This is a genomic window from Ruegeria sp. AP12, assembly GCF_056540025.1.
In genome coordinates, this window is sequence record NZ_JBQFVZ010000007.1 from 56023 (window position 1) to 110312 (window position 54290).

The 54290-nt window shown below is 61.5% G+C and carries 60 protein-coding genes (1 of these 60 running past the window's edge); 37 read left to right on the forward strand and 23 right to left on the reverse strand.

What is annotated here, in order from left to right; genetic code table 11:
- A protein-coding gene (gene ubiA / locus ACR0E6_RS17165) for a 4-hydroxybenzoate octaprenyltransferase (protein WP_480585509.1) crosses the window boundary here: on the reverse strand, window positions 1-799 show its 5' portion. It extends 164 nt beyond the left edge of the window; only the first 799 of its 963 coding nucleotides appear in the window; its start codon is at window positions 797-799; the stop codon falls past the left edge of the window.
- 12 nt (window positions 800-811) lie between these two features.
- On the opposite strand from ubiA, the gene ACR0E6_RS17170 reads away from it, so the two are divergent.
- From ACR0E6_RS17170 to ACR0E6_RS17225, 12 genes are all read left to right on the forward strand, one after another.
- Window positions 812-1537 carry a 16S rRNA (uracil(1498)-N(3))-methyltransferase gene (locus ACR0E6_RS17170; RefSeq protein ID WP_170737329.1) on the forward strand — a complete coding sequence of 242 codons (726 nt, stop codon included), beginning with the start codon at window positions 812-814 and terminating at the stop codon, window positions 1535-1537.
- Window positions 1507-2379, forward strand: coding sequence for a GNAT family N-acetyltransferase (locus tag ACR0E6_RS17175; RefSeq protein ID WP_170453219.1), 873 nt, complete (start codon window positions 1507-1509; stop codon window positions 2377-2379). The genes ACR0E6_RS17170 and ACR0E6_RS17175 overlap by 31 nt, the downstream gene beginning before the upstream one ends.
- On the forward strand, window positions 2376-2903 hold the full coding sequence (locus ACR0E6_RS17180) for a hypothetical protein (protein WP_170453218.1): 528 nt from the start codon (window positions 2376-2378) through the stop codon (window positions 2901-2903). The genes ACR0E6_RS17175 and ACR0E6_RS17180 overlap by 4 nt, the downstream gene beginning before the upstream one ends.
- 65 nt (window positions 2904-2968) lie before the next feature.
- Window positions 2969-4339 (forward strand): glutamate--cysteine ligase, encoded by a 1371-nt coding sequence (locus ACR0E6_RS17185; protein WP_480585513.1) that lies wholly within the window; start codon window positions 2969-2971, stop codon window positions 4337-4339.
- A gap of 174 nt (window positions 4340-4513) precedes the next feature.
- Window positions 4514-4975, forward strand: coding sequence for a hypothetical protein (locus ACR0E6_RS17190; protein ID WP_480585515.1), 462 nt, complete (start codon window positions 4514-4516; stop codon window positions 4973-4975).
- Window positions 4976-4990: 15 nt separating this feature from the next.
- Complete coding sequence (locus tag ACR0E6_RS17195; RefSeq protein ID WP_480585797.1) at window positions 4991-5590, forward strand: Hint domain-containing protein; 600 nt, start codon at window positions 4991-4993, stop codon at window positions 5588-5590.
- A gap of 81 nt (window positions 5591-5671) precedes the next feature.
- The gene (pheS, locus tag ACR0E6_RS17200; protein ID WP_480585518.1) at window positions 5672-6745 is read left to right on the forward strand and encodes a phenylalanine--tRNA ligase subunit alpha; all 1074 of its coding nucleotides are present in this window, start codon (window positions 5672-5674) and stop codon (window positions 6743-6745) included.
- On the forward strand, window positions 6742-7161 hold the full coding sequence (locus tag ACR0E6_RS17205; RefSeq protein WP_480585521.1) for a hypothetical protein: 420 nt from the start codon (window positions 6742-6744) through the stop codon (window positions 7159-7161). The genes pheS and ACR0E6_RS17205 overlap by 4 nt, the downstream gene beginning before the upstream one ends.
- Window positions 7162-7414: 253 nt before the next feature.
- A complete protein-coding gene (locus ACR0E6_RS17210; protein WP_480585524.1) occupies window positions 7415-8209 on the forward strand; it encodes a CE1 family esterase in 795 nt (264 codons plus the stop codon).
- Between the two features lie 78 nt (window positions 8210-8287).
- Window positions 8288-10684: a phenylalanine--tRNA ligase subunit beta gene (pheT, locus tag ACR0E6_RS17215; RefSeq protein ID WP_480585527.1), complete on the forward strand. Its 2397-nt coding sequence runs from the start codon at window positions 8288-8290 to the stop codon at window positions 10682-10684.
- A gap of 250 nt (window positions 10685-10934) precedes the next feature.
- Complete coding sequence (locus ACR0E6_RS17220; protein ID WP_480585530.1) at window positions 10935-11894, forward strand: hypothetical protein; 960 nt, start codon at window positions 10935-10937, stop codon at window positions 11892-11894.
- 64 nt (window positions 11895-11958) lie between these two features.
- Window positions 11959-12408 (forward strand): YtoQ family protein, encoded by a 450-nt coding sequence (locus tag ACR0E6_RS17225; RefSeq protein ID WP_170453210.1) that lies wholly within the window; start codon window positions 11959-11961, stop codon window positions 12406-12408.
- 51 nt (window positions 12409-12459) lie between these two features.
- On the opposite strand, the gene ACR0E6_RS17230 is transcribed toward ACR0E6_RS17225, so the two are convergent.
- A complete protein-coding gene (locus ACR0E6_RS17230) occupies window positions 12460-13158 on the reverse strand; it encodes a glutathione S-transferase N-terminal domain-containing protein (RefSeq protein WP_170633392.1) in 699 nt (232 codons plus the stop codon).
- A gap of 216 nt (window positions 13159-13374) precedes the next feature.
- Here ACR0E6_RS17230 and ACR0E6_RS17235 point away from each other — a divergent pair, with 216 nt between their 5' ends.
- Window positions 13375-14181, forward strand: a complete 807-nt coding sequence (locus ACR0E6_RS17235; RefSeq protein ID WP_170453208.1) for a mechanosensitive ion channel domain-containing protein — start codon at window positions 13375-13377, stop codon at window positions 14179-14181.
- Between the two features lie 190 nt (window positions 14182-14371).
- Here the strand turns inward: ACR0E6_RS17235 and ald are convergent, their stop codons facing one another.
- On the reverse strand, window positions 14372-15490 hold the full coding sequence (gene ald / locus ACR0E6_RS17240) for an alanine dehydrogenase (protein WP_170624109.1): 1119 nt from the start codon (window positions 15488-15490) through the stop codon (window positions 14372-14374).
- 136 nt (window positions 15491-15626) lie between these two features.
- On the opposite strand from ald, the gene ACR0E6_RS17245 reads away from it, so the two are divergent.
- Window positions 15627-16085 (forward strand): Lrp/AsnC family transcriptional regulator, encoded by a 459-nt coding sequence (locus ACR0E6_RS17245; RefSeq protein WP_170453206.1) that lies wholly within the window; start codon window positions 15627-15629, stop codon window positions 16083-16085.
- Window positions 16086-16088: 3 nt separating this feature from the next.
- Here the strand turns inward: ACR0E6_RS17245 and ACR0E6_RS17250 are convergent, their stop codons facing one another.
- Entirely contained in the window at window positions 16089-16928 is an 840-nt protein-coding gene (locus tag ACR0E6_RS17250) for a CPBP family intramembrane glutamic endopeptidase (RefSeq protein WP_480585534.1), read from the reverse strand.
- Window positions 16929-17184: 256 nt separating this feature from the next.
- Here ACR0E6_RS17250 and ppk2 point away from each other — a divergent pair, with 256 nt between their 5' ends.
- On the forward strand, window positions 17185-18123 hold the full coding sequence (gene ppk2, locus ACR0E6_RS17255; protein WP_170453205.1) for a polyphosphate kinase 2: 939 nt from the start codon (window positions 17185-17187) through the stop codon (window positions 18121-18123).
- 106 nt (window positions 18124-18229) lie between these two features.
- Here ppk2 and ACR0E6_RS17260 read toward each other — a convergent pair whose 3' ends face one another.
- Both ACR0E6_RS17260 and rpsU read right to left on the reverse strand, forming a co-directional pair.
- Window positions 18230-19225 carry a CAP domain-containing protein gene (locus ACR0E6_RS17260; RefSeq protein WP_480585537.1) on the reverse strand — a complete coding sequence of 332 codons (996 nt, stop codon included), beginning with the start codon at window positions 19223-19225 and terminating at the stop codon, window positions 18230-18232.
- A gap of 301 nt (window positions 19226-19526) precedes the next feature.
- Window positions 19527-19733: a 30S ribosomal protein S21 gene (rpsU, locus tag ACR0E6_RS17265; RefSeq protein WP_005614280.1), complete on the reverse strand. Its 207-nt coding sequence runs from the start codon at window positions 19731-19733 to the stop codon at window positions 19527-19529.
- A 111-nt stretch (window positions 19734-19844) separates the two neighbouring features.
- Here rpsU and ACR0E6_RS17270 point away from each other — a divergent pair, with 111 nt between their 5' ends.
- Together ACR0E6_RS17270 and ACR0E6_RS17275 are read left to right on the forward strand one after the other, a co-directional pair.
- Window positions 19845-20537: a COQ9 family protein gene (locus ACR0E6_RS17270; protein ID WP_480585540.1), complete on the forward strand. Its 693-nt coding sequence runs from the start codon at window positions 19845-19847 to the stop codon at window positions 20535-20537.
- Window positions 20538-20594: 57 nt separating this feature from the next.
- Window positions 20595-21581 (forward strand): NAD(P)H-quinone oxidoreductase, encoded by a 987-nt coding sequence (locus tag ACR0E6_RS17275; RefSeq protein WP_480585544.1) that lies wholly within the window; start codon window positions 20595-20597, stop codon window positions 21579-21581.
- 20 nt (window positions 21582-21601) lie between these two features.
- Here the strand turns inward: ACR0E6_RS17275 and ACR0E6_RS17280 are convergent, their stop codons facing one another.
- Complete coding sequence (locus tag ACR0E6_RS17280) at window positions 21602-22459, reverse strand: DUF2189 domain-containing protein (protein ID WP_170453200.1); 858 nt, start codon at window positions 22457-22459, stop codon at window positions 21602-21604.
- A 194-nt stretch (window positions 22460-22653) separates the two neighbouring features.
- On the opposite strand from ACR0E6_RS17280, the gene ACR0E6_RS17285 reads away from it, so the two are divergent.
- Entirely contained in the window at window positions 22654-23637 is a 984-nt protein-coding gene (locus tag ACR0E6_RS17285) for a quinone oxidoreductase family protein (RefSeq protein ID WP_480585549.1), read from the forward strand.
- Window positions 23638-23688: 51 nt separating this feature from the next.
- Here the strand turns inward: ACR0E6_RS17285 and ACR0E6_RS17290 are convergent, their stop codons facing one another.
- From ACR0E6_RS17290 to ACR0E6_RS17330, 9 genes are all read right to left on the reverse strand, one after another.
- Window positions 23689-24222: an outer membrane protein gene (locus tag ACR0E6_RS17290; RefSeq protein ID WP_480585551.1), complete on the reverse strand. Its 534-nt coding sequence runs from the start codon at window positions 24220-24222 to the stop codon at window positions 23689-23691.
- Window positions 24223-24484: 262 nt separating this feature from the next.
- Entirely contained in the window at window positions 24485-24958 is a 474-nt protein-coding gene (locus tag ACR0E6_RS17295; protein WP_170453197.1) for a YHS domain-containing (seleno)protein, read from the reverse strand.
- Window positions 24959-25147: 189 nt separating this feature from the next.
- A complete protein-coding gene (locus ACR0E6_RS17300; protein ID WP_170453196.1) occupies window positions 25148-25417 on the reverse strand; it encodes a hypothetical protein in 270 nt (89 codons plus the stop codon).
- Complete coding sequence (gene plsY, locus ACR0E6_RS17305) at window positions 25414-26019, reverse strand: glycerol-3-phosphate 1-O-acyltransferase PlsY (protein WP_480585556.1); 606 nt, start codon at window positions 26017-26019, stop codon at window positions 25414-25416. The genes ACR0E6_RS17300 and plsY overlap by 4 nt, the downstream gene beginning before the upstream one ends.
- Window positions 26019-27299, reverse strand: a complete 1281-nt coding sequence (gene pyrC, locus ACR0E6_RS17310; RefSeq protein WP_480585559.1) for a dihydroorotase — start codon at window positions 27297-27299, stop codon at window positions 26019-26021. The genes plsY and pyrC overlap by 1 nt, the downstream gene beginning before the upstream one ends.
- Window positions 27296-27682 carry a hypothetical protein gene (locus ACR0E6_RS17315; RefSeq protein ID WP_480585561.1) on the reverse strand — a complete coding sequence of 129 codons (387 nt, stop codon included), beginning with the start codon at window positions 27680-27682 and terminating at the stop codon, window positions 27296-27298. The genes pyrC and ACR0E6_RS17315 overlap by 4 nt, the downstream gene beginning before the upstream one ends.
- On the reverse strand, window positions 27667-28188 hold the full coding sequence (locus tag ACR0E6_RS17320) for a hypothetical protein (protein WP_480585564.1): 522 nt from the start codon (window positions 28186-28188) through the stop codon (window positions 27667-27669). Before ACR0E6_RS17320 ends, ACR0E6_RS17315 begins: the two co-directional genes overlap by 16 nt.
- Window positions 28185-29120, reverse strand: coding sequence for an aspartate carbamoyltransferase catalytic subunit (locus ACR0E6_RS17325; protein ID WP_170453192.1), 936 nt, complete (start codon window positions 29118-29120; stop codon window positions 28185-28187). The genes ACR0E6_RS17320 and ACR0E6_RS17325 overlap by 4 nt, the downstream gene beginning before the upstream one ends.
- 60 nt (window positions 29121-29180) lie before the next feature.
- Entirely contained in the window at window positions 29181-29807 is a 627-nt protein-coding gene (locus ACR0E6_RS17330) for a scavenger receptor class F, member 2 (RefSeq protein WP_480585568.1), read from the reverse strand.
- A 73-nt stretch (window positions 29808-29880) separates the two neighbouring features.
- Between ACR0E6_RS17330 and ACR0E6_RS17335 the strand changes: the two genes are divergently transcribed.
- The 6 genes from ACR0E6_RS17335 (at window position 29881) to ACR0E6_RS17360 (ending at window position 37372) form a co-directional block, all read left to right on the forward strand.
- Window positions 29881-30645, forward strand: coding sequence for a uracil-DNA glycosylase (locus ACR0E6_RS17335; RefSeq protein WP_170453672.1), 765 nt, complete (start codon window positions 29881-29883; stop codon window positions 30643-30645).
- Window positions 30645-31244: a metallophosphoesterase family protein gene (locus ACR0E6_RS17340; protein ID WP_170522498.1), complete on the forward strand. Its 600-nt coding sequence runs from the start codon at window positions 30645-30647 to the stop codon at window positions 31242-31244. Before ACR0E6_RS17335 ends, ACR0E6_RS17340 begins: the two co-directional genes overlap by 1 nt.
- The gene (locus ACR0E6_RS17345; RefSeq protein ID WP_480585571.1) at window positions 31241-31861 is read left to right on the forward strand and encodes a LysE family translocator; all 621 of its coding nucleotides are present in this window, start codon (window positions 31241-31243) and stop codon (window positions 31859-31861) included. The genes ACR0E6_RS17340 and ACR0E6_RS17345 overlap by 4 nt, the downstream gene beginning before the upstream one ends.
- Window positions 31862-31867: 6 nt before the next feature.
- Window positions 31868-32410, forward strand: coding sequence for a molybdenum cofactor biosynthesis protein B (gene moaB / locus ACR0E6_RS17350; RefSeq protein WP_480585573.1), 543 nt, complete (start codon window positions 31868-31870; stop codon window positions 32408-32410).
- 106 nt (window positions 32411-32516) lie between these two features.
- Complete coding sequence (locus ACR0E6_RS17355) at window positions 32517-33965, forward strand: efflux RND transporter periplasmic adaptor subunit (RefSeq protein WP_480585575.1); 1449 nt, start codon at window positions 32517-32519, stop codon at window positions 33963-33965.
- Window positions 33966-33970: 5 nt separating this feature from the next.
- Entirely contained in the window at window positions 33971-37372 is a 3402-nt protein-coding gene (locus ACR0E6_RS17360) for an efflux RND transporter permease subunit (protein WP_480585577.1), read from the forward strand.
- On the opposite strand, the gene ACR0E6_RS17365 is transcribed toward ACR0E6_RS17360, so the two are convergent.
- Window positions 37369-37788: an NUDIX hydrolase gene (locus tag ACR0E6_RS17365; RefSeq protein WP_480585580.1), complete on the reverse strand. Its 420-nt coding sequence runs from the start codon at window positions 37786-37788 to the stop codon at window positions 37369-37371. The two genes, ACR0E6_RS17360 and ACR0E6_RS17365, sit on opposite strands and share 4 nt — an antisense overlap.
- Before the next feature lie 4 nt (window positions 37789-37792).
- Entirely contained in the window at window positions 37793-38605 is an 813-nt protein-coding gene (locus tag ACR0E6_RS17370) for a protein-disulfide reductase DsbD domain-containing protein (RefSeq protein ID WP_480585583.1), read from the reverse strand.
- 145 nt (window positions 38606-38750) lie between these two features.
- Between ACR0E6_RS17370 and ACR0E6_RS17375 the strand changes: the two genes are divergently transcribed.
- A complete protein-coding gene (locus tag ACR0E6_RS17375) occupies window positions 38751-39305 on the forward strand; it encodes a YqgE/AlgH family protein (RefSeq protein ID WP_170737288.1) in 555 nt (184 codons plus the stop codon).
- Here ACR0E6_RS17375 and ACR0E6_RS17380 read toward each other — a convergent pair whose 3' ends face one another.
- Window positions 39306-40253: an L-threonylcarbamoyladenylate synthase gene (locus tag ACR0E6_RS17380; RefSeq protein WP_480585587.1), complete on the reverse strand. Its 948-nt coding sequence runs from the start codon at window positions 40251-40253 to the stop codon at window positions 39306-39308.
- A 139-nt stretch (window positions 40254-40392) separates the two neighbouring features.
- Here ACR0E6_RS17380 and ACR0E6_RS17385 point away from each other — a divergent pair, with 139 nt between their 5' ends.
- The 7 genes from ACR0E6_RS17385 (at window position 40393) to ACR0E6_RS17415 (ending at window position 46941) form a co-directional block, all read left to right on the forward strand.
- Window positions 40393-42096 (forward strand): acyl-CoA dehydrogenase, encoded by a 1704-nt coding sequence (locus tag ACR0E6_RS17385; RefSeq protein WP_480585590.1) that lies wholly within the window; start codon window positions 40393-40395, stop codon window positions 42094-42096.
- Window positions 42093-43142, forward strand: a complete 1050-nt coding sequence (locus ACR0E6_RS17390) for an MBL fold metallo-hydrolase (protein ID WP_480585593.1) — start codon at window positions 42093-42095, stop codon at window positions 43140-43142. The genes ACR0E6_RS17385 and ACR0E6_RS17390 overlap by 4 nt, the downstream gene beginning before the upstream one ends.
- Window positions 43143-43145: 3 nt before the next feature.
- A complete protein-coding gene (locus ACR0E6_RS17395; RefSeq protein WP_170522157.1) occupies window positions 43146-43598 on the forward strand; it encodes a DUF6173 family protein in 453 nt (150 codons plus the stop codon).
- Between the two features lie 57 nt (window positions 43599-43655).
- On the forward strand, window positions 43656-45494 hold the full coding sequence (locus ACR0E6_RS17400; protein WP_480585597.1) for a glycerophosphodiester phosphodiesterase family protein: 1839 nt from the start codon (window positions 43656-43658) through the stop codon (window positions 45492-45494).
- The gene (locus tag ACR0E6_RS17405) at window positions 45481-46041 is read left to right on the forward strand and encodes a hypothetical protein (protein ID WP_480585600.1); all 561 of its coding nucleotides are present in this window, start codon (window positions 45481-45483) and stop codon (window positions 46039-46041) included. The genes ACR0E6_RS17400 and ACR0E6_RS17405 overlap by 14 nt, the downstream gene beginning before the upstream one ends.
- Window positions 46042-46155: 114 nt before the next feature.
- A complete protein-coding gene (locus ACR0E6_RS17410; RefSeq protein ID WP_170453178.1) occupies window positions 46156-46290 on the forward strand; it encodes an aa3-type cytochrome c oxidase subunit IV in 135 nt (44 codons plus the stop codon).
- 18 nt (window positions 46291-46308) lie between these two features.
- The gene (locus ACR0E6_RS17415) at window positions 46309-46941 is read left to right on the forward strand and encodes a hypothetical protein (RefSeq protein WP_170453177.1); all 633 of its coding nucleotides are present in this window, start codon (window positions 46309-46311) and stop codon (window positions 46939-46941) included.
- Here the strand turns inward: ACR0E6_RS17415 and ACR0E6_RS17420 are convergent.
- Window positions 46930-47262 carry an AzlD domain-containing protein gene (locus ACR0E6_RS17420; RefSeq protein ID WP_170522163.1) on the reverse strand — a complete coding sequence of 111 codons (333 nt, stop codon included), beginning with the start codon at window positions 47260-47262 and terminating at the stop codon, window positions 46930-46932. The two genes, ACR0E6_RS17415 and ACR0E6_RS17420, sit on opposite strands and share 12 nt — an antisense overlap.
- Entirely contained in the window at window positions 47259-47969 is a 711-nt protein-coding gene (locus ACR0E6_RS17425; RefSeq protein ID WP_170633343.1) for an AzlC family ABC transporter permease, read from the reverse strand. Before ACR0E6_RS17425 ends, ACR0E6_RS17420 begins: the two co-directional genes overlap by 4 nt.
- Here ACR0E6_RS17425 and ACR0E6_RS17430 point away from each other — a divergent pair.
- The 5 genes from ACR0E6_RS17430 to ACR0E6_RS17450 are packed head-to-tail and all read left to right on the forward strand — an operon-like array spanning window position 47968 to window position 52702.
- On the forward strand, window positions 47968-48909 hold the full coding sequence (locus ACR0E6_RS17430) for a formate dehydrogenase accessory sulfurtransferase FdhD (protein WP_480585604.1): 942 nt from the start codon (window positions 47968-47970) through the stop codon (window positions 48907-48909). The genes ACR0E6_RS17425 and ACR0E6_RS17430 overlap by 2 nt on opposite strands.
- A complete protein-coding gene (gene mobA / locus ACR0E6_RS17435) occupies window positions 48902-49558 on the forward strand; it encodes a molybdenum cofactor guanylyltransferase MobA (protein ID WP_480585606.1) in 657 nt (218 codons plus the stop codon). The genes ACR0E6_RS17430 and mobA overlap by 8 nt, the downstream gene beginning before the upstream one ends.
- On the forward strand, window positions 49555-50046 hold the full coding sequence (gene mobB, locus ACR0E6_RS17440) for a molybdopterin-guanine dinucleotide biosynthesis protein B (protein ID WP_480585609.1): 492 nt from the start codon (window positions 49555-49557) through the stop codon (window positions 50044-50046). Before mobA ends, mobB begins: the two co-directional genes overlap by 4 nt.
- Window positions 50043-52112, forward strand: a complete 2070-nt coding sequence (locus ACR0E6_RS17445) for a molybdopterin-binding protein (protein WP_480585611.1) — start codon at window positions 50043-50045, stop codon at window positions 52110-52112. Before mobB ends, ACR0E6_RS17445 begins: the two co-directional genes overlap by 4 nt.
- A complete protein-coding gene (locus tag ACR0E6_RS17450; protein WP_480585614.1) occupies window positions 52109-52702 on the forward strand; it encodes a GNAT family N-acetyltransferase in 594 nt (197 codons plus the stop codon). The genes ACR0E6_RS17445 and ACR0E6_RS17450 overlap by 4 nt, the downstream gene beginning before the upstream one ends.
- Before the next feature lie 10 nt (window positions 52703-52712).
- On the opposite strand, the gene ACR0E6_RS17455 is transcribed toward ACR0E6_RS17450, so the two are convergent.
- Window positions 52713-53708, reverse strand: a complete 996-nt coding sequence (locus tag ACR0E6_RS17455; protein WP_480585617.1) for a hypothetical protein — start codon at window positions 53706-53708, stop codon at window positions 52713-52715.
- Window positions 53709-53722: 14 nt separating this feature from the next.
- Window positions 53723-54193 carry a transcription elongation factor GreA gene (gene greA / locus ACR0E6_RS17460; RefSeq protein WP_170453169.1) on the reverse strand — a complete coding sequence of 157 codons (471 nt, stop codon included), beginning with the start codon at window positions 54191-54193 and terminating at the stop codon, window positions 53723-53725.
- Window positions 54194-54290 lie beyond the last annotated feature (97 nt).

Genomic DNA, 54290 nt, shown 5'->3' on the forward strand with positions numbered 1-54290 from the left:
GCACCAGAATCGACCCGCCGGGAACCAGCGCGTCGATGATCGCCAGCCCCATCAGCGAAACGGTGGCGGCCAGAAAATACTTGAGCCATTTTGCCGTATCGGTCCCGAACAGGCGCGCGGTGGATTTAATGCCGACCAGTTCGTCATCCTCGGCGTCCTGATGGGCGTAGATGGTGTCATAAAACAACGTCCATGCGATGCCCGCCAGATACAGGGTGATCGCGGGCCAACCCACTGATCCGGTATGCGCAGCCCAGGCCAGCAGCGCGCCCCAGTTGAAGGCCAGCCCCAGAAACACCTGCGGCCACCATGTAAAGCGCTTGGCAAACGGGTAGATCGCCACCGGCAGCAGCGACAGCACTCCCATCGCAATTGCCGCCTGATTGAAGCTGAGCAGGATGCCCAACGCCAACAGGCATTGCAGGATCATCCAGCCCATCGCCTGCCGCACCGTGACTTGACCTGCGGGCAGGGGGCGCGACCGCGTGCGTTCGACTTGCGCGTCGAACTCTCGGTCGGTGATGTCGTTCCAGGTGCACCCCGCCCCGCGCATCAGGAACGCACCCAGCGCGCATCCGATGGCGATCCACAGATCCTCCAACCGCGCTTGCCCGTCATGCAGGATGGCCAGCGTCAGACCCCACCAACAGGGAATCAGCAAAAGCCATGTTCCGATGGGCCGGTCGGCACGGCTGAGGCGCAGGTAGGGGCGCGCGAAGGCGGGGGCATAGGTGTCGACCCAGTTGCCGGTTACGGCATCGGCGACCTGACCATCTGGTGTTGGGGCATTGCCTTGCATATGTAAGGTCTCATGAGTGCGAAGATCAGACTGTATGTAGAGCAGCCCTTGGGTCAGGGGCAATCGGTTGAATTGACGCGCGAGCAGGCGCATTACCTGTTCGGCGTCATGCGCCTGTCGGTTGGCGGCCCTGTGGCCCTGTTCAATGGCAAGGACGGTGAATGGCTGGCTGAGGTTGCCGAGGCCGGAAAGCGCGGTGGTGTTCTGACCTGTCAGCGGCAGACCAAACCGCTGCAATTGCCGCCCGATCTGTGGTTTCTGTTTGCGCCGATCAAAAAGGCCCGCACGGATTTCATCGTTGAAAAAGCAGCGGAAATGGGCGCGGCGCGGATTGTGCCCGTGCAGACCGAGTTCACAAATTCCGAACGCATCCGACAGGACCGTTTGCAGGCCCATGCGGTTGAGGCAGCCGAGCAATGCGGCGGCACGTTTGTGCCCGAGGTCGCCGATCTGCAGCGACTGGATCGTGTACTGGACGCGTGGCCCGAGGGGCGTCAGTTGATGTTCTGTAATGAGGCCGAGGTGGGCTCGGCCCTGCGGTTGGCGGCCAACGAAAAGGGTCAGCCATGGGCCATTCTGGTGGGTCCCGAGGGCGGATTCTCGGACAAGGAACGCGCGCGTCTGGCGGCGCTGCCCTTTGCGCATGTGGTCAGCCTTGGCCCCCGTATCCTGCGGGCCGATACGGCGGCGGTGGCGGCGCTGACAATGTGGCAGCAGGCGTTGGGGGATTGGGCGTGATCCGCGAGGCTGCTTCACCCGACGCTCCGGCCATTGAGGCGTTTTTGGCCGAATATCCTGACACATCCATGTTTCTGCGCAGCAATCTGGCAGCGCATGGGGTTGGACTGGGAGACAACGACCACTCCACCCGGTTTTTCATTTGGGGGGCGGATCACATCCAGGGCGTGTTCGGCCTGACCAAAAAGGGGTACCTGATGGCGCAACTGCCCGATTGTTCGCCGCAAGCCGCGCGGGCCTTTGCGGGTCAGATCGCAGGTCAAACCGTGTTGGGCATGACAGGGGCCGCACCGCAGGTTGCGGTAACATTGAACGCGCTGGGGTTCGGACAGGCGGACTATCGTCTGCACCATGATGAACCCTTGTACCGCCTTGATCTGCACGAAGTACCCAAAGCGCAGATTCCCTTTCGCGGCCTGTCAGAGGCTGATCGGCCGCTGCTGACCCCTTGGTTTGCGGATTATTTTGAGGATACCGGTCAGGCCAAAGGGCAAGAAGCGTTGGATATGGCCCCCGACCGGATCACCACCGATATTCAATCGGGCCGAGCGATTGTCATGCTGGAAGGCGACGCTCCGGTTGCCATGGCTGCCATCAACGCATCCGTCCACGATCAGGTTCAGGTGGGCGGCGTGTTTGTACCGCGCGAGAACAGAAATCGCGGCCTCGGGCGCAGGGTCACAACAGCCCTGCTGCAAAAGGCAAAGACCGAGGGCGCGAACACGGCCATCCTGTTTGCCAATAACCCACCCGCTGCACGCGCCTATGAGGCGATGGGGTTTCAGCAAGTCGGATGGTACCGGATCGCCCTGTTAGAAAATCCACAAGAGGCCCTGAAATGAGCTTTATCCGACCCGAAGCAAAGCAGGCCCTGTGGCGCTGGCGCGAAGTGTTGGTGGCTGTGTTTGTCCTGATCCTCGGCCTCAGTTGGATCAGTGGGCCCGGTGGATTGCTGGGTTGGCTCGGCTGGGTGCTTGTGGCCGTCGCAGTGGCGCTGGCGGTGATCGGGGTGCAGCGCGGGCGGTTCCGGACCGGGTCGGGCGGGCAGGGTGTTGTCACCGTCGACGAAGGTCAGATTAACTACTTTGGCCCGCTGGACGGCGGCATGGTCGCCACGCGCGAGATCGAGCGGCTGGCGCTCGACCCGACCTCGACCCCGGCGCATTGGGTGCTGGAACAACCGGGCCAACCTCTGCTTCACATTCCTGTGAATGCCGAAGGGGCCGAGGCGCTGTTCGATGTCTTCTCGGCCCTGCCGGGATTGAAAACCGAACAAATGCTGGCGGAGTTGAACGGTGGCGCGAGCCATCCGGTGGTGATCTGGGAACGCACCCCCTTACGGCCCGCGCATCTCAGGCTGCATTGACACCGGCGCGGTTTGCCCCCACGACTGACCAACCAGACAGACACATCAGGATCGGAGCGCGATTCATGTCCATCCCCCAGTCCGGCGGCGGACCGATCGAACGTCATGAGCAATTGGCCGAATACCTGGAATCGGGCTGCAAGCCCAAGCAGGATTGGCGCATCGGCACCGAGCATGAAAAGTTCGGCTATTGCAAGGACACCCTGAAACCGCTGCCATTCGAAGGCACTCGGTCTATCGTGGCGGTGCTGGAAGGTCTGCGGGATCGGCACGGCTGGGCCGAAGTGCGCGAAGGCGGCAAGCTGATCGGTCTGGAGAAAGACGGGGCGAATGTCAGCCTCGAACCCGGTGGCGCGCTGGAGCTGTCGGGGGCACCGCTGGAAACGATCCACGAGACCTGCGACGAGGTGAACACCCACCTGCGCGAGGTAAAGGACATCGCTGACGAGATCGGCGTGGGCTTCATCGGTCTGGGCGCAGCCCCGATCTGGACCCACGAGGAAATGCCGCTGATGCCCAAGGGCCGCTATCGGCTGATGAACGACTATATGGAGAAGGTCGGTACCATGGGCCGCGCCATGATGCGGCGCACCTGCACCGTTCAGGTCAATATCGACTTCGGGTCCGAAGCCGACATGGTGCAAAAACTGCGCGTGGCGCTGGCGTTGCAGCCAGTGGCAACGGCGCTGTTCGCCAACTCTCCGTTCTTCGAGGGCAAGCCCAACGGCCAGAAAAGCTGGCGCAGCTATATCTGGCGGCATCTCGATGATGCGCGCACGGGCATGTTGCCCTTCGTGTTTGAAGACGGGTTCGGGTTCGAGCGCTACGTGCAATATGCGCTCGATGTGCCGATGTATTTTGTCTATCGCGACGGTCAGTATGTGAATGCTCTAGGCATGTCCTTCCGTGACTTCCTGAAAGGCAAGCTGCCCGCATTGCCGGGCGAAACACCGACCCTGTCCGATTGGGCCGACCATCTGACCACCGCCTTCCCCGAAGCGCGGATCAAGAAATTCATGGAGATGCGCGGCGCTGATGGCGGCCCGTGGCGCAGGCTTTGTGCGCTACCCGCCTTTTGGGTTGGCCTGACCTACGATCAGGGCGCGCTGGATGCAGCCTGGGATCTGGTCAAGGGCTGGGATGCCGAAACCCGCGAAGCGCTGCGTGTTGAGGCCGCCAAGGACGGGCTGCAAGCGCGGGTCGGCAACATCAACATGCACGATCTGGCGCGCGAGGTCGTGGCGATCTCGGAATCCGGGCTGAAATCCCGCGCCTTCCCCGGCGCAGGCGGTCTGGTGCCGGACGAAACCCATTTCCTGAATGCGCTGAAAGACAGTATCGAAACCGGCAAGGTTCCGGCAGATGAATTGCTGGATCACTATAACGGCGACTGGAACGGCGATCTGACGCGGGTGTTCCCGCAGTACAGCTACTGACACCGACCTAACACGCCGAGCAGCCCACCTTACCCCTTTGGTGAGGTGGCGTGCGCGTCGTAAGCTGCCGTGTGGTAACGCAAATTGTGATCGCCTGTGGATTGAAGGCGTTCATCGTTCGTGAATACAAGCGTCCTAGTAATTGCGACGACCTTTCCCCAAAGGATGCCCTGAATGCCCCGCATCAGCGAATTGCACTACGCCGACCCGTTTGTCGTTTCCTCCGGCGTGAATGAGTTTGTCGAAGTTGCGCTGGGCGCGTCGGAAGATTCGGCAGATTTCACCGTTTCGCTTTACAACAGCGACGGCACCGTCGGGTTAGAGATCGCGCTGACCGATCCCGGCGTCGTAGTGACCACCGACCCGGACAACAATGAGCAGGTCTTTGTCATCTCGGCAGATAACTTCACCTTCCTGCTGACCGACCCCGATGCGCCTGTTCCGGTGAACGATACGATCTTCGAAGCGGTCGCATTGACCAACACAAGTACCAATGAGGTCATCGACTTCTATGACATCGGCGGCGGCACTCAGAATATCACCGCAATCGATGGGCTGGCTGCGGGGGCGACGTCCGAAAATCTGGTTGTTCTGACGGGTCCCGGCTCGACCACCACATCCCTGCAGTTCAACTAGCCCAACCCGAACACGCTGGTTCACGCCGATGTTTCGCCCGGTGACAGTGGTGCCGCCTGTTTCACGGCGGGCACGTTGGTGGATACGCCACACGGGCCCCGCCGTATCGAAACGCTTGAAGCCGGGGATCTGGTGAACACCGTTGATAACGGCCCGCTTCCGATCAGCTGGATCGGGGGCAGCACGGTGTCCGGGCGCGGCCGCTTTGCCCCGATCCGGATCAGCGCCGGAACACTGGGGGCCCAGGATGACGTTCTGATTTCACCCCAGCACCAGGTTCTGATCACCGGCTGGCAAGCTCAGCTTCTGTTTGGCGAGCATGAGGTGCTGGTTCCCGCCAAGGCGCTGGTCAATGGCGCGACCGTGACCGCCGCGCCCTGCGATATCGTGCGCTACATCCATATGATGTTCGACCGCCACCAATTGGTGATCACCAGCGGTCTGGTGTCCGAAAGCTTCTTTCCCGGGCAAGAGGGGTTGGATGGTCTGGGCAGTGACGCCACGGATGAGATCCTGACCCTGTTCCCCAACCTGCGCGACTGCCCCGAAACCTATGGCGAGACCGCGCGCCCGGTGCGGCAGGACAGAACCACCGCTTTGCTGCGCTGCGCCTGATTGCCCGGCCCCTCTTGCTTTCACGGTCCGCTGTGATAGCAGAGCCTGAACAGCAGTCAGGGGCCAAGGTCAGGAAGCGTCATGGACGATCTCAAGGCAAAATATCTGGGTCAGATCGCCGAAGCGGGCGACGAGAACACGCTCGAGTCGATCCGCGTCGCCGCCGTCGGCAAAAAGGGCGAGGTCGCGCTGAAGATGCGCGAATTGGGCAAGATGACCCCCGAAGAACGTCAGGTTGCAGGCCCCGCGCTGAATGCGCTGAAGGATGAGATCAACTCGGCACTCTCCGCCAAGAAAGCCGCTTTGGCCGATGCCGCGCTGGATGAGCGTCTGCGCACCGAATGGCTGGACGTCACCCTGCCGACCCGCGCGCGCCGTCAGGGCTCGATCCACCCGATCAGCCAGGCGACCGAGGAACTGACCGCGATCTTTGCCGAACTGGGTTTCTCGGTGGCCGAAGGGCCGCGGATCGAGACCGACTGGTACAATTTCGACGCCCTGAACATCCCCGGCCACCACCCCGCGCGGGCCGAGATGGACACGTTCTATATGCACCGTGCCGAGGGCGACAACCGCCCGCCGCATGTGTTGCGCACCCATACCTCGCCGGTGCAGATCCGCTCGATGGAGAAACAGGGCGCACCGATCCGCGTGATCTGCCCGGGCGGCGTCTACCGCGCCGACTATGACCAGACCCACACGCCGATGTTCCATCAGGTCGAGGGGCTGGCGATTGATAAAGACATCTCGATGGCGAACCTGAAATGGGTTCTGGAAGAGTTCGTGAAAGCCTTCTTCGAGGTCGACGATGTCGAGTTGCGCTTCCGCGCCTCGCATTTCCCCTTCACCGAGCCGTCGGCCGAGGTCGATATCCGCTGTTCCTGGGACAACGGCCAGCTGAAGATCGGCGAGGGCGACGACTGGATGGAGATTCTGGGTTCCGGCATGGTCCACCCCAAGGTGATCGCCGCCGGTGGGATCGATCCCGAGGCCTATCAGGGCTTTGCGTTCGGCATCGGGATCGACCGTCTGGCGATGCTGAAATACGGCATTCCGGATTTGCGGGCATTCTTTGACAGCGATCTGCGCTGGTTGCGGCACTATGGGTTTGCAGCGCTGGATATGCCGAACCTGCATGGTGGTTTGTCGCGTTGAGTTCGGAGAGATTTGTAGTCAATCTGAGCGCTAAGAAAACCGAAGCCGATTGGGGTGATACGTTAGATCAAACAGTTTCTCAGGCGGTTCCGAAGCTGTTTCATTGGACGAGCTGGTCTATGCTCCTTGGTGGTTTGAGCTATATTGAGAGCGTTTCATCAAGCTGGCTGTTGGTTTTCTTGTTGACCATCCTCTCGGTTGGCTTGACGTTTAACATCTTCTTCACGTTGAGCCGGATAATCATCGTTTGGGGAGAACCTGAACTGAAAGAAGGGCGATTGTTCCGCACGAGGGAAAAGGCGGTGACAATTGTACTAGTGGGCTTTGTCATATGTCTCATGATTTTTGCTGCCACTGAAACCAGAACTGCAATAATTGAGTTCCAAACGGCTCAAGCAAGTCGCTCTGATGAATAGCTGGAGTGCGAAATCAGCGAACTAGCGCGGAGCAAAGGCCGATAGGCCGCCGCGCCATCGCCAGACCGCCCGCACGGGCTGGCGATTTGTCTCCGCAGGCACTCCGTTTGAACCACACACGGATTTGGCCAGCGTAAAGTGCCCACCACAGCCCGAGGATCGCCATCCCGCGGTCTGGCGATGGCGCGGCTTGTTACACTGTCCCACGCGGTTGTGACGTGACACGGCGCGCGGGCCGGGTAGGGTCGGGCGCATGATACATCGACTGCTCTGCCTTCTGTTGCTGACCGCCACCCAAGCCGCAGCTGTGGATACATGCCACGGCGATATTGCCTGTCAGGTCGGCGACCGCTCATACCATGTGCTGGAACCCGAGGGTTGGGATGGCGAAACGCCTCTGCCAGTGCTGCTGCATTTCCACGGCTGGGCGCGGCAGGGGACCGTGGTGGTGAACCATGAACGCATCGCCGGGGCCACGAAGCTGCGCGGCGTGTTGCTGGTCGCGCCGAATGGGCTGGGCAAAAGCTGGGATTTCTGGACTTCGGACACCGACGACGTACCCTTTGCTGACCGGGTGCTACAGGACGTCGCCAAACGCTATCCGATTGATCCCGAGCGCATCTATGTCTCGGGCTATTCCTTTGGCGGTGCGATGGCGTGGCGGTTTGCTTGCGAGTCGGGTGACGACATCGCGGCGCTGCTGGGCGTGGCCGGAACCATCCGCCAGACCGAGCACTGCCCGCAAGCCCCGCGCCAGGTGCGCCATGTGCATGGGACGGGTGACACGGTGATGGATTTCCCCTTTGGGCCGGGCGGCGACGCCACCTATCCTGTGGCCCTGTGGCGGGAAAAGTACAACTGCAACGGAGCGACCCCGGCCGGGGATTGGAGCGTGGTGCCGATCCTGACGCTCAGCCGGGTGGAATGGACCGATTGCGCGAAAGGCCATGTGGTGCTGGACACCCATCCGGGCGGGCATTTCATCCCGCATGGTTGGATCGGGCGGCAGTTGGATGAGCTTTTGGGCCGCACCCCCAGCTATCCGTGACGCGCAGCGCTTGCACCCCGGCGCATTCTTTGCCATTGCCTGTGCCGACTGGATATCTGCCAAAAAAGGCCCTGAGCAATGAAATTCACTCTGTCCTGGCTGAAAGACCACCTCGACACTGACGCTTCGGTTGATGAGATCGCCGAGGCGCTGACCGATCTTGGCCTTGAGGTCGAAGAGATCGTGAACCCGGCGGATCGGCTGGCGGGCTTTACGCTGGGCTATGTGAAACATGCCGAGAAGCACCCCGACGCCGACAAGCTGCGCGTCTGCAAGGTGGACACGGATGAGGGTGAGTTGCAGATCATCTGCGGTGCCCCGAACGCGCGCGAAGGCATCACCGTCGTGGTCTGCAAACCGGGCATGTATATCCCCGGTCTGGACCTGACCATCAGCGTCGGCAAGATCCGTGGTGTCGAGAGCTTTGGCATGATGGCCTCGGAACGTGAGCTGGAGCTGTCGGACGAGCACGACGGCATCATCGAACTGCCCTCGGGCGCGGTTGGTGATCGGTTCGTCGACTGGCTGGCCGAGAATGAGCCGTCCAAGGTCGATCCGATGATCGAGATCGCGATCACGCCGAACCGCCCCGATGCGCTGGGGGTCGAGGGGATTGCCCGCGATCTGGCCGCGCGTGGGATCGGGACACTGAAACAGCGGGACTACACGCCGGTGCCCGGCGATTTCGACAGCCCGATCAAGGTGACGATTGATGATGACACGCTGGATGGTGCGCCGCATTTCACCGGGCGTCTGATCCGGGGCGTCAAGAACGGCCCCAGCCCGCAGTGGTTGCAGGATCAGTTGAAGGCAATCGGGCTGCGTCCGATCTCGGCCCTGGTGGATATCACCAACTACATGACCTTCGACCACAACCGACCGCTGCACGTGTTCGACGCGGACAAGGTGCAGGGTAACCTGCGGGTCCATCGCGCCAAAGGCGGCGAAAAGCTGGTGGCGCTGGATGAGAAAGAATACACGCTGCAACCCGGCATGATGGTGATTTCGGACGACAAGGGCCCGGAATCGATTGCCGGTATCATGGGCGGCGAGGAAACCGGCTGTACCGAAGAGACCGTGAACGTCTTTCTGGAAAGCGCGTTCTGGGATCACGTGCAGATCGCTCTGACCGGGCGGGCGCTCAAGATCAACTCGGATGCGCGCTATCGGTTCGAACGTGGGGTAGACCCGGAATACACGCTGGAAGGCTTGGAACACGCGACGCAGATGATTCTGGATATCTGCGGGGGCGAGGCGTCGAACGTGGTTCAGGCGGGCAAAGCGCCGAACCACGCGCGGGCCTACAAGCTGGATGCGGCGCGGGTGCAGTCTCTGGTCGGGATGGACATCGCCGAGAGCGAGCAGCGCCAGACCCTGACCCGTTTGGGCTTCCGTCTTGAGGGCGAGATGGCGCATGTGCCAAGCTGGCGGCCTGATATCATGGGCGAGGCCGATCTGGTCGAAGAGGTCGCGCGGATTGCATCCCTGACCAAGCTGCAGGGCAAACCGCTGCCGCGCGTGACGGATGGTATACCCAAGCCGGTGATGACCCCGGCGCAGCGTCGCCAGTCGATGGCACGGCGGACTTGCGCGGCGCTGGGCTATAACGAATGCGTCTCGTACACCTTCATCGATCAGGCCTCGGCGGCTCTGTTTGGTGGTGGCGATGATGCGACGCAGTTGGAAAACCCGATCTCGTCCGAGATGAGCCATATGCGCCCCGATCTGCTGCCCGGTCTGTTGCAGGCCGCCGCCCGCAATCAGGCACGTGGTTATGCAGATGTGGCGCTGTTCGAGGTTGGCCCGGTTTTCCATGACGGCGAGCCCGGCGATCAGAAAACCCAGATCACGGGCCTGCTGGTCGGTCGTAGCGGGCCGAAGGACGTACACGGCGCATCCCGTCCAGTTGATGTGTTCGACGCCAAGGCGGATGCCGAGGCGGTGCTGGCCGCCATCGGCGCGCCCGCCAAAGTGCAGGTTCTGCGTGACGGTGATGCCTGGTGGCATCCGGGCCGTCATGGCAAAATCTGTCTGGGGCCGAAAAAGGTGCTGGGCGTCTTTGGTGAACTGCACCCGCGCGTGTTGCAGGCGATGGACATCAAGGGCCCGGCGATGGCCTTTACCATCTGGCCGGACGAGGTGCCCTTGCCGCGCAAATCCGGTGCCACCCGGGCCGCGCTGGAACTGCGTGACCTGCAGGCGGTCGAGCGGGACTTTGCCTTTGTCGTGGATGAAGGTGTCGAGGCGCTGACGCTGGTGAACGCAGCAGCCGGAGCGGACAAGGCGCTGATCGAGGATGTGCGCGTCTTTGACGAGTTCATTGGCGGCAGTGTGGGTGAGGGCAAGAAATCGCTGGCCATCACCGTGCGTTTGCAGCCGACGGATGCGACGCTGAAGGAGAAAGACATCGAAGCGGTGGCTGAAAAGATCATCGCCAAGGTCACCAAGGCCACAGGCGGCGTTCTGCGCGGCTGATCGCCCCCGACATGATCCGACAAAAGCGCGCCACCCGGCGCGCTTTTTTGTTGTGGCGAAACAGCAACACCTGAAAGCGCTTCGAAACAAAGGGTTGAGCAGAATCACCCTCGGCCCCTACATCCGGCCCCCTGACGCAATCAAACTTCGGAGTCTGCCAGATGCCAGATCCCAGCCCCGCGCAAGCGATACCTCATATCTGATAGCCCGCCGGGTCTTCGGCGGGTGTGTTTCCCGTTGGAGAGCTGTCATGAAACGCCAAGACATCTCGATGATCCGGCAGATTTTGCCGCAAGAGATGCCCTTTCCTTATTACCCTGACCGGCAGAGCCCTTGGTTGCTAGGTCAGGCCATGGATGCCGAGACCCCGGTCTCGATCCTGAAACAATCGGGACTGTCCCGTTTGCTGTCGCGCCCGCTGTTGCAACCGATGGTGGCGCAGTGCGGTGGTGTCCTGCGGCGGCATGATGTGTTGGCGGTGGCCCACGCGGAACGTGCGATGCGGTTTGACGGGCTGAGCCCGGCTGCGCTGTCGGGGCTGGAGGTTGCCTATCAATCCCAGTGGATGGATTTCTGCCTCAGCTTCGACTGCTGGTCTGGCGAGCAAACAACCCGCAAGGCGCATAACCTTGTCGTGCAGTTGGGGTTCCCGACCGAACATGCCGCGCTGCTTTGGAAATACGAACAGCGCTGCGCTGTTGGTGCATATCAAAGCTGCTGGCACCCGGTCCGTACCGAAGGTCGTCCGACCCTTGCCTGGTGCCGTCTGGACGTCGATCTGACCAGCGGCCATTGCCTGATTGAAGAGGTTCAATCGGACTGGTTGCGCTTTGTCGGCCATGCGCGGCAACGGTTGGAAAACCGCGCGCCACGCTCGCGCGAATTGCGGCTGACCTCGGAATATGAGCAGGCGCTGCGGCGGAAATACGCGAAAATCTGGGCTGAGGTGATGATGCTGGCGGTTCTGATGCTGCTGCGCGAGGAATTTGCCGTGCGCACCGTCTGGATGCATCAGCCCGGTCCGGGCGCAAAGCTGAAGGCGATCACCTGGGGCCGGATGCCGCCGCGGTCGATCTACACCAAACTGCCCCGCAGTTTCGGGTTCGAACCGACGCGCGAAACGCCGCCCTTTTTGGGCAGCAAGCAACGCAGTGCGGCCCGCAAGGTGGCTCGGAACGATCAGCCGGTATTCTGGCGCTTGTCGTTCTGAGCGACCCCTTGGGTTGCGCGCCCTTTCGAACTAGGGTCGCAGCAAGAAATCAAAGGAGGCACCCATGGGCCTGAATGTCTATCTTTCCGGAGAAATCCACACCGATTGGCGTGAGCAAATCATTGAAGGGGCGCAGGGGCTGGATGTCACGTTCAACAGCCCGGTCACCGATCATGCCGCCAGCGATGATTGCGGGGTCGCCATCCTTGGGGCCGAGCCGAACAAGTATTGGCACGACCATAAGGGCGCAATGGTCAACGCCATCCGCACCCGTAAGGGCATCGCGGATGCCGATGTGGTCGTGGTGCGGTTTGGCGACAAGTACAAACAGTGGAACGCGGCCTTTGACGCGGGCTATGCCGCCGCGCTGGGCAAGTCACTGATCGTGCTGCACGGCCCCGATCACCAACATGCCCTGAAAGAGGTCGATGCCGCCGCCCTGGCGGTTGCGGAAGACCCCCGACAGGTGGTGGAGATCCTGCGCTATGTCCTGACCGGCAAGCTGCCGGGCTAAGGTGAAACAACTGGTGGAAGCCTGCGACGGGCATCCACCAGTTGCGTTCACTTAGTCACGGGCAGGCGTAACCAGTCCTTTTTGCACCGCAGGTCGGTCCAGAAACCGATCCAGGTAGGGCGCAAGATGGGCGTGGTCATCCCATCCCAGCAGGTCTTTGGCGCCATAGAAATCCAACCCGCGCAGCCAGGGTGCGATGGCGATATCGGCAATCGAGTACTCACCGGCAATCCAGTCCTGCCCGTCCAGCTGCGTGTTCAGCACATTCAGCAGGCGCTTGGCTTCGTTCACATAACGCTCGCGCGGGCGGGGGTCTTCGATCTCGCTGCCAGCAAATTTGTAGAAATATCCAAGCTGTCCAAACATCGGGCCGATGCCGCCCATCTGGAACATCAGCCATTGGGTGACGCGATGCTTGTCCGCTGCGGTTTGTCCGATGAACTGGCCGGTTTTCTCGGCCAGATACAGCAGGATCGCGCCGCTTTCGAACAGACCTAAAGGTTCGCCATCGGGGCCGTTGGGGTCGATGATCGCAGGGATCTTGTTGTTGGGGTTCAGCGACAGGAACGCGGGGCTTTTCACGTCGGCATCGGCCAGAGTGACCTTGTGCGCCTCATACGGCAGGCCGGTTTCTTCCAGCATGATCGACGCCTTGACGCCATTTGGTGTGGGAAAGGAATAGAGTTGGATTCTGTCAGGGAACTGCGCAGGCCAACGGGTCATGATCGGGTGTGTTTCGGCATCCAGCATTGAGGGGGCTCCTGTTTTGGATATCGTCAAACCTAGGCAGCACAGCGCGATCTTGAAAGCCCCTGCCAGTGTGCAAAGCTGGTCAGCGCCTGTTTGCTGGTGAACAACGGGGAAATCCCGCGCAACTCGCACCTAGACCAAAACGCGGTTTTGCCTCACAATTTGGCCAATCCCGCGCATAAGACGCGGGTTTCTTGTTGGACAAAGGAGAAGCGCGTGGATGAGGTCGTAACACAGGTGGGTGCATTTGCGCCTGTGATCATGAACGCGGTGAAGGCACTGATCGTTCTGATCATCGGTTGGATTGTTGCGGGTATGATCGCTGGCGTCGTACGGCGTCGGATCAACGCGACCCCGCATATTGACCCGACGCTTGGCAATTTCATGGCCAGCCTGGTCAAATGGGCCATTCTGGCGATGGTCCTGGTGGCTGTGCTGGGGATTTTCGGGATCGAAGCCACAAGCATCGTCGCCATTCTGGGTGCTGCATCGCTGGCGATTGGTCTGGCGCTGCAAGGGACACTCAGCGATCTGGCCGCAGGCGTGATGCTGGTGGTGTTCCGGCCCTATAAGCTGGGCCAATACGTGGATATTGGCGGAACAGCCGGGACGGTCAAAGACCTGAACCTGTTCACGACCGAGCTGGTGACGCCGGACAATGTGCAGATCATTGTGCCAAACGGGCAGGCCTGGGGGTCTGTGATCACCAATTACTCGGCTCATGACACGCGTCGCGTCGATCTGGTCTTTGGGATTGATTATGGTGACAGCGCCGATGAGGCGATGAAGATCATTCTGGACGTTGCGAACGCGGATGAGCGCATTCACAAGGATCCGGAACCCTGGGTGCGTGTGACCAATCTGGGTGACAGCTCGGTAGACCTGACGGCGCGCCTGTGGTGCGCGGCGGCAGATTACTGGGATGTGAAGTTCGAACTGACCAAGACGATCAAGGAAGCCTTCGACGCCAAGGGCGTGTCGATCCCCTATCCGCATTCGGTGGAGATCCAGAAACAGGGCTAAGGCCTCCCGCCTGTCGTACGGGCATTCAAAATGCCCTCCTCCCGTTGGGCCCGGCGCCGCACCTTCGTGCGGCGTCTTTTCTTTTGTGCGGAACGATACGCCAAAACCGCAAAAGCCGCGCCCGAAGGCGCGGCCTGGCCCAACGCTGGAAATCGCCCGCATCAGCGGGCGCTTTCAGCGGCGGGAGAACTCAGGACTTGATGACAACGTTGGGAGAGACGACATCAATGCCCAGAGCTTTGCCAACCGCGTAATAGGTCAGTTGACCGGCGTGTACGTTCAGACCGTTCAGCAGGTGCGGATCGTCCTGACACGCCTGTTTCCAGCCCTTGTCGGCCAGCGCCAGCATGAACGGCATCGTTGCGTTGCCCAGTGCGATGGTCGAGGTCCGTGCAACCGCGCCCGGCATGTTGGCGACGCAGTAATGCATGATGCCATCCACATCATAGATCGGGTCAGCATGGGTGGTCGCCTTCGAGGTTTCAAAGCACCCGCCCTGGTCGATGGCCACGTCCACCAGAACCGCGCCGGGCTTCATGGTCGACAGTTGCGCGCGCGATACCAGCTTGGGCGCTTCGGCACCGGGGATCAGAACCGCGCCGATAACCATGTCGGCGGTCTGGATCAGTTCAGCCGTCGCGCCAGCGGTCGAGTACTGGTTCTTGAAGGTGCGTCCAAAGACATCGTCCAGATAGCGCAGGCGCGGCAGCGAGCGGTCCAGGATGGTGACATCCGCGCCCATGCCTGCTGCGATCTTGGCTGCGTGCGTGCCAACAACACCACCACCGATCACCACAACTTTGGCCGGGCCGACGCCGGGAACGCCACCCATCAGAACGCCGCGGCCACCATTGGCCTTTTGCAGCGTCCACGAGCCGACCTGCGGGGCCAGACGACCGGCAACCTCGGACATCGGGGCCAGCAGTGGCAGGCCGCCATTGCGGTCGGTCACGGTTTCATAGGCAATCGCGGTGCAGCCCGACTCCAGCAGGTCACGGGTCTGATCCGGATCGGGGGCCAGGTGCAGATAGGTGAACAGCAGCTGGCCTTCGCGCAGCATCTTGCGCTCGACCGCCTGCGGTTCCTTGACCTTCACGATCATGTCCGCTGTCGCAAACACCTCGGCTGCGGTGTCAACGATGCTGGCACCTGCTGCCACGTAATCTTCATTGGCAAAGCCGGATCCCAGACCCGCGCCGGTTTCGATGATGACCTCATGGCCGCGCGCGATGGCTTCCTGTGCGGCGTTGGGTGTCATGCCGACACGGAATTCCTGAGGTTTGATTTCCTTGGGGCAACCGATTTTCATTTTGGCTCTCCGTTCATAAACTGCTCAAATTATGTGCATTACGTTACGCAATTTTTGTGAAACAATGCCCGCCAATGGATTTTCTTTCGAAAGAATCTCCTGCAATAGGGCAAAACCTTGCAATGGATGTGCGTGAATGAGCTTGGATACGACTGATCGTAAGATTCTTGCCGCTCTGCAAAAGAACGGCCGCCTTTCGAATGCGGGCCTGTCCGAGATGGTGAATCTGTCGCCGTCAGCTTGCCATCGTCGCGTACAGCGATTGGAACTTGAAGGGTACATTCGAAATTACGTTGCGTTGCTGAACGCCCGGAAGATGAATGTGCCGACGACCGTGTTTGTCGAGATCACATTGCAGGGTCAGGCCGAAGAGGTTCTGAACGCGTTCGAAAAGGCCGTGGCCCGCATTCCGGATGTGCTGGAATGCCACCTGATGGCCGGGACGGCGGATTACCTGTTGAAAGTTGTGGCCGAAAACACCGAGGATTTTGCGCGCATCCACCGGCAATATCTGTCCCGTCTTCCGGGTGTGGCGCAGATGCAGAGCTCGTTTGCACTGCGGACCGTTTTCAAAACCACGGCCCTGCCGGTTTAGGTCTCAGGCCGGACCCGGATAGGTGAAAAACGCCAGATGCACGAAGTTGAACGCAAAATGCATCGCAATCGGAACCCACAGCCGACCCGTCGCGGCATAGGCGCAGCCCACGCCCACACCAAGTAGCGTCGCAAAGACCACCAGGGCCGGACCGCCGCCGAAATGGACCAGCCCGAACAACAGGCTTGCCGCAGCTATCCCTCCGGCTGTTCCCAGTTTGGAACTCAGGATGGATTGCAGGTAGCCGCGAAAAAACGCCTCTTCCGCGATGCAGGTCAGGAACAGGTTTGAAAGCGAGAAGAGCAGCCACCACGGCGGCAGGCCCATTTCCGGCTGAACCGCGCCAGAGGCTACAGCAGCCGCTATCAGCAACGGCAGCAGAGCACACCCGGCGGCAAGCAGCGCGACATTGGTTTTATGTGCAGCCCCAACCATCCCTGGCCAGGCAAGCAGGACCGCAAACACCACCATTGGTTTGTCGAGGTTCAGGTGCATCGTGAATGCGGCGCTGTTTGCTCCGGCATGAACGGCATCCAGAACGCGCAGGTTGTTGAAGCCGGGTATCAAATGCGCCCCCAGGGCCAGACACCACAGGATCAGCAACACGTGCCCGACAACCGCACCCCATCCCGTCAGGCGGGGCAGGACGGACGCGCCGATCAGCCCCAGTGCGACAACTGCAACCGCCAGCGGTGTCATCAGGTCTGTGACCGAGGCGACGCTGGCAAACAATACCAACAACGCCAAACCAACGCTCATGCGCCCCGACACCGCTGTGACCAGCGCTGCAATAAGGATCAGCCAGGGCCAGATCGCGGGAAGAATGGAAAATACGTACGCCAATTCTATCTCTTCATGTCAACGACCTCAGTGATGTACAGCAATGCAAGACCGACTCAAGATTTCCGAACTGCTTTTTGGGTCAAGCTGTTCAGATTGCGGCAATTCTGACGCTTGTATCCCCGGCCCGCGCGGGTCAAACTTGTGCAAAGGGTCGCAAAGCCGCCCGGACCCGGTGCAGGTTCGGGCAGGCGCATCATGTCATCAATTTGTCCGATGACATCAGGCGGTTACACACAGCCGATACGGTCCGCACCCGATGACCAAAAAGGAACAGACTTTGGCATATGAAAACGATGACGCCCCCAAAGACTGGCTGGAAGCCGAACTGGAAGACACGCTGGACGAAGATTTCGAGATCGAATTCAGCGAGCCAATGCTGTCGATGGAAGTCCGCAAGATCTACAAGGATCAGCATCCGGATATGCTGGACCGCAAGGTCTATTTCCGCAACCTGCTGCGCCTTCAGGCCGAGCTGATCAAGGTTCAGGATTGGGTGCAGCATACCGGTGCCAAGGTCTGCATTCTGTTCGAAGGCCGCGACAGTGCGGGCAAGGGCGGCGTGATCAAACGGATCACCCAGCGCCTGAACCCCCGTGTTGCGCGCGTGGTTGCCCTGCCTGCACCCAGCCGCCGCGAGCAGAGCCAGTGGTATTTCCAGCGCTACGTTCCGCATTTGCCAGCCGCCGGAGAGATCGTTTTCTTCGACCGCTCATGGTACAACCGCGCGGGTGTCGAGCGGGTCATGGGCTTTGCCACCGAAGATCAGGTGGAACAGTTCTTTCAGGACGTTCCCGAATTCGAACGGATGCTGGTGCGGTCGGGGATTATCCTGCTGAAATACTGGTTCTCGATCACCGATGAGGAACAGCAGTTGCGATTCCTCATGCGCATCCACGACCCGATGAAACAGTGGAAACTATCCCCTATGGATCTGGAATCCCGCATCCGCTGGGAGGCCTACACCAAGGCCAAAGAGGATATGTTCTTCCGCACCAACATCTCAGAGGCGCCGTGGTATATCGTTGAAGGCAATGACAAGAAACGCGAGCGGTTGAACTGTATCGAGCATCTGCTGACCAAGATACCCTACACGGATGTGCCGCAGGAAAAGGTCAACCTGCCGGACCGCCGCTACAACCCCGACTACGAACGCCGCGTCCTGCCGGACGAGCTTCACGTTCCCAAGATCTATTGAAACGAAACGCCCCATGTTTGGGGCGTTTCTTGTTTGTTTTCCGGTGGCAGTCTGACACCAACGCTTTGAAGGGGCGCAGCGCGCCGCGCCCCAACCGGACTTGCGATCAGGCAGCGTCCATCATGCAGCCCGGTTCAAAGGGCGTGAACACCAGCATGTTATCGTCATCGCCCAAGTCCGCCATGGGGTCCGAAGGTGTGTTGTCGGTGCTTGGGTCGGGCATCAGCAGCAGGTCGTCATCCGTTCCGGCGTCCACGGTCTGTGTGTCCGGCAGTTCGATGTCGATCCAGTCAAAGTCGTCGATCAAGGCCAGAACTTCGTTCACGAATTGCTCGATCGCCGCAAGGAATGCTTCGACATCAAAGGTGTATTCATCCGTGGGCTCGGGCGTATCGGGTTGCTCGGCAACGTCGGGGTCCTCGGGCGCGACCGGTGCGTCCGGATCTTCTGCCACATCAGGTGTTTCAGGCTCGACCGGCGTGTCCGGGTCGTCGGTTACGTCTGGCGTATCAACCACGTCCGGTGTGTCGGGTGTGTCGGGTGTATCAGCCACGTCAGGAGTATCTGGTAGGTCTGGCGTATCAGGCGCGTCGGGCGTATCCGGTACGTCCGGGATGACCGGTGGCGGGGTCAGGGCCGAGCCCGTGTCCAGCACAACCGTTCCATCCGTGGTGGCAAAGTTCTGTGTGACCATCACGGCGTCAAAGCCTTGCATGTCCCCGGTCTCGATTCCGATCCCGATATATTCGAAATCCGGATTCAGGATGTTGGCGCGGTGGCCGGGGCTGTTCATCAGATTCTGATGCAGCTGTGCGACATCGTCACTGATCCCCGGCGCGCCACGTTCCGATTGCCAGGCGATGTTTTCGCCCGAACGCCAGCTGCCCGAGAAATCAAACCCGGCATCCTCCATCCGCTGTGTCGCGCTGGACCCGCCCGAACCGTTATGGCTGAAGATATCGCGATCCAGCATCCATTCGCTGTGATCCTCGGATGATGCGTTCAGCCGCGTTTCCAATTGCAGCGGATTCAGTCCGCGGGATGTGCGCTCTTGATTGATCAGCGCGAGCATTTCTCGCTCGATATTGCTTGCAGTCGACATTGTAGCCTCCGTTTTTGATGTGTCGTCTTGGGTGACGGGAGGCTGATACAAAGACCCGCAGCGCGGCGGATAGCGGCGCTGTTCGTTCAGGCGAATTTGGGCAGGCCCGCGCTACCGATACGGGATTCGTTGCGCTGCAAAATGCCGGGCAAAATCCTGCCGGGGGCGAAATGGCAGCTTGCCGCACAGCCGACATGTTCGAGTCGGCGAAATGAGACCGGTCCTTAAAACGACAAACCCCCGGGCGATGCCTCGGGGGTCGTCAAATAGTGTCATCCAAAGCTGGACGAGACCAAAGGTCTTAGAGCAAACCTTCGCGCTGTGCTTTCTTACGTGCCAGTTTACGGGCACGGCGGATCGCTTCAGCCTTCTCGCGCGCTTTTTTCTCGGACGGTTTCTCGAAATGTTGCTTCAGCTTCATTTCACGGAACACGCCTTCGCGCTGCAGCTTTTTCTTCAGGGCACGAAGCGCCTGATCGACGTTATTGTCGCGAACACTAACCTGCATGTGGTTGTCACCACCTTTCTAGATAGAGTTGCAAGGAAATTGCAGGAGTTGGCCGTATAGCAAAGCCGTTCTAACTTGTCTAGTACTGGCCCCGAACACCGGAGAACCGCCATGACAGTGACTTATGAAGACGCAAAACAGCAACTTCTGGACGCGATGCTGATCCACGTGCCGTTTGACGGCTGGTCCGAAACCAGTTTTCGCGCGGCCATTGTCGATTGCAATCTGGATGACGGTCTGGCCCGGGCGATCTGCCCGCGCGGCGCGGTTGATCTGGCGCTGGCCTATCATGCGCGCGGCGATCAGATGATGCTGGATCGGATCAAGTCCGAAGACCTCAGCGCGCTTAAGTTCCGCGAAAAGGTCGCCGCTGCCGTTCGGTTCCGGCTGGAAGCGGTCGAGGATAAGGAACTGGTCCGCCGGGGCATGACGCTGTTTTCGCTGCCGATGCATGCGGGCGAGGGGGCCAAGGCGGTCTGGCAGACCTGCGATCTGATATGGGATGCGCTGGGCGACACGTCGGATGACGTGAACTGGTACACCAAGCGGGCGACGCTGTCGGGGGTGTATTCCTCGACCCTGCTGTTCTGGCTGGGCGACGATTCGCCCGATCACCACAAAACGTGGGAGTTTCTGGACCGACGCATTGGCGATGTGATGCAGTTCGAAAAGCTCAAGGCGCAGGTGAACAGTAATCCGCTGTTCAAGCCGTTTCTGGCGGTGCCGAACTGGCTGGCCGGTCATGTGAAGGCTCCGGTAAAGATGCGGGCCGATCTGCCGGGTCTGTTGAACCCTCGCAAGTAGTCAACGCTTGGCCTTTGGCCGGATGACAGCTAGGCATTGGGCAAAGGAGATTTGCCCATGACCCAGATGATGCGCGCTGTCGAAATCAGCCAGCCCGGCGGCCCCGACTTTCTGAAGCTGACCGAACGCCCGATCCCCACAGCCGAGGCGGGGCAGGTTGTTCTAAAGGTTGCCTATGCCGGGGTGAACCGCCCGGACGCTTTGCAGCGCGCCGGGGCGTACGATCCTCCACCCGGAGCCAGCGACTTGCCGGGGCTGGAAGCGTCGGGTGAGGTGGTGGCCGTCGGGTCAGGTGTCGAAGGCTTGTCGCTGGGTGACAAGGTGTGCGCGCTGTTGCCCGGTGGGGGATATGCCGAATATGTCGCCACCCCTGCCGCGCATTGTCTGCCGGTGCCGGACGGGATGGACATGAAACAGGCCGCCTGCCTGCCCGAGACCTTCTTTACCGTCTGGTCCAACGTGTTCACGCGCGGTGGCGTGAAAGCGGGAGAGCGGTTTTTGGTCCATGGCGGCTCCAGCGGGATTGGAACCACTGCGATCCAACTGGCCAATGCCTTTGGTGCGCGGGTCTTCGCAACCGCCGGGTCCGCTGAGAAATGCGAGGCTTGCCTGAAACTGGGGGCCGAGAAGGCGATCAATTACCGGGATGAAGACTTTGTCGGCGTCATGCGGGCCGAGGGCGGGGCGAACCTGATCCTCGACATGGTGGGCGGCGACTATATCCCGCGCAATGTGAAGGCTCTGGCCGAAGATGGGCGGCTGGTCCAGATCGCCTTTCTGCAAGGTCCGGTGGCCGAGTTGAACTTTGCCCTGATGATGGTGAAACGACTGACGCTGACCGGCAGCACCTTGCGCCCGCAAAGCGATCTAGCCAAGGCGAGGATCGCGCAGGATCTGCGCGAAGCCGTTTGGCCCTTGCTGGCCGCAGGCAAGGTTGCGCCAGTTATGGACAGTGAATTTCCATTGGCCGAGGCTGCGGCGGCCCATGCGCACATGGAAAGCTCGCAACATATTGGCAAGATCGTTCTGAACGTCGCGGGCTGACCCGCGCGCCCCAAATCAGGTCACGCAACCGCGCGCCGATACAGGTGCCAGGTTGCGTGGCCCAGAACGGGCATCACCACGATCAGGCCCAGCAGCATCGGGATTGCGCCCAAAACCAACAACGCGGCCACGATGAAGCCCCAGCACAGGACAACGCCCGGATTGTGACGCAAAACGCGGACCGAGGTGACGACCGCGACCGGCAGACCCACCTTGCGATCCAGCAACAGCGGGAAGCTGACAACGCTGACGGCCAGCGCGCACAGGGCAAAGACAAACCCGACAGCGGTTCCGAAGATGATCATCGTCCATCCGGCCCCTGTGGTCAGAACTTCGCTTACGAACGCCCCGAATGAGGTTGGGGGTTCCGGGCCGAGGGTCTGCACGTAGATGCTCTGCGCGACCATCAGCCAGACCAGCAGCAGCATGACCAGATAGAAACCCAGCGCCAGAATGGCCCCGAAGGATGGTGATCGGAAGACGCCGAACGCGTCCAGCCAATGGACTTCGCCGCCTTCTTCGCGCTTGCGGCTGATCTCATACAGGCCAACAGCGGCGACCGGTCCGATCAGCGCAAATCCTGCAACCAGCGGGGCGAGCAGCGGCACAAGGTTCAGGTTCATCGCAAAGCCGAACATCAGCAGCCCGGCGATCGGATAGATCAGCACGATAAAGATCGCGTCCGCCCGGGTTTCCAGGAAATCGTTATATCCGGCCCTCAGACAGGCTTTGAGGTCCTGAATCGTAAGTGTTTGGACCATCGGCAGGTGGCGGACATCCGAACTACCAATGCGCGAGACGCTTTCCGTAACGTGATCGCTGGTCGCTCCAAGGCTTTGGGCTGCCCAGCTGATCGGATTACCGATTGTTTTTGCCATCTTGTTCCCTTTCCTTGGCGAAGATGCGCCGCGGAATGGATCCGGCTTTGGGTTGCCCGTGGCCGGACCAGCCGGCAACGCCTGATGCAACTATAGCACAGCTTTCGATAACCGCGAATCACGAGGATGCGTTTCGCGCCGATTGCCCTGTCGCGCAGGCGTGATAGCTTGGGCACAGGCAGAAGGAGGTCAGAATGCAGCACACCGCCCGCACAGTCGTCATCCAGGAATTTGGCGGACCCGAGGTTTTGCAGATCGAAGACAGATCGTTGGGCGATCCCGGCCCCGGCGAGGTTCGCATCCGCCATCATGCCTGCGGTCTGAACTTCATAGACGTCTACCAGCGCACAGGCCTGTATCCGTTGGAGTTGCCCCATGCGTTGGGCATGGAGGCCGCAGGTGTGATCGAAGCGGTGGGCGAGGGTGTAACCCATCTGGAACCCGGCCAGCGCGCTGCCTATGCCGCAGCCCCGCCCGGCGCCTATTGCGAGGCGCGGGTAATGCCAGCCGCGCAGGTCTGTCCGCTGCCTGACGGCATCACCTTCGAAGCCGCCGCTGCAATGATGCTGAAGGGCATGACGGTCGAATACCTGTTTCACCGCACCACGCCTTTGCGGCGCGGCGATACGGTGTTGTTTCACGCCGCTGCCGGGGGCGTCGGCCTGATCGCCTGCCAATGGGCCAAGTCCGAGGGGATTACCCTGATCGGCACTGCGGGTACCGATGAGAAATGTTCATTGGCCCAGTTCAACGGCGCGGCCCATTGCATCAACTACCGCACCGAGAATTTTGTCGAACGGCTGGCCGAGATCACCAACGGAAAAGGCGTTGACGTGGTGATGGATTCGGTCGGGGCGGACACGTTCGAGGGGTCGCTGGATTGCCTCAAGCCGCTGGGCATGATGATTTCATTCGGCAATGCCTCGGGGCCCGTGCCGCCGGTGGATATCGGGATTCTGGGGCAAAAGGGATCGCTCAAGATCACCAGACCGACCCTGTTCACCCATATCGGGGATCATACGGTGTGTCAGGCCATGGCGCGGCGGCTGTTCGGCAAGGTCGAAGGCGGCGAGGTCAAAATCCACATAGACCAGCGCTTTCCGCTGGACCAGATAGCCGATGCGCACCGCGCGCTTGAGGCGCGTCAGACCACGGGCAGTACGATCCTGGATATCTGAACGTAAAGACCCGGCGAATGACGCCGGGTCCCGTTTTCTATGTCGCGGTCGTCAGAACCGATAGGTCGCCCGGAATTGCAACGTGGTGGCGTCCACATCCACGCCGGTCGAGTTGAAATCGTCAAACTCGTGATACAGCAACTCGCCCCCGACGCTGACATTGGGCGCAACGATCTGTTCATAGCCCGCGCCGATGAACCAGCCACTGTCGCTGCCCAGATTGTCGGTTCCGGCTTCTGCATAACCACCGACACCATACAGCAGCCCCTGAGGGGTCACCTTGTACCCGGCGCGCGCCTTGATGCGCCAGACATCCTCGACCGTGGCCGCGCCAGACAGATCGACATCCGCCCAGTCATAATCGAAGCCACCACCCACGACCCAGTCGCCCAGATCGTAGTCGTAGCCCAGAACGATGCCGCCGATTGCGCTGTCTCCGTCCACGCCCGAGAGGCTGGTGTCGACGTCAATATAGCCAAGCTGCAAGCCGCCGTAGAACCCGGTCCAGTCGCCCGAGGATTGCGCCATGGCCGACCCTGCCGCCAAAGTGGATACAGCTGCGATGAGCGCCAATTTCCCAGTCATCTTTTTGATCCTTTCATTCGCAAAATGAGCGCAGCGGCCAGAGGCCTGAGGTTGCGCCTGTGTACAAGCTGTTACGATCCGAAGCCGGGGCCGGATCATCGTTTGCTACATTTTCCGTACTGAATGTCGGTCGATCTGACCGGCCTGCGCCCGTTAAATCCGGGTCTGTCTGTCAAAACAGATAGGGTGCGTGCCAAGGGCTTCAAATGACATGTCGGCGGCAGATCACTCTGCCGCCGACATGCGTTGGTTTTTAAGCGGATTATTGCTGCAGTTCTGCAGGCGCTTTGTCCGCGATGTCTTCCCAGTTTGCGCTGGCCTGTTCGATGAAGCCCGGGATGTCGCCTTCCCAACGCTCTTGAATGTCTTTCGACAGGTTCAGGTACAGCGTGTTGTCGACGATTTTCCAGTGGTTCGGGTCACCGTCGAACTTGAAGCCCATGGCCGCGCCAAACGCGCAGTAGCCGCCATATGCGGGCAGGTAAGCCTCGGGGTTGGCTTCGAACGCGGCTTTGTTTTCTTCCGACGAGAAGCGGTACAGCGCGTCATCGTGCAGCGTGGTGATGCGGTAATCGCCCTTGGTGGCCTCGCCTTCGGTGAAATAGGCAACCGGGTCATAGCCCTGCATCGCCAGTCCGGTCGAGCTTGCGTTGATTTCAACGCCTGCGGCCAGGGTCGAAGTTGCCAGAGCAACAGACAGGGCAACGCCACCGATCAGAGATTTAAACGTGTTCATAGCTTCACCTTTCGTGAAATGGGCTGCGCGTTCTCACTGCAATTGCGATATGCACACCCGGGATTTTGTCCTGTGCGGCCGGTAATTGACCGTCACGAAATCTCAGGTGGGAAGCGGGTTGTTCACGTTCAAAACAATCAATTGTGATTGTGCGAAGGTGAAGAGGGTCTGTTCAAAAATGCAGTCGACTCATGCATCTGGGCAAAGTGCCAGAACAAAGGCGACCACCTTCTCGGCGGGCATTTCGCAGGGACGCAGCAATGCGCCACTATTGCGGGTCTGATACAGGTTCAGGCTGATGTAATCGGTGCCGTCCAACTGATGCGCGACCAGTTTATGCGACTTACCGCCCGCCATTTCCTGACGCGAAACAACGTACCGCCCGCCTTGCGCGTGGCCGGTGAACGTGCCCAGCGGCAACGCAAAAAACGCGGCAAGAAACGCGTCTGTGGCGGTCACGGCTTTCCGATTTTGGGCTCGGTCCCGGCTTTGATCCGGGCCACGTTGGCGTTGTGACGCCAATAGACCAGCAGCGTCAGGATGATCCCCAGCACAAAACTCGACCCATCGGTCAGAACCACGATCCATGTGGTGGACAAGGCCGCAGCAGCCAGCGCGCCAACGGATGAGATGCGCCAGATGGCAGCCGCCACAAGCCAGGTCAGACAGCAGGCCACCCCGACCCGCCAGTCCAGCGCCAGCCACAGACCCAGAAAGGTTGCCACGCCCTTGCCGCCCTTGAAGCCCAGCCAGACGGGGAAGCAATGCCCCAGAAACGCCATCAAGGCGGCCACCTGCACGGCATCTTCCCCCGCAAAGGCCCGCGCCAGCAGAACTGCCGCCGCGCCTTTTCCGGCATCGAACAGCAGCGTCAGCGCGGCCGCAGCCTTGTTGCCCGTACGCAGAACGTTGGTCGCGCCGATATTGCCCGACCCGATCTGCCGCAGATTGCCCAGCCCCATCACCTTAGCCAGGATCAGCCCAAACGGGATCGACCCCAGCAAATAGCCCATAGCCGCCCACAGGATGAGCTGGGTTGTCGTACTGTCAATCAAGGGCATCAGGCTCTCCGGTAGACTTCTTTGCCGGCAACATAGGTTGCAATGACCTTACCCTGCATCCTCTGCCCGTCAAACGGCGTGTTCTGTGATTTTGACCTGAGTGTAAACCGGTCCAGCACAAAGGGAATATCCGGATCGAACACCACCAGATCGGCAGGCGCACCTGTGGACAAACTGCCACTCTCCAGACCCAGCCGTTTCGCCGGGTTCAGCGTCATTGCCCGGAACAGGGTCGGCAGGTCCAGCTGACCAGAATGATACAGGAGCAGGGCCGCAGGCAGCAGCGTCTCCAGCGCGACGGCTCCGGATGCCGCCTCTTCAAACGGCAGGCGCTTGCTTTCCTCGTCCTGCGGGGTGTGCATCGAACTGATCGTGTCGATCAGTCCGGTTCGCACCGCCTCGATCACTGCCTGCCGGTCATCCTCGGACCGCAGCGGCGGCTTGACCTTGAAGAAGGTGCGATAGTCGGCCACATCCAGTTCGTTCAGCGTCAGATGGTGGATCGAGGTCCCGGCGGTGATATCCAGCCCGTTGCGCTTGGCGCGCTCCAGCGCGGGCAGGGCACGGTCGGTGGTGATCTGGTCGGCGTGGTATTTTGCCCCGGTCATTTCCAGCAATGCAATGTCGCGGTCCAGCCCCATACGCTCGGCCATGGGCGAAACCGCAGGCAACCCGCGCAAGGCTGCAAACTTGCCGCTGGTTGCCGCCGCCCCGGCGCTGAGGCCCGGTTCCTGAGGATGCGCAATCACCAGCGCGCCGCAGGACCGTGCATAGGTCAGCGCGCGCGAAAAGACCTTGGTGTTGGTGACGACATGATCGCAATCGGTGAAAGCCACCGCGCCCGCGTCCATTAGGAACCCGATCTCGGTCATTTCGCGGCCTTCACGGCCCTTGGTCAGCGCGGCCATGGGCAGCACATTGACCGGCGTGTCGGCTTGCGCGCGGCGGGTTACAAACTCCAGCGTTTCGGGCGTGTCGATCGCGGGCGAGGTGTCGGGCCGCGTGACCATCGTGGTCACCCCACCCGCCGCCGCCGCCTGCCCGGCGGATTTATAACTTTCCTTGTGCCGCTCGCCCGGCTCGCACACTTTGACGCCAATATCGACGATACCGGGGGCAAGGCATTTGCCCTGGCAATCGATGACCTGCCCGTCGATGGCCGGGGCCTCTGCATCGCCCTTTGCCACGATGCGCCCGTCGGCCACGTGCAGCCACCCGGCCGAGTCCGCCCCGCTTTCCGGGTCGATCAGGCGGGCATTGGTAAACAGAACGGTGCTCATGGCAGGGCCCTTTCGATGGCGGCTTTGGTGGCGGCGGGGTCCGCCTGGTACTTGATCAGATGCTTGTCGCCGCCCTTGGTCACAAGTTGGACAAAGCTGCCCATGGTGTTCACAGCCTCGATCTGGTTCAGCGCAACTTTGCGCGGGCCGGGGCCGGTGAGCAGGGTGTCGGTCATTTCCCACGCGGCGGTCAGTTCCTCGGAGGCCAGATACCACGCGCGCAACCCGATTGCGGCGAGGCCAGCGGGGGCTCCGGTCCAGATATAGGGGTTGCCGATCAGCCACAGAATGATCATCGCGCCAGCCATGGCAACGGCGGCGAGCCATGCGTTGGTGCGGATATAGGCCCCCTTGTCGGGCGCGAAGATCACAGGATCAGCCACAGGGCACCTCCGACGACCAACAACAGGACAAGGGCCAGTAAAGCCGATCCCATACGGCGCGACGCCTTGCCCCCATCGCCCGCACGTTGCGAGGCCGAGAAGGGTTTGGCGCTGTCCGTTTCGATTGCGCCACCGGTCCAGTTTGTCGCCTCTTCCGTGAACAGACCGATCAGCTTTAGGCGGGGGGCGGGGGTCAGCGTCGCGGGGCGCCGGTGGAACGCGGCGCTTCGCAGGACCATGACCCAGCCCTCGACCGCGTCCAGCGTCGTGCGGTCCAGTTGATCCTCGGACACGCCGCAACCGTCGTTCAGATAGCCATAAAGCCCCAAGTCTTCGAGATCGGAGACCGGGAAGATATCGATCTGTTCGGGGGCCAGATCTGCCGCGCCCAGAACCTGATCCGCCGCACCGGGCTCGCGCAGGAATTTAGCCTCTTCGGGGCGCATGTCCAGTGTGAACAGGCGGATCACGCCGTGTTCATGGGGGGCGATGGTCAGATCGCTCATGCGGCCTCGCGCAGATTGCGGGCCAGCAGTTCCATGGCGGCCATTCGGACGGCGACGCCCATCTCGACCTGTTCCTGAATGACGGATCGGTTGATGTCATCCGCCAAGGTTCCGTCGATCTCGACACCCCGGTTCATCGGGCCGGGATGCATGACGATGGCGTCGGGTTTGGCCAGCGCCAGTTTGGCGGCGTCCAGACCGTAGCGGTGATAATATTCGCGTTCCGAGGGGATAAAGCCGCCATCCATCCGCTCTTTCTGAAGGCGCAGCATCATGACCACGTCGACCTCCCGCAGACCCTCGGCCATATCGTCATAAATCTCGGCCCCGAATTCGGCGAATTGCGCGGGCACCAGCGTCGGAGGGCCGATCAGGCGGATGCGGTTTTCCATCTTGCCCAGCAGGATCAGGTTCGAGCGTGCCACGCGCGAATGCGCCACATCCCCGCAAATGGCGATGTTCAGACGGTGCAGGCGGCCCTTGGCCCGGCGGATGGTCAGCGCATCCAGCAGAGCCTGCGTGGGATGTTCATGTTTGCCATCCCCGGCGTTCAGCACGGCGCAGTTCACCTTTTGCGCCAGCAGGTCCACCGCGCCGGAATGCGGATGCCGCACCACCAGCAGATCAGGGTGCATTGCGTTCAGCGTCATCGCTGTATCGATCAGCGTTTCACCCTTTTTGATCGAACTGGCCTGCATCGCCATATTCATCACATCCGCGCCCAGCCGCTTGCCCGCAATCTCGAAACTGGCCTGCGTTCGGGTCGAATTCTCGAAGAACATGTTGATCTGGGTCAGCCCCGACAACACGTCCGAGTGTTTGGCGGATTGCCGGTTCAGATCGACATATTTTTCGGCCAGATCGAGGATGGCGGTAATATCGGATTGCGACAGATGCTCGATGCCAAGAAGGTGACGATGGGCGAAACGCATTGGGCGGGCTCCTGTCTGACAATCGGACCGCTTATAGAAAGCCGCGCGGGCCAAGGCAACCTAAGGATCGGACCCTTCGGGCAATATCTCGCACCCGCCTTCGGGCAGGCACCGCTCGCCGGGTTTGCACCATTTGCCATAGCCGCAATCGACCGCCTTGACCGGGACACAGCCCTGATTTTTCGAGCATTTGAAGCCCGGGCGGCATTGCGACCCGGTTTTTTCGCATAAAAACCATCCGGCGCGGGAACATCCGCCCTGCGGCAGGCAGAACGACCCGCGTGCACAAATCCGGCCATCGGCGCAGGGTTGCGGCAGGTTCAGGTGGAGGTCGGGCTGGATCGGCTCGCACTCACCTCGCCCGTTGCAACGGCTGCCGCTTGGGCAATCCAGGCTTGAATTACAGGCGTTTGCGGCCTTTGGCGCACAGCGGGTGCTGCCCGGAACACAGCGTTCAAACGGGCCGCAGGACCGACCGCCACCGCAATAGGTGCCGCCCAATGGGATGCAGTGCCCGTCAAAGCTGCACCTTTGTCCTGCCGAGCAGCACCGGCTGCCACATTGAAACTGTCCGCCCCGGCATTGCGCGCCACGGTCGAATAACTGCGCATCGGCCGGTCCGTTGAGGGGGACCAACAGAAAGGAAATCAAAAGGAATCGCAGGATCGACAACATGGTTGGGGTCATGGTCGGTGCGACCCTGCGCCGTGACAAGGTCTATTCGCTTTCCCTCAGTCAAAAGCTGGTTAGATTGAAGGGCATGGAATCGGGCTTGGACTATCATACCGCGCGGGCACTGCTGGATTGGCAGATCGAACTGGGCGTGACCGAGGCTATCGGGGACGCGCCGGTAGATCGTTACGCGTTGCCCGATACCGCCCCCAAGGCCAAGAAACCGGCCACCCCGCAGGCGGCCCCGGCCACGCCCGAGCAGGTCGATCCGGTCGCGATTGCGAAATCCGCTGCGCAAAATGCGGGGTCACTGGACCAGTTGCGCGCGGCGATGGAGGCGTTCGACCATTGCGAGTTGAAACGCGGTGCGCGCCAGTTGGTTTTTGCCGATGGCACGCCCGGCGCGCGGGTGATGATCATCGGAGAGGCTCCGGGCCGCGACGAAGACCGCGAGGGCAAGCCTTTTGTCGGGCGGGCCGGGCAATTGCTGGATCGGATGCTGGCGGCGATCGATCTGGATCGTAACCAGAACGTCTATATCACCAATGTGCTGCCCTGGCGGCCGCCGCAAAACCGGGATCCCAAGCCGGAAGAGATCGGCATGATGAAGCCGTTTCTGGAACGCCACGTGGCGCTGGCCAGGCCCGAGGTGTTGGTGGTGATGGGCAATATCAGCTGTCAGGCGGTGCTGGGCAAACGCGGCATCACACGGCTGCGCGGCAATTGGGATCAGGCGCTGGACCTGCCGGTGATCCCGATGTTCCACCCCGCCTATCTGCTGCGCCAGCCACAGATGAAACGGCAGGCCTGGGCTGATCTGCTGGAGTTGAAAGCACGGCTGGGGGCAGGATGATGCGGATTCTGGCCTTCTCGGACCTGCATATGGCGCGCAACCGCGCGGCAGAGCTGGTTGCGGCCAGTGCCGAGGCTGATCTGGTGATCGGGGCCGGGGACTATTGCAATATGCGGCAGGGGTTGGATGAAGCGATGCAGATGCTTTCGGGTATTTCAGCACCGCTGGTTCTGGTTCCCGGCAATGCCGAAAGCGCGGGTGAGTTGATCGATGCCGCCCCCGAAGGTGTACACGTGCTGCACGGCACCGGAATGACCGTCGATGGGATGCGCCTGTTTGGTCTGGGCTATGGCGTGCCGGTGACGCCGTTTGGCGACTGGTCCTGCGACCTGACCGAGGCAGAAGCTACGGAATTGCTGGATCGCTGCGACGGCGCGGATGTGCTGATCGTGCATTCGCCGCCCAAAGGTTATGGCGATACCACGTCGCAGGGCATCTCGGTCGGCTCGGTCTCGGTGCGCGATGCGGTGGAAAGACTACAGCCCGGGCTGGTGTTTTGCGGCCATATCCACGACAGCTGGGGCTATCGCGGCACGCTGGGGCAGTCGCGGATCGCCAATCTGGGACCCAAGGCAAACTGGTTCGAGGCACCCTCATGATCGACACCGTCACGCTGCTGGCCTTTATCCCGGCGGCCATGGTTCTGAATTTTACGCCCGGCGCGGATATGATGTTCTGTTTCGGGCAGGGGCTGCGTTTCGGCGCAAAACCGGCGCTGGTGGCCAGTGCAGGGGTCTCGCTGGGGCTGATGGTGCATGTGCTGCTGGCCGGGCTGGGCCTTGGGGCATTGGTGTCTTCAATGCCGTGGCTGTTCGATGTCATCCGCTGGATGGGCGTTGCCTATCTGCTGTATCTGGCATGGGGCGCGATCCGGAACGGTGCTGTTTCAGCAGAGGGGTCGGTCAGGCCGACCCGCATGGCCTTTCGGGATGGGTTGGTGGTGAACCTGACCAACCCGAAAGTGATCCTGTTTGTTCTGGCCTTCATCCCGCAATTCGTTGATCCCAACTCGGGGTCGATCCTTGCGCAGTTCCTGATCTTTGGCGTCATCATCGCGCTGGGCGGGTTTGTGGTGAACGGGCTGGTCGGTGTGTTCGCCGGAGGAGCGGGCAAGCTTCTGATTTCGAACCCGCGCGCCTCGCGCATCATGGGTTGGGTCACCGGAGGGATATTCATCACTTTGGCGGCCCGGCTGGCAATCATGGAAAGGGCCTGACGCTGCATGTCGCGCATCGATGAAAATATGGAGTTTATCCCGGTCCGCATTGCGGTATTGACCGTGTCGGACACGCGTTCGCTGGACGAAGACCGCTCGGGCCAGACATTGGTGGACCGGATTGAACGGGCAGGACATGTTCTGGCTGATCGTAAGATCATCCAGGACGAACGCGCCGAAATAGCCGCGCAGCTGCGGCTGTGGATCGGCGACCCTGAAATCGACGTCGTGATCTCGACCGGCGGCACCGGACTGACCGGGCGCGATGTGACGGTCGAGGCGCATCGCGACGTTTATGAAAAAGAGATTGAGGCCTTCGGTACCGTGTTCACCATCATCTCGATGGAGAAAATCGGCACCTCGGCCGTGCAGTCCCGCGCCACTGGCGGGGTGGCCGGGGGGACCTATCTGTTTGCCCTGCCCGGCAGCCCCGGAGCCTGCAAGGATGCGTGGGACGGGATTTTGGAAAAACAACTCGATTACCACCACCGCCCCTGCAATTTCGTGGAAATAATGCCCCGATTGGACGAACATCTGCGACGGAAGTAGACTGGTCCTACGTTCAAGACCTTATAACCGCTTTGTGGCTTGGCATATTTCGCGGTCCGGCTACATTTTGCACAAGGCAGCCCATTGCAACCCGGGGTAAGTGAGAATGCGTTTTCTAAGGCAAAGTCTTGTCGGTGTCTTTCTGGCGTCGCTGACGCTGGCTTTGCTGTTTGTGGCCGCGCAAATCATCTCTGGCGCGGTGCAGGACGTGCTGACGCGCGAGAACGAACAACCTCAGGCGCGCGAGCGGGTCTTTGCGGTAACCGTCCGACAGGCCGAGCTTGAGACCGTCACCCCCTATCTGGAAGCGTTTGGTGAGGTGCAAAGCCGCCGCAGGCTGGAGTTGCGCGCGGCGCTGGGCGGGCGCGTGGTTGCTCTGGCTGATGATTTTGAGGACGGAGGCACCGTCACAGCAGGTGAGGTGCTGGTTGAGCTGGACCCGGCTGATGCGCAATCTGCCTTGGATCGCGCCAAATCGGATTTGCTGGATGCCCAGTTCGAAGAACGCGACGCCGAACGCTCGTTACTGCTGGCACAGGATGAGTTGAAATCGGCAGAGGCCCAAGCGGACCTGCGAGACCGCGCCCTGCAACGGCAACGCGATCTGGAATCCCGCGGTGTGGGGGCTACGGCCAGCGTGGAAGAGGCCGAATTGTCCGCCGCCGCCGCCCAGCAATCGGTTCTGGCGCGCCGCATTGCCTTGGCGCAGGCCGAGTCGCGTGTGGATCAGGCAACCACGCTGTTTGCGCGGGCGCGAATTGCGCTGGAAGCAGCGGAACGCGATCTGGACGATATGACCATTCGCGCCCGGTTTGGCGGTACGCTGACCGATGTCACCTTAGTCGAGGGGCGATTGGTGTCGGCCAATGAAAAGCTGGCCGAGCTGGTGGACCCAAATGCGCTGGAGGTGGCGTTCAGAGTTTCTACGGCGCAGTTTGTGCGATTGCTGGATGACACGGGCGCACTGATCGACGCGCCGGTGACTGTCTCACTTGAGGTAACAGGGACCGACCTGACCGCCCAAGGCCGGATCAGTCGGGATAGCGGGTCAGCCGGGGAAGGGCAGACCGGACGTCTGATCTTTGCCCGTCTGGACACCGCCTCGGGCTTCAAACCGGGGGATTTCGTGACCGTGACGGTGCAGGAACAACCTTTGGATGCGGTGGTGCGTTTGCCATCCTCGGTTCTGGATGCGGCTGGAACGGTTCTGGTTCTGGGCGCAGATGACCGGTTAGAGGCGCTGCCGGTGCAGTTGATCCGGCGGCAAGGCGATGAGGTGTTGTTGCGCGGCGAAGGTCTGGAAGGCCGCGAGGTCGTGATTGGCCGGACGCCGCTGTTGGGCTCGGGCGTGCGGGTGCGCCCCTTGCGGGTCGAGGCAAATGCCGACACGGATATGGTCGAGTTGACGGATACACAGCGTGCACAACTCATGGCGCAGGTGGAAGCCAGCGAAGGCATGCCGCAGGACGTCAAATCCCGCATGTTGGGTCAGTTGGAGGCGGCACAGGTGCCTGCCTCGCTTGTCCGGCGTATTGAAAACCGGGCCGGGGGCTAAGCGCCATGATGCGCGAGATCCCAAGCGCGGCCGGTGGTATCCTCAGCTATTTCACCCGGCACCGGACGGTCGCCAATCTGCTGCTGCTGGTCATGCTGGTCTTGGGGGCCGCAGCGATCCCGAACATGCGCGCGCAGTTCTTTCCCGATGTCATTCTGGAACGGGTCGATGTGGCGGTTGAATGGGACGGCGCAGGCCCCGAGGATGTCGACAATGGCATCGTTCAACTGCTGGAACCCGAGTTGCTGGCGGTTGAAGGTGTCACCAGCACAACGGCTACCTCACGCGAAGGTTCGGCCAGCATCCGGTTGGAGTTCGAGCCCAACTGGGACATGGCCCGCGCCATCGAAGAAGTCCGCACCGCCGTGGACAGCGTCACTAACCTGCCGGTGGACGCCGAAGAACCTTCAATCCGGCGCGGCGCGTGGCGGGATCGCGTTACGGATGTGGTTGTCACGGGTCCGGTTGCGCCTGACCAGTTGGCGAAGTTCACCGATGAATTGATCAACCGGCTATTTGCGGTCGGTGTTACCCGCACCACGATCCGGGGACTGGCGGCTCCGCGCGTTGTGGTCGAGGTGCCGACCGCTCAGCTGATCGCCAACGATATCGCTCTGGCCGATATCGCGACAGCCATCGCGGCCGAGGTCAATGCCAGCCCCGCCGGTGATGTCAGCGGTGCCAATGCCCGCATTCGGACGGGGGCCGAGAAACGCACACCGGAAGAGATCGAAGGCATCACGCTGCGCAACTTTGCGGATGGGTCCAAACTGCTCGTGGGTGATGTGGCGACGATCCGGGTCGAAGGGGTCAATCGCAACCGCAGCTACTTTGTGGGTGAGAACCCGGCCATGTCCATCCGGGTGGACCGCTCGAATCTGGGTGACGCCATCGGTATCCAGCATTCGGTCGAAGATGTCGTCGCCGAAATGCAGGCCAGCCTGCCCGAAGGTGTCACGGTTGAACTGATCCGCACCCGCGCGCAGGCGATCACGGATCGGCTGGATATTCTGATCGACAACGGCCTTGTCGGGCTTGGGTTGGTCGTCTGCCTGCTGTTTTTGTTCCTCAACGCCCGGATCGCCTTTTGGGTGGCGGCAGGCATCCCGGTCGCGATGTCAGCGGCGATTGCGCTGATGTATCTGGGCGGTTTGTCGCTGAATATGGTGTCCTTGTTCGGCCTGATCATCACGCTGGGCATCGTCGTCGATGACGCGATTGTGGTGGGCGAACACGCCGATTTCCGTGCCCGCCGATTGGGCGAACCGCCCATGGTTGCCGCCGAGCGCGCCGCCCGGCGCATGGCCATGCCGGTCTTTGCGGCCACGATCACCACGGTAATCGCCTTTTTCGGCCTGACCCTTGTCGGTGGTCGGTTCGGAGAGTTGATCCGAGATATTCCCTTTACCGTGATCGCCGTTCTGGCGGCCTCACTGATCGAATGCTTCCTGATCCTGCCCAACCACATGGCCCATGCCATCGCGCATTCGGCCAAGGAACATTGGTACGACCTGCCCAATCGGGTCGTGAACCGGGGGTTCCGCTGGGTGCGGGATCATCTGTTCCGGCCCTTCATCGCCTGGGTCATCTGGGCGCGGTATGTGGTCGTCGCCCTGATGATCGTTATTCTGGCCAGCCAGATTGCCCTGTTCATCCGAGGCGACGTGAACTGGCGGTTCTTCAATGCGCCCGAGCGTGGCTCGGTCACCGGCAACTTCATCATGGCCGAAGGCGCCACCCGCGCCGATACGCTTGAAATGATGCGCCAGTTGCAGCAGGCCACCGATGAGCTGGGACAGATTTACGAGGAACGCCATGGCCGCAACCCCATCGACTATGTTCTGGCCGAGGTTGGCGGCAGTGCCGGGTTTGGTCTGTCCGCCGCCGAGGGCAAGGACGACGATTTGCTGGGTGGTATTTCGATCGAACTGATCGACGCCGACCTGCGCCCTTATTCGAGCTTTGAGTTTGTGGGCGAGTTGCAGGAATTCGTACCCCGCCACCCCAAGGTCGAATTGATCAGTTTCCGCGGCTGGCGATCCGGCCCCGGCGGTGATGCCATCGATGTGCAGTTCTATGGCTCGGATGTGAATACTCTCAAGGCGGCGTCAGAGGATTTGCAGACCGAATTGTCGAAATTCCCCGAGGTCTCGGCGCTTGAGGATAATCTGGCTTATGACAAGGAAGAATTCATTCTGGACCTGACTGCGCAAGGTCAGGCGCTGGGCTTCCGGATCGAAACCTTGGGTCGGGTTCTGCGCAACAGGCTCAACGGGATCGAGGCTGCGACCTTCCCCGATGGTCCCCGCAGTGCTGAGATCCGTGTGGAATTGCCCGAGGGCGAACTGACCGCCGATTTTCTTGAACGCACGCTGATGCGCACCCCGGACGGGGTCTATGTGCCGCTGGCCGATATCGTCTCGGTCGAACGCAAGTCGGGCTTCTCGACCGTACGGCGTGAAAACGGGCTGCGGGTGATTTCGGTCAATGGCGACATATCCGAGGACGATCCGACCCGCGCGGCCGAGATCGAACGCGCGCTGAACGAAGAGATTCTGCCCAATATCGCCGCCGAACGTCAGGTCGAATGGCGCATGGCGGGCCTCAGCGAGCAGGAGGATGAATTCCTGTCCGAGGCGCGCACAGGCCTGATCCTGTGTCTGACGGGCATCTATCTGGTGCTGGCCTGGGTCTTTGCCAGCTGGTCGCGGCCCTTGGTGGTGATGGCGATCATCCCGTTTGGCTTGGTGGGCGCGATCTGGGGGCATTACATCTGGGACGTACCGCTGAGCATGTTCACGGTTGTGGGTCTGCTGGGCATGACCGGGATCATCATCAACGACTCGATTGTGCTGGTGACGACCATCGATGGCCACCAGCAGGAACGCGGGTTGGTGCCGTCCATCGTCGAAGGCACGGCGGACCGGTTGCGCCCTGTGATGCTGACGACCCTGACGACCGTGCTGGGGCTGACGCCTTTGCTGTACGAAGGCTCTCAGCAGGCGCAGTTCCTGAAGCCCACGGTGATCACTCTGGTCTACGGGTTGGGTTTTGGAATGTTGCTGGTTTTGGTGCTGGTTCCGGCCCTGCTGGCGATCCTGAACGACGTATCGCGTCCGATGACGGCCATGCGCCGCGCTGTCCGCGCCCCGGATCGGGTGATGCAGGGGGCAGTTGCCGCCACGGGCGCGGCGCTATTGTTCTGGTTTGCTGTGACAATGGTCTGGCCCGCGTTGACAGGCGCGCCGGTTGGTGCCCTGTCCGCCCTTTATCCGGGTGATGAAGGGGTGGCCATTCTGAACATGGGGCTGGGCGCGTTTCTGGTTGGGGCGATCCCGATTGTCGTGCTCAGCTTTGTAGCCTCTGGGATGCTATATGCGCGGCTGAAAGATCGTGTTGGCCCTTAGCCTTCGCGCAGAGCATATTCCAGAAGTTGGGAAACCCGTGCGCTCATCGGCAGATCGCCCTGCCGTATTTGCTCAATCGGAAACCAGCGCGCATCCAGTGCATCATCGCCTGCGACCGGCGCGCCGGATTGATAGCGGCAGGCCACGCCGACCAAAAGGTAGTGGGAAATCACAAGGCCCGTTTCATCCCGCCGCAGCATGTCCAGATTGTCCAGATAATGCGTTGGCTGCGCAGTGACCGAGGTTTCCTCGAATAGCTCTCGTTGCGCGGCCTCCAAAACGGTTTCGCCCCATTCCAGATGACCGCCGGGAAAGCCCCATAATCCCCGGTCAGGCTGTTTGCTGCGTTGCACCAGCAGCACCTGGTCCTGATGCAGCACAACCGCCAGCGCGCCGATCTTCGGGGTTTGGGTCATGCGATCACCCAGCGGTGCAGCCCTGAATGTCCACGGCGTGGTTTGCGCCCAATACCGTGATCCGAATCTCGGACCGGTCCAGCGCAAAAGGCGCGCCAGAGGCATTGATAACCTCGGCAGTTGCGATCAGCGTGCCACCTTGCCGGACGGTTTTGGGCTGCGAAGCCCACAGCACCGGATTGCCGGGTTCTATTACCGCAATCTCTTGCCCACCCGCCGAAGGCATGGTGACACGCGCTTCGATCTGCATGCCGTCCGCCGTTGGGGTCAAACTACACCGCGCGGCGGAAACGTTGGCCTCGCGCGCGGAAAACGGGCGCTGGGCCAGTGCTGCGGCGATGGCCGGGTTGCGGCCCGCTTCGGCGTCCAGAGTGTGGTCGAAATCCAGCCGTTCGGGGATGCAGACATCCTTGCAGACGCCCAAATCCATCTCACCGCGCAGACGCACGGGCTTGGCCGGGTTCTTCGGCGTGATCTCGACCGGCAGAACCAGTTGATCCTCGTATCCGATAGATTGCAGGCCGTTCTGGTCAAACACATCGGGCGCGGGCCATGTGATCGACACATCGCCCACATTGCGCGACCCGTTCCAGTCGAATTGCGGCGGAATGCCCGCATCGCCCGGTGCGCGCCAATAGGTCTTCCACCCGTCCTTCAAAGTCAGGCGCAAGGCCCCCATATAGGTCCCATTGGCGGTGCGGCCACCGTCCAGAATGTCCAGCCTGACAACTCCGTCCAGCCCCTGGGCCGTGGCCGGGGTGATCGTGCAAAAACAGGCCGCGATGGTGGCGGCAACGGATTTCATCAGCGTGTTCATTGCCTATACATGCGCGGTGCGGCACGAAAATCCAAGTCACGTTCGGGTCACCTGACTGAAATCTGCGGAAAACCCCGCTGCCGACTTGCCAATCCCTGCGCCGCAGGGTCATTGTGAAGCTGAGTTGAAAAAGAGAAGCCACCCAATGGACCTGACCGGAAAACTGTTGATTGCGATGCCCGGCATGGGCGATCCGCGGTTCGACCACTCGGTTGTCTATATGTGCAGTCATGGCGATGACGGCGCGATGGGTCTGATCGTGAACAAACCCTCGGACCTGCGGATCAAGGCGTTGCTGGGGCAGTTGAACATCGCCTGCCGTATCCCGATTGTGGGCGAGCGGCTTGTGCATTTCGGTGGCCCGGTCGAGATGTCGCGCGGCTTTGTCCTGCACAGCGCCGATTACGAGGCCAACCTGCATTCCATGCAGATCTCGGACGATTTCAGCATGACCGCGACGCTGGATGTGCTGGAGGATCTGGCCTCGGGCCGGGGGCCGCTGAATTCTGTGCTCGCACTGGGCTATTCCGGCTGGGGGCCGGGGCAATTGGAAGATGAGATCGCGATGAATGGCTGGCTGACGACCGAGGCGAGCTCGAAACTCGTGTTTGACGTCCCCGATGACGAAAAGTGGGAGGCCGCCTTGGCCACGCTGGGCGTCGATCCCCTGACCCTGTCTGCCAGCGCGGGCCGCGCTTGATCAGCTGTCGCGTGGGGCCGCGGCCCGGCGCAGGCGGTCATTGATCGCAGCCCCAAGATCATGGTCCGGAATCGGAGACACGGCAATCGGCCGGCCCGTTTCATTCAAGCTGTGCAGTGCCGCAAACAGGTTGGCGGCGGCCTCGGGCAAGTTTCCGGCTTCAGACAGGTTCAGATCGCAATCGACGGGGCCAAAGCCCAAAAGAACCTCATCGCCGTGCCTGCTCTGCGCGTTCAGGCGCACGGGCGCGTCCGGGGCATAATGCGATTGCAATTGCCCGGGCGCGGTCAGCAGGTCGCCGGATTGGTGCAGGTACAGGCGGGTGTTGAGGGCGGTCTCGACCGCTTCCAGCGCCACACCTCCGGGGCGCAGCAAGGTCGGCTCTCCGGCCAGCCCCACGATTGTGGATTCCAAGCCCACGCCACAAGGGCCATCATCCAGAATGGCTGCGATCCGGCCTTCAAGGCCTGCACGCACGTGCTGGGCAGTCGTCGGACTGATCTGGCCTGAGGGGTTGGCCGACGGGGCCGCGACCGGCCCGTCAAAGGCGGTCAGCAGGTCGCGGGCGGTTTGATGCGCGGGCACCCGCACCGCCAGCGTGTCCAGCCCCGCCGTGACCAGCGAAGAAATCCCGTGCCCGTCGCGCAAAGGCAGAACCAGTGTCAGCGGTCCGGGCCAGAAGGCATTGGCCAGGGTTTCCGCGTGATCCGACCATTCGACAAACCGCCGCGCAGCCTCGGCCGAGGCGACATGGGCGATCAGCGGGTTAAAGCTGGGGCGGCCCTTGGCCTCGTAAATCGCGGCCACGGCCTCTCCGTTGCGGGCATCGCCGCCAAGGCCATAGACCGTCTCGGTTGCAAAGGCGACCAGCAGGCCCTGACGCAGCAGGTCAGCCGCGCGCGCGATGCCGTCCGGGTCTGCTGTCAGATCGAGAGTTGTGGGGATCATGTCTGGTGACGCCGCGTTTTGGTTGCTTGCAACATAAGGACAGGTAGGTAATGCACCCAAGCCTTGATGCATACCGGTGCCGGGCCGGAATTCCAAGCCCGCCTGCGCAATACCGGTCAGACAGCCCCCGAGGGACAACATGACATACCGCGCACCGATTTCAGACTACGAGTTCCTGTTTCAAAATGTGGTCGAATTCGATCAGATTGCGGCGACCGAAAGGTTTGCCGATGCCAGCCCCGACGTCGTCAGCGCGATCCTGTCCGAGGCGGGCAAGATGTGTGAAGAGGTTCTGGCCCCACTGAACGCCACCGGCGATCTGAATCCGGCACGGTTGGAGGATGGCGTGCTGCACAGCCCGCCCGGTTATGCGGATGGTTGGGCCGCGATTGCCGAGGGCGGCTGGATCGGGATCAGCGGCGACCCCGAGCATGGCGGTATGGGCCTGCCGATGACCGTCACCTCCGCCGTGAACGAGATGATGAGCGCGGCCTGCCTGTCACTGCAGGTGGCCCCGCTGATGAGCCAGGGGCAGATCGAAGCCCTGCAGCATCATGCCAGTGATGCGCTCAAGGCGCTGTACCTGCCCAAGCTGATGACCGGTGCGTGGTCGGGCACAATGAACCTGACGGAACCGCAGGCAGGCTCGGATGTGGGGTCGCTGACATCGAAGGCCGAACCCAACGGTGATGGAACCTATGCGATCTCGGGGCAGAAGATCTTTATCTCATGGGGTGACAACGACTTTGCCGAAAATATCTGTCATCTGGTGCTGGCACGCTTGCCGGATGGGGTGCCGGGCACCAAGGGGATTTCGCTGTTCCTGGTGCCCAAGTTCATCCCGGATGCCGATGGCAACCCGGGTGCGCGCAATGATCTGAAGGTTGTTTCGATCGAGCATAAGCTGGGTCTGCACGGCTCACCCACCTGTGTGATGCAATATGACGGCGCAACCGGTTGGCTGGTGGGGCAGGAACATGGCGGCATGGCAGCCATGTTCACCATGATGAACAACGCGCGGCTGGGCGTGGGCGGGCAGGGCATCGGTGTGGCCGAAGCCGCCTATCAGCACGCGCTGGCCTACGCGCAGGATCGCAAGCAGGGCAAAACCCCTTCAGGGACAATCATTGACCACGCCGATGTGCGCCGAATGGTCGCCGATATGCGCGCCGATACCTTTGCGGCCCGTGCGATCATGCTGGCCAATGCTGCCGCTATCGACATGGCTGAGGCGACCGGCGACGCTGATTGGGTGGCCCGCGCTGCATTGCTGACCCCGATCTCCAAGGCGTTCGGGTCCCGCACCGGGATGCGCGTGTCCGAAACCGGCATTCAGGTCCATGGCGGCATGGGCGTGATCGAGGAAACCGGGGCGGCTCAGTTCTACCGCGATGTCCGTGTGACCGCGATCTACGAAGGCACCAACGGTATTCAGGCGATGGACCTTGTCGCCCGCAAGATGATGGACGGTGGCGAAGCTGCCTCTCGCCTGCTGGACGAGATCGAAGATCACGCCGAACAGGCCCGCGCCACTGTGCCAGATCTTGCAGGTCCCGTGTGGGAGGCGACCGAGTCCCTGCGCGAAGCAACCGAATGGATGGTGTCACAGGGCAACATGAATGACCGCTTTGCCGGGGCGCTGGCTTATCTGCACGCCTTCGCGCGGGTTCTGGGCGGGCATTTCCATCTGAAAGCCGCCCTGGCGGACCCAAAGGGCCCACGTGGCAAGCTGGCGCGCTATTACATCAAAGCGCTGCTGCCCGAATATACCGGCCTGCTGGCGCAAGCGCAGAACGGGTCGGTGGACCTGTTTGCCCTTAGCGCGGATGATCTGTCGGCATGATGGACGACCTGCACTCTCCGGCCATCCGCTACCCCTGGCCCGAGCCGCCTGCACCCGGCGAGGCCACGCGGATTGCCGAAGATGTGCTGTGGATCCGACTGCCGCTGCCGATGGCGCTGGACCATGTGAATGTCTACGCGCTGGATGACGGTGACGGCTGGACCATCGTCGACACTGGGATGTCGTCGCGGAAAACCCGCGCGATCTGGCAGGATCTGATGTCCGGGCCGCTGGGCGGCAAACCCGTCCACCGGGTTGTGGCCACGCATCATCACCCCGATCACATCGGCAACGCGGGCTGGTTTCAGTCCGAATACGGCGCTGAACTGGTGACCAGCCGAACCGCATGGCTGTTCGCGCGCATGCTGACGCTGGACGTGCAGGAAAGCTGGCCGCAGGAAACGCTGGATTTCTACCAAAGCGCCGGAATGGCGGCCGAGGTTCTGGATAAACGCAAAGCCGACCGCCCCTTTAACTTTGCCGACAGCGTCTACCCCATGCCGCTTGGGTTCACCCGCATCCAGCAGGGCGACGTGTTCCGCATGGGCGGGCGGGACTGGGACGTGCATATGGGCAACGGCCACGCGCCGGAACATGTCACGCTCTGGAGCCGCGACGATGATCTGGTTCTCAGCGGCGATCAGATCCTCAGCTCGATCAGTCCCAATCTGGGTGTCTACGCGACCGAGCCCATGGCCGACCCGATCTCGGGCTGGCTGGAGGCGTGTGAACGGCTTGCAACCCTGGCGCGGCCCGAACATCTGGTTCTGGGCGGGCACAAATTGCCGTTCACTGGCCTGCCGCTGCGGATGCGGCAGTTGATCGACAACCATCACGGTGCGCTTAAGCGCTTGTTGAAAGACCTGACCGAACCCAAAGCCGCCGCCGAGTGTTTTGCGCCCCTGTTCAAACGGTCGATCGGCGAGGGGGAATATGGCCTGGCCCTGGTCGAAGCGGTTGCACATATGAACCATCTTTACCACATTGGAGCTGTCACCCGGACGCGCCGCGCAGACGGTGCCTGGGTCTACCAACGCAAAGGGTAAAGAATGCAGGACGAGATCGAAACCTCAGCCGAAGCTGCCGAAGCGGCGGCCCTGCCGCGCTGCTACGAGGTCCACGCCAACCCCGAGGCCGAATCCGGTTCGAAAACCCTGCCGGAACCCTTGCAACAACCGGTCGAGACCAAAAGCCCGGCCCAATGGGCATACGAACGTCTGATCCTTTACATCCAGAACTTTGAAAAGACGCTGGATGGAGATCAGGAGGTTGCGATGGGCTTCACCGGCGGTGACGCGGGTGTCATGCGGATCGAAGGGATGGGGTATTTCGATCCCGACGTCATCACCTTCTACGGCTCGGATGGGTCGGGCGCCCGCACCCAGCTGGTGCAGCATGTCAGCCAGTTGAACGTCATGCTGCGCGCCTTGCCGAAATCGGTCGAGGACAAGCCCGCCAACCGAATCGGATTCCGTCTGGCCGCAGATCTGGAAGAAAGCTGACTTGCAATTCACGCTTTCGCAGCCTTGAATGAGTAAACCGTTCAGGAGGCCGCGCAAGTGTCAGATTTCTCAGCCGTTACACATGCCTATGGTGCCGCCTGGCGGCGGCGGCGTGTCTTTGTGCCCGTCTACCTTGCCGTCCGCCTGTTGCTGATTGCGCTGATTGCACCGGGCGTGGCGGCGGCGGTCAATCTGGCGGTGTCCCTGTCCAATCAAACGGCCCTGACGGATCAGGACATCGCAGCCTTCATTCTGTCCCCCGCCGGGTTCATCGCGGCACTTGTGGTGCTGAGCCTGTTTCTGATGGCCGAGGTTTTTGTCTTTGCGGTCATGGCGGGTTCGCTGCGCATGGGCGAACCTGATCCGTGGCGCGCAGGCAGCTCTTCGATCCGCCTGGTTCTGTCGCGCCTGCCCGCGCTGTTCAACTTTGCAGCGCGCTTTATCCTGCGCGTTCTGCTTCTGGCGCTGCCCTTTCTGGCCATTTCCGGCCTGATCGCGTGGTGGTGGCTGACCGAATATGACATCAACTACTACCTGACCTTCCACCCACCCGCCTTCTGGATCGCTGTGTTGATGATCGGGGCGGTGATGCTTGTAATGGCATGGGTCCTGATCCGCAGGCTATCGGCCTGGGCGCTTTCGCTGCATCTGGTATTGTTTGAAAACGTTCACCCGGCGCATGTGTTCAATATCAGCGCATCGCGGATGGAGGGTAATCGAGGCCGTCTGAAACTGTCGCTGGTGCTGTGGCTGGCCACGCGCCTAGTCATCGCGGCAGTGATTGCGTGGGTTGCGGGTCTCCTGTTTGCACTGGTGCCATTGCAGGGCAGCGGTCATCTGCGACTGGCCTTGATCTACAGCCTGGTCATTGCGGGGCTTTGGGCCTTGGCCGGTTTGGTGCTGGCGGCCACGGCGCTGGGCGCTTTGGCGGTTTTGCTGGACCGGTTCTTTGAACCGCAGACAGCCGACCTGCCGCATCCCGAACCGGGGCGTCTGGGGGTGCCGCTGTTCACCGCCGTTGGTCTGGCCTTGGTCGCCGTGCTGGCAGGCATTTGGTTTGGTCAAAACCTGCTGGAACGGGTGCAGGCCCCGGACCGGGCCGAGGTGATCGGCCACCGCGGGGCGGCGGCGTTGCGGCCTGAAAACACCATGGCCTCGGTCCTGAAAGCCATCGAGGACGGCGCGGACTGGGTTGAGATCGACGTACAGGAAACGGCGGATGACGTTGTGATCGTCGCCCATGACAGCGATTTCATGAAACTGGCCGGGGTCAATCTAAAGGTTTGGGACGCCACGATGGAGGATGTGGCCAAGATTGATATCGGCAGCTGGTTTGGCCCCGAATATGCCGATCAGCGCACCCCGACGCTGCGTGAGGTTTTAGAGGCCGCAAAGGGTAGATCCAAGGTTATTATCGAGCTGAAATACTACGGTCACGATATTGATCTGGAGAACCGCGTGGCCGCTTTGGTCGAAGAGTTGGGAATGCAGGACGACATTGCCACCATGTCGCTGAAATACCCGGCTGTGCAGAAGATGAAGGCGATCCGGCCCGACTGGCGGACGGGCGTTCTGGCCGCGACTGCCGTGGGTGATCTGTCCGGGTTGGAGGGGGATTTTGTTGCCGTGAACGCGGCCACGGTGTCGCCAGGGCTGATCCGATCCGTTCAGGATGCGGGCAAGGACATTTATGTCTGGACGGTGAATGACCCGCTGCAAATGTCTGCCATGGCCTCGATGGGGGTGGACGGGCTGATCACCGACCGCCCGGCCATGGCGCGCGAGGTTTTGCGCGTTCGTGCCGAGATGGGACCGGCAGAGCGGTTGCTGCTGTGGCTGGCCACAAGTTTCGGAATGCAGGTCGATACCGAGGCGATGCGCGATGACAGCCCATAAGCTGGCGCTGTTTCTGATCTGCCTGTCGGGGCCTGCCGTCGCGCAGGACCTGATGCGCAGCGTCGAAATGCCTGCCCACCGGGCCTTGATCGCGCAGCGGGGAACGGATCCTCTGACACCGTTTGAAACGGACGGATGCTCGGGCGGGTTGTCGGCCAGTTGGCGCTGGGTGGCAGACACCTTCCCGCAGATCGGTGAGCTGTATCAAGCGCATCCCCCTTGGGAGGAATGTTGCATCATCCATGACCGCGCCTATCACAACGCAGGCGGGGCCCTGCGCGCCGAAGACAGCTTTGACGCGCGGCTTTCTGCGGATCAAACCTTGCGGGCCTGCGTCAAGGCCCATGGCAACAGCCATGCCGAGGAATACGCAGAGCGCTATGAGATGACCCCTGATCAGATCCGAAACGTCCATGCACTGACCGCAGATGCCATGTACGGTGCCGTCCGCTTTGGCGGCGGCCCGTGCAGCGGTTTGCCCTGGCGCTGGGGATTTGGATATCCGGGATGTTCCGTGTTCGGAGAACGCACCCCTGCAAGCGAGTGACGTCATGCCCTGCGCGCAAATGGCATCGTGCACCTGCGCGCGAATGACGTGGTGACAGCCTGACTCTTTTCGATTATCCAACTGGAAAACACGCGAATTGGGATTCTTAGACACATGGCTGACCACAAGCACGGCGAAATGGACATCACCGTCCAGGAAAAAACCTTCAACGGCTTCATCAAGGCCACCACATGGTGCGTGGTTGTCATCGCCTTCCTTTGCTTGTTCCTCGCGGTTTTCGCGTCCTAAGCTGAACCGAGGGCGACTGTGTTCCGGATTTTGATTGCCTGCCTTCTGGCAGCAACGCTGACAGGCTGTGCGGTGTCCGACCGTCCGCAGGCAGATCAGGCCGAAATTGTCGCCCGGTCTTACCGTGACCCCGGGCCGTCTACCCTGACGCTGTACACGATGATCAACACGCGCACCGGTTCCGGCGCGCACACATCCTTGATGATCGGCGGCAGCGAGCGGGTGATCTTTGATCCCGCCGGGTCGTTTCGCGCGGATGTGGTGCCGATCAAGGACGATGTTCTCTACGGGATCACCCCGGCGGTCGAGCAAGCCTATCGCAGCTCACACGCGCGCGAATCCCATTATGCGCGCATCCAAACGATTCAAGTGAGCCCTCAGCAGGCCGAAATCGCGCTGCAGCTGGCCAAGCAAAGCGGTCCGGTTGCAGGCGCGTTCTGCGCAAACTCAACCGCCCGGATATTGCAGCAGGTGCCGGGGTTCGAGCAGATCGACGTCACGTTCTACCCGGTGAAGCTCTCGGATCAGTTCGGGCAATTGCCCGGTGTCGTGACGGAAGAATACCGCGAGAATGACGATGCCGATCTGCAAAAAGGTCTGGCCGCGAACAATGCGCGCCTGAACCAGTTGGATGCGACGTCAACCCAATAGGAACAGCAACCCGTAAAGGGTTGCCGCGCCGGTGAAAATCGCGGCAAGGACGTTTTTTGTCAGAACTCCGACCGATAATGCGACTGCGGCGGCCGCCATGCGCGGTATGTCGGGTTGCCCTTCGGTTGCCGTGGGCCAGACGACCAGTGGCGCAATCAGGGCCGGAATGATGGCAACCGCTGTGTAGCGCAAATGCCGCAACAGCCATGGTGGCATTGGACGGTCGCCAACCAGCCCGATAAAGGCAAAGCGCAGTGCAAAGCTGCCGACGGCCAGCCCGACGATGATGGTCCAGATGGTGACCGGGTCGACCTGTGTCATGATTTCTTCCGCTCCAGCATCAGTTCGGCTTGCGCCCCGGCCACCATCCCCGCCGCTCCGGCGATCAGCAAACCCAGATTGAATGGGACGGCAACCGTCAGCAGTGCGACGACAATCGCAACCAGCGCGGCGACCACATGCGCCAGCGTCCGCATCATCGGGCCCACCATGGCCAGAAAGGTGATCGGCAGCGCAAAATCCAGTGCCCAGCTTTCAGGGATTTGTGCCCCAAGAACCGCACCAAGATAGGTGGTGAGCATCCAAAGCGGCGTGATCGGCGTGACCGACCCGAAGAAATACGCCATGCGCTGAGGCACGGTCATCCGGGGTTCTTTTTCGAACCGCACCACCGAGCAGGCATAGGACTGATCCACGATCAAATAGGCCGCGCAGGCCCTCTGCCACAGGGGTGCCGCTCCCAAATAAGGGGTGAGCGAGGCCGAATACATCGCCACCCGCAGGTTTACCGCCAATGCGGAGGCCAGAATAATGATGGTCGGCGCATTATCCTGCAGCAACTGCAGGGCGGCAAACTGTGCGGCGCCTGCAAAAACCGTGATCGAGAAGGCCATTGTCTGAACGATGTCCAGCCCGGCCTCGGTCGCGAAAACGCCGAACAGGGTCCCGAAGGGCATCGCCACGAAGATGAACGGTGTCCCGTCGCGAAAACCCTTCCAGAAGTATGACTTGGATGTGGCGGTTGCCATGGCTAAATCCTATGGTGTCCGCAGAAGAAGTAGCGGTCTTGGGAAAGGGTTGCAATTGGCCACGGAACTGGATGTCACGGACTACATCATCGCCCCAGACCCCGGCGCGGCCCGCCTGACCCGCGCGGTGGAAGGCGTGGACCAGAATGGCGAAGTCAGCCAGATCTCGGTGGTCGAGGAGCGCCCGTTGACGATATTCCTAAACTCCCAGGAAATCGTCACGGCGATGACAATCGGCGACTATCCGGAATATCTGGCGCTGGGCTTTCTGCGCAATCAGGGCATGCTGCTGGCGGATGATCAGATCACGCGGGTCGACTATGACGACGATCTGGAAACCGTCGTGGTCCGCACGGCGCGTGAGACGTCCTATGAGGACAAGCTGAAGAAAAAGACCCGCACCAGCGGCTGTGCCGTGGGCACCGTGTTTGGCGACATGATGGAGGGGTTGGAGGACGTGCGCCTGCCGCAGGTTCAGGTACGAACCTCGTGGCTGTATGACCTAGCCGCCAAGATCAACCGCACCCCATCACTGTACCTTGAGGCCGGAGCGATCCACGGTACGGTGCTGTGCCGCGAGAACCGCCCCTTGGTCTATATGGAGGACGTGGGCCGCCACAACGCGGTCGACAAGATTGCAGGTTGGATGCTGTCCGAGGGTGAGGCGGCGGAGGACAAGATCCTCTACACCACCGGGCGGCTGACATCCGAGATGGTGATCAAAACGGCGATGATGGGCATCCCGGTTTTGGCCTCAAGGTCCGGTTTCACCGCATGGGGCGTCGAGATCGCGCGCGAGGTCGGCCTGACCCTGATCGGCCGGATGCGCGGGCAGCGGTTTGTGTGCCTGTCGGGTGACGACCGGCTGTTACGGGACGTAGACCCGGCCAGCGTCGCGGTAGAGGACAGGAAACATCGACGGAAGAGTGCGAATGGGTGAACCACCACGCAAACCCCTTGGCATTATCCTCGCAGGTGGTCTGGCCACCCGTATGGGCGGGGGCGATAAGGGGTTGTTGGAAATCGGCGGGCAAAACCTGTTGTCTCATGTTATCGAGCGGTTGTCTCCGCAGGTCGATCATCTTGCCCTCAACGCCAATGGCGACCCCAAACGGTTCGCTCATCTGAACTTGCCGGTCCTGCCGGACACGATCGAGGGCTTTGCCGGTCCATTGGCGGGCGTTCTTGCCGGGCTCGATTGGGCGGCCGAGCAGGGCGCGGACAGTATCGTGACTGCCGCCGCAGATACGCCCTTTTTCCCACGCGATCTGGTGGATCGGTTGACCGCCACAGCGCGGGGGCAGACGTATCCGCTGGTGTTGGCGACGACGCCGCGCACGGGTGAGGAGGCGTTGAAATCCGGCGGCGGCAAGCGGGTGAACCGGCACCCGACATTTGGCCTCTGGCCGGTGGCGCTACGCGATGATCTGCGTGCGGCGTTGAACGATGGTCTGCGTAAGGTCGTGCTGTGGACCGATCAGCACAACGGGCGCGAGGCTTTGTTTCCGGCTGACCCCTTTGATCCGTTCTTCAACGTCAATACGCCGGACGATTTGGCGCTGGCCCGGAAACTGTTGGAGCAGGCATGAGGGTTTACGGCGTCACCGGTTGGAAAAACGCGGGCAAAACCGGGTTGATGGAGCAGCTGGTGGCCGAGGTCACCGGGCGCGGGTTCACCGTTTCAACCGTCAAACATGCGCATCATTCCTTTGATGTCGACCAGCCCGGGCGCGACAGTCACCGTCACCGAATGGCGGGCGCCAGCGAGGTGCTGCTGGCCTCGGGCCAGCGCGTGGCCCTGATGCAGGAATTGCGCGGCGCGCCGGAACCTTCGCTGGAGGCTCTGCTGGCGCGTCTGTCGCCGGTCGATCTGGTGCTGATCGAAGGCTACAAACGCGAGCGTCACCCCAAGGTCGAAGCCTTCCGCGCTGAGCCAGGCAATGATCTGATCGCGACCCGAGACGACACGATCCGCGCGGTTGCCAGCGATACGCCTCTGGACCTGGATCGCCCTGTTTTCGACCTGAACGACACAAAGGCAATTGCGGATTTCATCCTGTCCGAGGTCGGTTTGTGAGCCTTTTCGACAGCTTTGCGATGGTGGACTGGTCGGGTGGTAACGATACCGGACCGCGCCCGCGCAAAGACGCGATCTGGGCTTGTGTGGTGCGCGAGGATGCCGTGCAGGCGCTGGACTATTTGCGCAACCGTCAGGTCGCCGAGGACTGGTTGCGCAGGCTGATCGAGACCGAACTGGCCGAAGGTCGCCGCTTGCTCCTGGGCTTTGATTTTCCCTTTGGCTACCCCAATGGCTTTGCCAAGGCGATCACGGGGACAAGTGACCCCTTGGCTTTGTGGGATTGGTTCGGGGCGCAGATCGAGGATTCTCCGACCGCCAACAACCGCTTCGATCTGGCGGGGCGGATCAACCGTCGGTTTGGCGGCAAAGGTCCGTTCTGGATGAACGCCCTGCGGCGCGAGGTTGACGGATTGCCGCGCACCAAACAGGATTATCACAACCCGTTCCCGGATCGCCGCGTTGTTGAGACGCTGGCCAAAGGCAGTTTCACCTGTTGGCAGATGGCCGGGGCGGGCGCGGTGGGCGGTCAGGTGATGATGGGCCTGCCGGTTCTGAACCGTTTGCGGCAGGCTTATGTGGGCAAGATCGCCGTGTGGCCGTTTCAGCCGCTGGACAGGCCCGTGGCTTTTGTCGAGATCTGGCCCTCGCTCAAGCTGGGGAAGGCTCCGCCGGATCGGATCAAGGATGCGTGGCAGGTTGAACAGGTCGCATTGACACTGTCGCGCTTGACGGATCAGGAATTGGCAGAGCAATTGACTGTCACAGCCCCAGAGGAGGGGTGGATTTTGGGTGTACCGCAAAACAAACCGACCATAGCGCCGCCGCCATTACGAAACGATTGTTTCGCCTTGCCTGCAGGCGTGAACTGGACGCCGGTGGATGAGGCATTGGCGCTGTTGCGGGATCGGTTGCGACCGGTAACAGGGTCCGAGACCGTGCCCTTGGCGCAGTCTATGGGTCGGGTTCTGGCCGAGGACGTGGTGGCGCAACGCTCGAACCCGCCGCAACCCAATACGGCGGTGGACGGCTATGGCTTTGCAGGTCCCGCCGCAGACGGCGCGCAGGTGATGCCCCTGACCGAGGGCCGCGCGGCTGCGGGCATTCCCTTTGACGGGTCCGTGCCTGCGGGCCATGCGCTGCGCATTCTGACCGGGGCCGCTTTGCCCGAAGGTGTTGATACCGTTGTTCTGGAAGAGGATGTGACCGTTCAGGACGGCCATATCGCCTTTCACGGGCCCATAAAAAAGGGCGCGAACACCCGCCGCGCTGGCGAAGATGTTGCGCAGGGTGACACCGCCTTGCCCGCCGGGCGCAGGGTGACACCGGCCGATGTGGCGCTGCTGTCCGCCGTCGGTATCGCCGAGGTTCCCGTTCGCAAACCTCTGCGCGTCGCGGTTCTGTCCACCGGGGATGAACTGGTCGAGCCAGGCGATGCAGTGGGTGCGGGTCAGATATTCGACGCGAACCGCCCGATGTTGCTGTCCTTGTTGGAGCGGATGGGGTTTGAGCCCGTCGATATGGGCCGCGTGGCAGACGACCGCGATGTGTTGCGCGCGCGGCTGGATGAGGCGGCAGAACAGGCGGATGCCATCCTGACCAGCGGCGGCGCATCGGCGGGGGATGAGGATCACGTCTCGGCCCTGTTGCGCGAAGCGGGTGCGATGCAGGAATGGCGGATTGCGCTGAAACCCGGACGCCCCCTGGCGCTGGGCATGTGGTCGGACACGCCGGTCTTTGGCTTGCCCGGCAACCCCGTGGCCGCGATGGTCTGCACGTTGATCTTCGCCCGCCCGGCTTTGTGCCTGATGTCGGGCGAGGGCTGGATCGATCCGCAAGGCTTCGACGTGCCCGCCGCGTTTGAGAAGCGTAAGAAACCCGGTCGTCGCGAATACCTGCGCGCGCGCCTGCGCGAGGGCAAGGTCGAGGTCTTTCACTCGGAAGGGTCGGGCCGGATCAGCGGGCTCAGCTGGGCCGAGGGGCTGGTCGAAATCGAAGACGGCGCACGGCACATCCAGCCGGGCGATCCGGTGCGGTTCACTCCCTACGGCAGTTTCGGGCTATGACCGTAACCGTCTCGCAAGGATTTACCGAGGCGGAACGATCCAAGGCCGCAGCCCTGTTCTGGCAGGCATTTGCAGCCAAACTGCACAAGGTCATGGGCCCCGATGACAAGGGGCTGGCCTTTTTCGAACGCGCGCTGGCCCCGGACTTTGCATTGGTCGCGCGGGATTCGTCTGGCCGGTTGCTGGGCCTTGCGGGGTTCAAGACGACCGAGGGCGGGTTGGCGGGCGGAAGTCTGTCGGACCTCGCGCGCGTTTATGGCTGGTTTGGCGCGCTGTGGCGCGGCATGGTGCTGAGCGTGCTGGAGCGGGACCTGAAACCCGGCGTGTTTCAGATGGACGGCATCTTTGTTGCCGCCGAGGCGCGCGGGCAGGGCGTCGGGACGATGCTGTTATCCGCGATCAAGGACGAGGCGCGCAACAGGGGCATGGCCGAGGTGCAGTTGGACGTGATTGACACCAACCCGCGCGCACAGGCCTTGTATGAACGCGAAGGTTTCAAGCCGGTGAGCTATGAAAAAACCGGTCCGTTCCGCCATCTGTTCGGGTTCAGCAGTGCCACCAAGATGAGCTGGGCGGTCACGCCTGCCTAGGGTCCTGACCCTAGTCGAAGGTCCCCGCAACGCGGCCCACCAGCATGAAGGCCCGTGCCGTTCTGGTGTCGCCAAGCGCGGTCAGTTCCGCGTCGCTGGCATCAGGTTCAAACTCGACAATCATATTGTCGAAGCGCCGCAGGAAGTGATGGGCTGCATCCCGGAAGATCGGGTCCTGTTTCATTCGCGCGGCGGTCAGTGCCAGCGAAGACCGGTCCCGGATCCCGCCCAGGGCCGCAACGGACCGCCCGCGCGCGCCTTGGGCAAATTGCCGCCAGATTTCGGGCCGCGCCATGTCGGGGCGCAGGTCGTCCATATAGATGCCCTCCTGGCTGAGCAGGGTCAGCACATCCTGCGAGGCCTGCACCAGTTGCGCGGTCTTGCGGTCTTTCAACGCCATTCGCAGGGCATTGAAGCCTTCGGTGTCTTTCTCGGTCTCGGGGAAATTCAGGGCGCGGATAAAGGTGTCGGTTGTCAGGGGCGGCGCGATGTCTTCGGCGGTGGTGCCAAGCGCCAAAGATGTCTGATCGCCCGGAGCCAGCGTGGGCTGGCCGCCCGACGCAGGCTCTCGCCGTTTGGTCGAAAAGGTGGCCAGAGCATCCTCGGCCTTCTTCGTGGCAGCGGCGATTTCGTTCAGTTTCTTGGCAACCGCAGGCTCAACGGAACTGGCCGCCCGCTGCTGTTGCAGGACATAGGCTTGTCGGATCGCGTCAATCGCCGTCTGCAACCGCGCGCTTTCCTCGCGCATCACACGGCTGGCCCGCATCGCTGTGGCCGCAACCCAGATCATCGCCACCGGCATGAACACCGCCAGGAAGGTTACGATGAACCCGCTGCCTTGCGTCTGGTCGGGCAGCACCAGAAACACAACCGACACCACCAGCCAGATGACGCTGAGCACACCTGCGGCGATTTCGATCGAGGTCACGCCAGTCCGCTCGGGGCGATCATAGATGCCCAGAGAGGTCGGCCGTTCGGTTTCCTGGTCAGGTTGGGTCCCCGACATATCAGACGCTCCGGTCAGGCGTATTCGATGCTCAGAACTTCGTAAGACCGCACACCACCGGGGGTGCGAACCTCGACACTGTCGCCTTCGTCCTTGCCGATCAGGGCGCGGGCCATGGGCGATTTGATATTCAGCAGGCCGTTTTCGATATTGGCCTCATACTCTCCGACGATCTGCCAGGTCTTTTCTTCGTCGGTATCTTCATCGACCAGCGTGACTTTGGCGCCGAACTTGATCGCACCGGACAATTTGGCAGGGTCGATCACGTCGGCCAGCGACAGGATGCCTTCCAGTTCCTTGATGCGGCCTTCGATAAAGCCCTGCTTTTCGCGGGCCGAGTGGTATTCGGCGTTTTCCTTCAAATCACCCAGTTCCCGCGCCGAAGCGATGGCTTCGATGATCGCCGGACGCTCGACGGATTTGAGGTTTTTCAGCTCTGCTGCCAGCGCGGCATTGCCCGCAGGCGTCATTGGAATCTTTTCCATAGTCTTGTGGTCCACGCATAAATTGAGCCGCCCCGCCGCAGGGAAAGCGTCGGGGCGAATGATGGGTCGTTCAGTACCTGACCCAAATGGGGCGTGA

What these genes read in the sequence shown, in the direction of transcription:
- ACR0E6_RS17170 (WP_170737329.1), top strand. Translation starts at nt 812, where the DNA reads ATGAGTGCGAAGATCAGACTGTATGTAGAGCAGCCCTTGGGTCAGGGG.
- ACR0E6_RS17180 (WP_170453218.1), top strand. Translation starts at nt 2,376, where the DNA reads ATGAGCTTTATCCGACCCGAAGCAAAGCAGGCCCTGTGGCGCTGGCGC.
- ACR0E6_RS17185 (WP_480585513.1), top strand. Translation starts at nt 2,969, where the DNA reads ATGTCCATCCCCCAGTCCGGCGGCGGACCGATCGAACGTCATGAGCAA.
- ACR0E6_RS17190 (WP_480585515.1), top strand. Translation starts at nt 4,514, where the DNA reads ATGCCCCGCATCAGCGAATTGCACTACGCCGACCCGTTTGTCGTTTCC.
- pheS (WP_480585518.1), top strand. Translation starts at nt 5,672, where the DNA reads ATGGACGATCTCAAGGCAAAATATCTGGGTCAGATCGCCGAAGCGGGC.
- ACR0E6_RS17210 (WP_480585524.1), top strand. Translation starts at nt 7,415, where the DNA reads ATGATACATCGACTGCTCTGCCTTCTGTTGCTGACCGCCACCCAAGCC.
- pheT (WP_480585527.1), top strand. Translation starts at nt 8,288, where the DNA reads ATGAAATTCACTCTGTCCTGGCTGAAAGACCACCTCGACACTGACGCT.
- ACR0E6_RS17220 (WP_480585530.1), top strand. Translation starts at nt 10,935, where the DNA reads ATGAAACGCCAAGACATCTCGATGATCCGGCAGATTTTGCCGCAAGAG.
- ACR0E6_RS17225 (WP_170453210.1), top strand. Translation starts at nt 11,959, where the DNA reads ATGGGCCTGAATGTCTATCTTTCCGGAGAAATCCACACCGATTGGCGT.
- ACR0E6_RS17230 (WP_170633392.1), bottom strand. Translation starts at nt 13,158, where the DNA reads ATGCTGGATGCCGAAACACACCCGATCATGACCCGTTGGCCTGCGCAG.
- ald (WP_170624109.1), bottom strand. Translation starts at nt 15,490, where the DNA reads ATGAAAATCGGTTGCCCCAAGGAAATCAAACCTCAGGAATTCCGTGTC.
- ACR0E6_RS17245 (WP_170453206.1), top strand. Translation starts at nt 15,627, where the DNA reads ATGAGCTTGGATACGACTGATCGTAAGATTCTTGCCGCTCTGCAAAAG.
- ppk2 (WP_170453205.1), top strand. Translation starts at nt 17,185, where the DNA reads ATGACCAAAAAGGAACAGACTTTGGCATATGAAAACGATGACGCCCCC.
- ACR0E6_RS17260 (WP_480585537.1), bottom strand. Translation starts at nt 19,225, where the DNA reads ATGTCGACTGCAAGCAATATCGAGCGAGAAATGCTCGCGCTGATCAAT.
- rpsU (WP_005614280.1), bottom strand. Translation starts at nt 19,733, where the DNA reads ATGCAGGTTAGTGTTCGCGACAATAACGTCGATCAGGCGCTTCGTGCC.
- ACR0E6_RS17270 (WP_480585540.1), top strand. Translation starts at nt 19,845, where the DNA reads ATGACAGTGACTTATGAAGACGCAAAACAGCAACTTCTGGACGCGATG.
- ACR0E6_RS17275 (WP_480585544.1), top strand. Translation starts at nt 20,595, where the DNA reads ATGACCCAGATGATGCGCGCTGTCGAAATCAGCCAGCCCGGCGGCCCC.
- ACR0E6_RS17280 (WP_170453200.1), bottom strand. Translation starts at nt 22,459, where the DNA reads ATGGCAAAAACAATCGGTAATCCGATCAGCTGGGCAGCCCAAAGCCTT.
- ACR0E6_RS17285 (WP_480585549.1), top strand. Translation starts at nt 22,654, where the DNA reads ATGCAGCACACCGCCCGCACAGTCGTCATCCAGGAATTTGGCGGACCC.
- ACR0E6_RS17290 (WP_480585551.1), bottom strand. Translation starts at nt 24,222, where the DNA reads ATGACTGGGAAATTGGCGCTCATCGCAGCTGTATCCACTTTGGCGGCA.
- ACR0E6_RS17295 (WP_170453197.1), bottom strand. Translation starts at nt 24,958, where the DNA reads ATGAACACGTTTAAATCTCTGATCGGTGGCGTTGCCCTGTCTGTTGCT.
- plsY (WP_480585556.1), bottom strand. Translation starts at nt 26,019, where the DNA reads ATGCCCTTGATTGACAGTACGACAACCCAGCTCATCCTGTGGGCGGCT.
- pyrC (WP_480585559.1), bottom strand. Translation starts at nt 27,299, where the DNA reads ATGAGCACCGTTCTGTTTACCAATGCCCGCCTGATCGACCCGGAAAGC.
- ACR0E6_RS17320 (WP_480585564.1), bottom strand. Translation starts at nt 28,188, where the DNA reads ATGAGCGATCTGACCATCGCCCCCCATGAACACGGCGTGATCCGCCTG.
- ACR0E6_RS17325 (WP_170453192.1), bottom strand. Translation starts at nt 29,120, where the DNA reads ATGCGTTTCGCCCATCGTCACCTTCTTGGCATCGAGCATCTGTCGCAA.
- ACR0E6_RS17330 (WP_480585568.1), bottom strand. Translation starts at nt 29,807, where the DNA reads ATGACCCCAACCATGTTGTCGATCCTGCGATTCCTTTTGATTTCCTTT.
- ACR0E6_RS17335 (WP_170453672.1), top strand. Translation starts at nt 29,881, where the DNA reads ATGGAATCGGGCTTGGACTATCATACCGCGCGGGCACTGCTGGATTGG.
- ACR0E6_RS17340 (WP_170522498.1), top strand. Translation starts at nt 30,645, where the DNA reads ATGCGGATTCTGGCCTTCTCGGACCTGCATATGGCGCGCAACCGCGCG.
- ACR0E6_RS17345 (WP_480585571.1), top strand. Translation starts at nt 31,241, where the DNA reads ATGATCGACACCGTCACGCTGCTGGCCTTTATCCCGGCGGCCATGGTT.
- moaB (WP_480585573.1), top strand. Translation starts at nt 31,868, where the DNA reads ATGTCGCGCATCGATGAAAATATGGAGTTTATCCCGGTCCGCATTGCG.
- ACR0E6_RS17355 (WP_480585575.1), top strand. Translation starts at nt 32,517, where the DNA reads ATGCGTTTTCTAAGGCAAAGTCTTGTCGGTGTCTTTCTGGCGTCGCTG.
- ACR0E6_RS17360 (WP_480585577.1), top strand. Translation starts at nt 33,971, where the DNA reads ATGATGCGCGAGATCCCAAGCGCGGCCGGTGGTATCCTCAGCTATTTC.
- ACR0E6_RS17365 (WP_480585580.1), bottom strand. Translation starts at nt 37,788, where the DNA reads ATGACCCAAACCCCGAAGATCGGCGCGCTGGCGGTTGTGCTGCATCAG.
- ACR0E6_RS17370 (WP_480585583.1), bottom strand. Translation starts at nt 38,605, where the DNA reads ATGAACACGCTGATGAAATCCGTTGCCGCCACCATCGCGGCCTGTTTT.
- ACR0E6_RS17375 (WP_170737288.1), top strand. Translation starts at nt 38,751, where the DNA reads ATGGACCTGACCGGAAAACTGTTGATTGCGATGCCCGGCATGGGCGAT.
- ACR0E6_RS17380 (WP_480585587.1), bottom strand. Translation starts at nt 40,253, where the DNA reads ATGATCCCCACAACTCTCGATCTGACAGCAGACCCGGACGGCATCGCG.
- ACR0E6_RS17385 (WP_480585590.1), top strand. Translation starts at nt 40,393, where the DNA reads ATGACATACCGCGCACCGATTTCAGACTACGAGTTCCTGTTTCAAAAT.
- ACR0E6_RS17390 (WP_480585593.1), top strand. Translation starts at nt 42,093, where the DNA reads ATGATGGACGACCTGCACTCTCCGGCCATCCGCTACCCCTGGCCCGAG.
- ACR0E6_RS17395 (WP_170522157.1), top strand. Translation starts at nt 43,146, where the DNA reads ATGCAGGACGAGATCGAAACCTCAGCCGAAGCTGCCGAAGCGGCGGCC.
- ACR0E6_RS17405 (WP_480585600.1), top strand. Translation starts at nt 45,481, where the DNA reads ATGACAGCCCATAAGCTGGCGCTGTTTCTGATCTGCCTGTCGGGGCCT.
- ACR0E6_RS17410 (WP_170453178.1), top strand. Translation starts at nt 46,156, where the DNA reads ATGGCTGACCACAAGCACGGCGAAATGGACATCACCGTCCAGGAAAAA.
- ACR0E6_RS17420 (WP_170522163.1), bottom strand. Translation starts at nt 47,262, where the DNA reads ATGACACAGGTCGACCCGGTCACCATCTGGACCATCATCGTCGGGCTG.
- ACR0E6_RS17430 (WP_480585604.1), top strand. Translation starts at nt 47,968, where the DNA reads ATGGCTAAATCCTATGGTGTCCGCAGAAGAAGTAGCGGTCTTGGGAAA.
- ACR0E6_RS17425 (WP_170633343.1), bottom strand. Translation starts at nt 47,969, where the DNA reads ATGGCAACCGCCACATCCAAGTCATACTTCTGGAAGGGTTTTCGCGAC.
- mobA (WP_480585606.1), top strand. Translation starts at nt 48,902, where the DNA reads ATGGGTGAACCACCACGCAAACCCCTTGGCATTATCCTCGCAGGTGGT.
- mobB (WP_480585609.1), top strand. Translation starts at nt 49,555, where the DNA reads ATGAGGGTTTACGGCGTCACCGGTTGGAAAAACGCGGGCAAAACCGGG.
- ACR0E6_RS17450 (WP_480585614.1), top strand. Translation starts at nt 52,109, where the DNA reads ATGACCGTAACCGTCTCGCAAGGATTTACCGAGGCGGAACGATCCAAG.
- ACR0E6_RS17455 (WP_480585617.1), bottom strand. Translation starts at nt 53,708, where the DNA reads ATGTCGGGGACCCAACCTGACCAGGAAACCGAACGGCCGACCTCTCTG.
- greA (WP_170453169.1), bottom strand. Translation starts at nt 54,193, where the DNA reads ATGGAAAAGATTCCAATGACGCCTGCGGGCAATGCCGCGCTGGCAGCA.